The sequence below is a fragment of the Novosphingobium aeonii genome (assembly GCF_052279045.1).
Lineage (GTDB): Bacteria > Pseudomonadota > Alphaproteobacteria > Sphingomonadales > Sphingomonadaceae > Novosphingobium.
Map to the genome: position 1 here is coordinate 422,501 of NZ_CP176833.1, position 56,608 is coordinate 479,108.

Here is a 56,608-nt window from a genome sequence, read left to right on the forward strand (position 1 = left end):
CGATCTCTCTGCGCATTCTGTTGACCGATTGTTCCATTAAATCGGTGTATCGCTTGGCGCGATCATCGGCCAGAACGCGCTGGCTTATCCGGGCCAACAGTTCGGTATGTGCCAGATCATCGATCTGATTCTCAATCGCCTCTCGAACCTTATCCTTGTCGACCTTGCGAAGATCGTTGCCGAGACGTGCAGCGAGACGTTGAAAAGAAATAATTTTCTTTGTGTCGCCGCCAAACGGCAGGATGCTATCCGGGAAAGCCGAAGATCGTCTTCTTGTTTTGTTCAGATAAGTCAGCGTGGCCATAAACAGCGTGGCGGATGCGGCGGCGAACAGTGCAAGTAATTTGGCATCATGGGTTTGGGTAAAATTTTCAAAATCCGATTTGTTCAGGCTGGACGTGGAACCAATCAGTGCAATCAAAGCCGCGGATAGACCCATCGTTGCGGGTACTACCGACATCACTAGGTGTTTCAGTTCTTTGAGATAGTGTTTCTTCAAGAGCTTCAGTTCGACCTTACCCGCAGACACCTTCTATCCCCCTATGATTAAGGGGGGGTAATGCAAAGAATGGACGGAATGTTCAAGGCGATATCGAAGGCGCAATTCGACCGAGCGACGTCGCCCTAACGATAATAATTTGAGAGATTAAGTGCAAAACGAGGTCGAGTTCGCACGGTAGATTGTGCTGTGAACGGTCTAATCGATCTATTTATCTATTAATCGATTGAGTATGGGACTACTTCCCGCCGAAAGCTATCGATGGAGATGTCTTTTCCGTTAGGAGGAAATGCTCTCTGGTCGCAATTATGCCGGCTACAAGTTCGGCATGAAGCTCCGATAGGTGTGGCGGGGTGGCTCAGGTTTATTTCGTCCGCGTAAACGAACTCTGCAGCGAAGTCGACTTCACACCCTAATGCAACGGCGTAGCGACGAGGGCGCTCCGCGTAGCTGCCGGTCGGCTTCACAAGACCTTTCGCCATGGAAACGTAGCGGACGCCATCTGGCATCTCCGCGAGCTGAATATGAATTCTATCAGGCACCGCGGCAGCCTCATGGACTACCCAAAGGGGGCAAGCGCCGCCGAAACGCGCAAATCGAAGGCGCGTAGCCGAGTGCCGTTTTGTGATGTTGCCGGCCAGGTCGACGCGGCAGAAATAAACTGGCGTGCCGCGTGCGTTTGGGCGCTGGAGTGTGGAAAGCCGGTGACAAACTTGCTCGAAGGTCACATTGAAAAGGTGTCGGAGCCTATCAACGTCATGCCGCATGTCGCGCGCCATCGAACGAAATTGCTCGTATGGCATCAGGATCGAACCCGCCATGTAATTGGTTAGGCCAATAGATAGAAGATTCCGAGCGGTTTTGGAGCGGACGTCTGCGTTACTTGAAATCGTCGCGATGTCTTCGTTGAAGTGCGTGCTGCTGATGTGCCAAGCTAGGTGGAACCTAAGACTGTCGTTCGCTTTTGCCGTATTTATCGTGAGTGTACTTTGTTGTTCGTCGAATAATCGAACAGGCCCTTTGTCTGAAAAAATGAGCGAGATATTTTTATCATTGAGCCACGATACCAAGTTTTGGGTTGATGGTGACAGAGTATCATTTGCCAATTCGTGAGAGAAAGCCTCTGCTAGGCGATCTAAATCATCGACATAATTGTTGATGTTGTGAAACCAGTCGCGGACCTCCTCCCATGGTAGCCTGCCTCCAGCCAGATTGTCTGCGCCCAGAGCCTCGTCGAGCATCTCGAGGCGCTGGGAATTGTCTCGATTCACGCGTGCAAGCTGGATGAACGACTCTGCAAAGCTTGGGAATTGTTCCACGATCTTGCGAACTTGTGCGGAGGATTGCGGATCCCGTGAGTGCGTGTCCGACATTGCGTCCTCGAAGGCGCGAAGAAGTTCGGCGCTTTGATCGACGGGGACGTCCTGCCACTCCACCGGAAAATTGCTCCGCAGGCGGTCGAAGATTGCGGGGGTCAGCGGGCGATCGTCGCTTTCGAGCTGCGACAGATATGATGCGCTGATGCCAATAGCTTTGGCTAGATCGGCTTGTTTCATCCCGCGAGCAGCACGCAGGCTCCTCAGCGTGGTTCCTGCGAAGGTGCGGCGCAATGTCATTCTGCGTGTGTAGTTTGCAAACCTCTAGTTTGCAAATTTGCAGATTTGCATTGGACAGCGATCCATTGGCCGCGCAGTTAGGCCGGAATCGGGTTTGTATGGATAGTGGATATGTCAGCCAATATCGCCGAAATGGAGAAGCGCCGCGCCGCAGCAAAGCTGGGTGGTGGTGAGAAGCGCATTGCCGCGCAGCACGCCAAGGGCAAGCTGACCGCGCGGGAGCGTCTCGACATTCTGCTGGACGAAGACAGCTTTGAAGAGTTCGACCTTTACGTCGAGCATGACTGCACCGATTTCGGCATGGAGAGCCAGAAGATCCCGGGCGACGGCGTTGTCACCGGATCGGGTACCATCAACGGCCGCCTTGTCTATGTATTCAGCCAGGACTTCACCGTGTTCGGCGGCTCGCTCTCGCACCGTCACGCGCAGAAGATCTGCAAGCTGATGGACAACGCGATGAAGGTTGGCGCGCCGGTGATCGGCCTCAACGATTCCGGCGGCGCGCGCATTCAGGAAGGCGTAGCCTCGCTCGGCGGTTATGCCGAAGTGTTCCAGCGCAACGTGCTCGCTTCAGGCGTGGTGCCGCAGCTTTCGCTGATCATGGGCCCCTGCGCGGGCGGCGCGGTCTATTCGCCTGCCATGACCGACTTCATCTTCATGGTGAAGGACAGCTCCTACATGTTCGTCACCGGGCCCGACGTGGTGAAGACCGTGACCAACGAGGTCGTCACGCAAGAGGAACTGGGCGGTGCGATCACGCATTCCAGCAAGACCTCGGTGTCCGACCTCGCGCTGGAGAACGATATCGAGGCGCTGCTGGCCGCGCGCGATTTCTTCGACTTCCTGCCGCTCAACAACCGCGAGGAAGTGCCCGAGCGTCCCTGCGCCGATCCGTGGGACCGTGCCGAGGAAAGCCTCGACACCGTGATCCCGCCTTCGGCCAACCAGCCTTATGACATGCATGAGGTGATCAAGAAGACGCTCGACGAGGGCGATTTCTTCGAGGTTCAGCCGCTGCATGCCGGCAATATCATCGTCGGTTTCGGCCGTATCGAGGGCAAGACCGTGGGCGTCGTCGCCAACCAGCCGATGGTGCTGGCGGGCGTGCTGGACATCAACTCGTCCAAGAAGGCCGCGCGTTTCGTGCGCTTCTGCGATGCCTTCAACATCCCGATCATCACTTTCGTGGACGTTCCGGGCTTCCTGCCGGGCACTGATCAGGAGCACAACGGCATCATCAAGCACGGCGCCAAGCTGCTGTTCGCCTATGCCGAGGCGACCGTGCCGAAGATCACCGTGATCACCCGCAAGGCCTATGGCGGCGCTTACGACGTCATGGCGTCCAAGCACCTGCGCGGCGATCTCAACTATGCCTGGCCGACCGCCGAAATCGCGGTGATGGGCGCCAAGGGCGCGGTGGAGATCATCTTCCGCGGCCTCTCGCCCGAAGGCATTGCCGAGAAGACCAAGGAATACGAAGACCGCTTCGCCAATCCCTTCGTGGCGGCGAGCCGGGGCTATATCGACGAGGTTATCTACCCGCACTCGACCCGCAAGCGCATCGCGCTCGGCCTGCGCAAGCTGCGGACCAAGAGCCTCGAAAATCCTTGGAAGAAGCACGACAACATTCCGCTTTGATAGCGTCACGGATCGCGACGCATCGCCTTTGGGCGAGCACCGCGATCCACCCCAGCCGCGAAAGACGGCACGCATCGAAAAACCAGATTGGGAAGTCAGGTCATGGAAGACATCTACATCGTCAGCGGCGTACGCACGGCAGTTGGTGATTTCGGCGGCTCGCTGAAGTCGTTCATGCCCTCCGATCTCGGCGGCAAGGTCGTGACCGAGGCGCTGGCCCGCGCGGGCGTTTCTCCTGAAGACGTCGGCCATATCGTCATCGGCCAGGTCATGCCGACCAGCGCCAAGGACGAGATGCTCAGCCGCGTGATCGGCCTCAATGCCGGCGTGCCGTTCGAAGTGCCTTCGATGACGCTGAACCGCCTTTGCGGATCGGGTGTGCAGGCGATCGTTTCGGCCGCGCAGATGATGAAGCTGGGCGAGGCGGGCATCACCGTCGCGGGCGGCGCGGAATCGATGTCGAACGTGCCCTATCACGACCACGGCGTGCGCTGGGGCAAGAAGATGGGCGATAACACGCAGGAAGACGCCCTGACCGTCGGCCTGTCGGACGCCATCGGCGGCTACCACATGGGCATCACCGCCGAGAACGTGGCCGAACGCCACTGCATCTCGCGTGAGGATATGGACACGGTCGCCGCGACCAGCCACCAGCGCGCCGCCAAGGCTATCGCGGAAGGTCGCTTCAAGGAGCAGATCCTCCCCGTCGAAGTGAAGACCCGCAAGGGCGTCACTGTCTTCGATATCGACGAACATGTCCGCGCCGACACCACCGTCGAGACGCTCGGCGCGATGCGTCCGGCCTTCAAGAAGGACGGCACGGTCACGGCGGGTAATGCCTCGGGCATCAACGACGGTGCTGCCGCGGTGGTGCTGGCGACGGCTTCGGAAGTCGAGAAGCGCGGCTTGAAGCCGATGGCGAAGATCGTCGCCTGGGGCCACGCCGGTGTCGAGCCCGCCTACATGGGCGAAGGCCCGATCAAGGCGGTGCCGGTGGCGCTGAAGCGCGCTGGACTTTCGCTCGACCAGATCGATGTGATCGAGAGCAACGAGGCTTTTGCCGCGCAGGCTGCCGCCGTTTCCAAGGTGCTGGGCTTCGATCCGGAGAAGGTGAACCCCAACGGTTCGGGCGTTTCCATCGGCCACCCGGTCGGCGCGACCGGCACGATGCTCGCCATCAAGTGCATGTACGAGCTGAAGCGCACGGGCGGGAAGTACGGCCTTGTCACCATGTGCATCGGCGGCGGGCAGGGCATCGCCCTCGTGCTTGAGAACATGGCCTGAGCCTGTGACGGAGGCGTTGCTCTTCCTTGCTGTCCTGACGGTGTTCTGTTGGCTGACGGTATGGGAAATGCGACGCTTCGGCCGCTTGAGGCTGGAGATTGGACGGAGCGGGGTAGAACATTGGCTGACAGAAAACGAACGGCCGAAGCTGTTTCGAGCGGTGCTGGTGTTGATGACAGCTCTGCCGGTCGTCGTTGGAAGTATGATGCTAATGTCCCAACTGAAGGTTTTTGCTAAATGAAGCTGGGTCGTCTCAACCACATCGGCGTCGCCACGCCGGATCTCGACGCCTCGATTGCGTTCTATCGCGACGTGATGGGCGCCACCGATATTACCGAACCTTTCGTGCTGGAAAGCCAGCAAGTGCGCGTCTGCTTCGTCAACACGCCGGGTGAAGACGGCACGGCGGGCACGCAGATCGAACTGCTCCAGCCCACCACGCCGGACTCGGCCGTGGGCAAGTGGCTGGAGAAGAACCCGCTCGTGGGCCAGCATCACATCTGCTACGAAGTGCCGGACATTCACGCGGCCAAGGCGTGGTTCGAAGGCCTTGGCAAGCGTGTGCTGGGTGAGCCGCGCATGGGCGCGCACGGGACGCTGATCTTCTTCGTCCACCCCAAGGACATGGGCGGTCAGCTCACCGAGATCATGGAAACGCCCAAAGAGGCGCATTGAATAGAAGCCGTCGCCCAAGCTCCACCGTCATCCTGAACTCTTTTCAGGATCCATTTCGCCTCCGGGCGACGACGGTGAGAGGGCGAGGAATGGATCCTGAAACGAGTTCAGGATGACGAAGCTGCAAGGGTAGTGCGATGACCGAGGGACCGAACATCAACGACTGGAAGGCAGCCGCCGACAAGGAGGTCAAGGGCAAGGACCTGACCTGGAACACGCCCGAGGGTATTGCGGTAAAGCCGCTCTACACCGCAGAGGACGTGACCGTCGATCCCGGCCTTCCCGGCTTCGCGCCGTTCACGCGCGGCGTGCGTGCCTCGATGTATGCCGGCCGTCCCTGGACCATCCGCCAGTATGCGGGCTTCTCCACTGCCGAGGAATCGAACGCCTTCTATCGCCGCAATCTTGCAGCGGGTCAGAAGGGCCTTTCGGTCGCCTTCGACCTTGCCACCCATCGCGGTTACGACAGCGACCATCCACGCGTCGTGGGTGATGTGGGCAAGGCCGGCGTCGCCATCGATTCGGTCGAGGATATGAAGATCCTGTTCGACGGTATTCCGCTCGACAAGATGTCGGTCTCGATGACGATGAACGGCGCGGTGATCCCGATCCTGGCCTTCTTCATCGTGGCGGGCGAAGAGCAGGGCGTCGATCGCAAGCTGCTCGACGGGACCATCCAGAACGACATCCTCAAGGAGTTCATGGTCCGCAACACCTACATCTACCCGCCCGAACCTTCGATGCGGATCATCTCGGACATCTTCGGCTACACCAGCCGCGAGATGCCGAAGTTCAACTCGATCTCGATTTCCGGCTACCACATGCAGGAAGCCGGCGCGACGCAGGTGCAGGAACTGGCCTTCACCATCGCAGACGGCGCGGAATACGTGAAGTACGGCGTGGCATCGGGCCTCGATATCGACAAGTTCGCAGGGCGCCTCTCGTTCTTCTTCGCCATCGGCATGAACTTCTTCATGGAAGTGGCCAAGCTGCGCGCCGCGCGCGTGCTGTGGCACCGCGTGATGACGGAGCTTGGCGCCAAGGACGAACGCTCGAAGATGCTGCGCACGCACTGCCAGACTTCGGGCGTGTCGCTGCAGGAGCAGGACCCCTACAACAACGTCATCCGCACCACGATCGAGGCGATGGCCTCGATGCTGGGCGGCACCCAGTCGCTGCACACCAACGCGCTGGACGAGGCGATTGCGCTGCCGACCGACTTCTCGGCCCGCATCGCCCGCAACACGCAGATCATCATCCAGGAAGAGACGGGCATGTGCAATGTCGTCGATCCGCTGGGTGGGTCCTATTACATTGAGGCGCTGACGCAGCAGCTGGTCGACCAGGCGTGGGAGATCATCGAGCGCGTGCAGGCCGAAGGCGGCATGGCCAAAGCCGTCGCAGCCGGCTGGCCCAAGGCGATGATCGAAACCGCCGCCGCCGCCCGCCAGGCCCGCGTGGACCGGGGCGACGACGTGATCGTCGGCGTCAACAAGTACCGCCTTGCCAGCGAAGACCTGCTGGAAACGCTGGAAGTGGACAACGCCAAGGTTCGCGAAGGCCAGATCGCCCGCATCAACAAGATGAAGGCGGACCGTGACGAGGCTGCTTGCCAGGCCGCACTCAAGGCCCTGCGTGACGGTGCCGCCGCGCCCGCCAGCATCGAGAACAATCTGCTCGCGCTCGCCGTCGAGTGCGCCCGCGCCCGCGCCACGCTGGGCGAGATCAGCTCGGCCATGGAAGACAGCTTCCAGCGCTATGGCACTCAGCCGACCCCGGTGAAGGGCGTCTATGCCGCGCCTTACGAGGGCGACAGCCGCTGGCAGCAAGTGTTGGACGGCGTGCAGGCAGTGGAACGCCGCCTCGGCCGCAAGCCCAAGGTGCTGGTCGCCAAGATGGGTCAGGACGGCCACGATCGCGGCGCGAACGTGATCGCCTCCGCCTTCGGGGACATGGGCTTCGACGTGGTTTCCGGCCCGCTGTTCCAGACTCCGGAAGAAACCGTGGTGCTGGCGCTGGAGAGCGCGGTCGACGTGGTCGGCGCGTCCAGCCTTGCGGCCGGTCACAAGACGCTGATCCCCGAACTGATCCAGAAACTGCGCGAAGCCGGTCGCAGCGATATCAAGGTGATCGCCGGCGGTGTCATCCCGCCGCAGGACTATGAATTCCTGCGCAATGCCGGCGTTCAGGGCATCTACGGCCCCGGTACGAACGTGGTTGAGAGTGCTGCCGACGTGCTGCGCCTGCTCGGCCACAACATGCCGCCGCTCGGTTCGGCGCTAGAAGTAGCATGAACGATCCAACAGCAGGAGAGTTTGCAGAAAATCTCCGCAAACCATTCGGTACGAATACCTGGAAAACGGATATCTGATGTTCAAGAAAATCCTCATCGCAAACCGGGGCGAGATTGCCTGCCGCGTGATCAAGACCGCGCGACGGATGGGCATTCAGACGGTGGCCGTCTATTCGGACGCCGATGCCCGCGCACCGTTCGTGCAGATGGCCGATGAGGCCGTCCACATCGGCCCCGCGCCCGCCGCGCAGTCGTACCTGATTGCCGACAAGATCATCCAGGCCTGCAAGCAGACCGGCGCCGAAGCCGTCCATCCGGGCTATGGCTTCCTGTCCGAGCGTACCTCCTTCGCAGAGGCGCTGGCCGCAGAAGGCATCGAGTTCATCGGCCCTCCCGTCGGCGCGATCGCCGCGATGGGTGACAAGATCGAATCCAAGAAGCTTGCCAAGCAGGCCGGCGTCAACGTCGTGCCCGGCTTCGTCGGTGAGATCGAGGATACCGAGCACGCCGTGCGCATCTCGAACGAGATCGGCTATCCGGTGATGATGAAGGCCTCGGCGGGCGGCGGCGGCAAGGGCATGCGCCTTGCCTACGACGAAAAGGACGTGCGTGAGGGCTTCGAGAGCGTGAAGCGCGAAGGCCTGAACTCCTTCGGTGATGACCGCGTCTTCATCGAGAAGTTCATCCTCAACCCGCGCCACATCGAGATCCAGATTCTCGGCGATAAGCACGGCAACATCCTCTACCTGAACGAGCGCGAATGCTCGATCCAACGCCGCCACCAGAAGGTGGTCGAGGAAGCGCCGTCGCCCTTCGTCACCGAAAAGATGCGCAAGGCCATGGGCGAGCAGTGCGTCGCCTTGTCGCGCGCGGTGGGCTACTATTCGGCCGGTACGGTGGAACTGATCGTGTCGGGCGCCGACCCGACGGGCGAGAGCTTCTACTTCCTGGAAATGAACACCCGCCTGCAGGTCGAACACCCGGTCACTGAAGCGATCACCGGCGTCGATCTGGTCGAGCAGATGATCCGCGTCGCCGCCGGCGAGAAGCTGGAGATGACGCAGGCCGACGTGAAGATCGATGGCTGGGCCATCGAAAACCGCGTCTACGCCGAAGACCCCTATCGCGGCTTCCTGCCCTCGACCGGCCGCCTCGTGCGCTATCAGCCGCCGGTTGACGGTTGGGACGACGACGGTTCCGCAAACGGCCGTCGCGGTATCGACGGCGTGCGTGTCGATGACGGCGTCTACGAAGGCGGCGAAGTCTCGATGTTCTACGACCCGATGATCGCCAAGCTGATCACCTGGGGCGAGACCCGCGACGAGGCGGCCGACAAGCAGGTTGCCGCGCTCGACCTGTTCGAGATCGAGGGCCTTGGCCACAATATCGATTTCGTCTCGGCCATCATGCAGCACCCGCGCTTCCGCTCGGGCGAGCTGACCACGGGCTTCATTGCCGAGGAATATCCCGAAGGCTTCACCGGCGCGCCTGCGTCGGAGGAACTCAAGGGCAAGCTGGCCGCCGTTGCGGCTTTCGTCGCCACCGCGCGGGCAGACCGTGCGCGCCGGGTCGACGGGCAGCTCGCCTCGCGCCGTCTGGCGCCGCCGTCGGAATGGACCGTCATCATCGACAAGGCGCCTTTCGAAGTCGTCATCGACGATGAGGACGTGACCGTGAACGGCATCTCCGTCGATCTCGCGATGGAATATACGCCGGGCGACCACCTGATCGACGCCGAGATCGACGGCGAGGCCATCGGCATCCGTGTCGCGCCTACGCGCACGGGTCTGAAGATGACCACGCGCGGGGCGATCCACGACGTGCAGATCCTGCCCAGCCGCGTGGCTTCGCTGACCAAGCACATGATCGAAAAGATCCCGCCGGATCTTTCGAAGTTCCTGATCTGCCCGATGCCCGGCCTGCTCGTCGCGCTCCATGTGGGCGAGGGTGACAAGGTCGAAGCCGGACAGCCGCTTGCCGTCGTCGAGGCCATGAAGATGGAGAACATCCTGCGCGCCGAGAAGTCGGGCGTGGTGAAGGCGGTCAACGCCAAGGCAGGCGAAAGCCTTGCAGTGGACGCGATCATTCTGGAAATGGAGTGAGTTCGATGAAGATCCTCGTCCCCGTTAAGCGGGTGATCGATTACAACGTGAAGCCGCGCGTAAAGGCGGACGGCACGGGCGTTGACCTGGCCAACGTCAAGATGAGCATGAACCCGTTCGACGAGATCGCGGTCGAAGAAGCTATCCGCATCAAGGAAGCGGGCAAGGCTGAAGAGATCGTTGCCGTCTCGGTCGGCCCGGCCAAGGCGCAGGATACGCTGCGCACCGCACTCGCCATGGGTGCAGACCGTGCGATCCTCATCGAGACCGACGCAGAGGTTGAGCCGCTGGCCGTCGCCAAGATCCTCAAGGCGATCGTCGCCGAAGAGAATCCGGGCCTCGTGATCCTCGGCAAGCAGGCGATCGACGACGATTCGAACCAGACCGGCCAGATGCTCGCCGCCCTCACCGGCCGCCCGCAGGGTACGTTTGCCAGCAAGGTCGAGATCGACGGTGATCACGTTGCCGTGACCCGCGAAGTCGATGGCGGTCTGGAGACCGTGAAGCTTTCGCTGCCCGCGATCGTCACCACCGACCTGCGCCTCAACGAGCCGCGCTATGCTTCGCTGCCGAACATCATGAAGGCGAAGAAGAAGCCGCTCGATGTGAAGACCGCCGCCGATTACGGCGTCGACATCGCCCCGCGCCTCAAGACCCTCAAGGTCTCGGAACCGCCCGTGCGTGTCGCAGGCGTCAAGGTTGCCGACGTCGATGCGCTGGTTGCAAAGCTCAAGGAACTGGGAGTCGCCTAATGAAGACGCTCGTTTGGGTCGAACACGACAACGCGTCGGTCAAGGACGCGACGCTCCACACCGTCACTGCCGCTGCCAAGCTCGGTGAAGTTCACCTGCTGGTCGCCGGCTCGGGCTGCCGTGCCGCTGCCGAGGCTGCCGCCAAGATCGCCGGCGTCGGCAAGGTGCACCTGGCCGACAACGCCGCCTACGAGCACGCGCTGGCCGAGAACATCGCGCCGCTGATCGTGGACCTTATGGGCCACCATGACGCGTTCCTGGCGCCCGCCACCACCACCGGCAAGAACGTCGCTCCGCGCGTTGCCGCGCTGCTCGACGTGATGCAGCTGTCGGACATCCTCTCGGTTGAGGGCGAAAAGACCTTCACCCGTCCGATCTACGCCGGCAACGCCATCGCCACTGTCGAATCGAGCGATGCCAAGCTGGTGATCACCGTGCGCGGCACGGCCTTCGAGAAGGCTGCTGCCGAGGGCGGTTCGGCTGCCATCGAAGACGTCGCCGGAGCCGGTGACGCCGGTCTGTCCAGCTTCGTCGGCGCCGAAATCGCCAAGTCGGAGCGTCCAGAACTGACCAGCGCCAAGGTGATCGTCTCGGGCGGCCGCGCGCTGAAGGATTCGGAGACGTTCGAGCAGGTCATCATGCCGCTCGCCGACAAGCTCGGCGCTGCCGTCGGCGCCTCGCGCGCTGCGGTCGACGCGGGTTATGTGCCCAACGACTACCAGGTCGGCCAGACCGGCAAGATCGTCGCTCCCGAAGTCTACATCGCGGTCGGCATCTCGGGCGCGATCCAGCACCTTGCGGGCATGAAGGACTCCAAGACCATCATCGCCATCAACAAGGACGAGGACGCGCCGATCTTCCAGGTCGCCGACGTCGGCCTCGTGGCGGATCTGTTCAGCGCCGTGCCGGAACTGACCATGTCCGTTTGAACTGATCGCCTCCGCTATCAGGGCGCTCAGGCGCCCTATCCGAAGGAAGGTTGCGGCATATGAAGGTTCGCCGCAAGGTGACCAGGAATAGAGTGACAGCGTTTCAAGGCCCCTTGCTTTGAAACGCGGGCGCCGGGCGGGTCGGAGGAGGGCCTGCTCGGCGCATGACATCGAAGACCGGATTGGTTCCATCGACGAGAGAAACAATTCGGCTGACGAGGAGGCCGAAAATGGGCATTGCGGATCAAGGCGATTTGCCGATGTGCGCACCTCACACGGCGTCTTATTTCCGCATTGAACGCGAAATCGAAATAAATGGCATTTTCGCGGACATCCGCCATTTCGGTTGGAATGAGGGCAGTCGCGCACTGTACGAGCCGAATTCATACTACCTTGATTTTTCGCTCGGCCCGCGTTGCCCAAACTCGCGATTTTTCAGGACGGCCAACGAATTGGCCGATCCTCCGGGAGACGTCGTGTTTCTGCCAAAGGGCGGCGAATTTGCGACGTGGAGTGAGCCTGGCGAACATAGCCTTCTTTGCCTGACTTTCGCCAACGAGCGCGCCGAAGAACTGTTCGAAGATGAACGGATTGCTGATCTGGCTCCTTGTCTCGATGTTCAGAGCGTGTCGATAAGGCAGGGCCTTGTCCGATTGGCCAATGAACTGCGGCATCCGGGATTCGGTCAGGCAATTCTGCTGGAGAGCATGGCGCTCCTCCTTGTCGTCGAGCTGTGCCGCCATTTCCAGAAATCGGGATCTCCACGGGATGCCGGATCCGGACAAATGCCGATTTGGCGATTGCAGCGGGTGAGAGACAGGATCGAAGCGGACTTGGGCACCGACCTCTCGGTATCCTGCCTCGCCGCCGAAATTCGCACCAGTCCGAGACATCTCATCCGCACCTTTCGCGCGACCACGGGAGAGACGTTGACCGGCTACATCGCCAAGCGCCGTATCGCCCGGGCTCAGGAGCAACTTCGCGACGATGCGATGATGATCAAGGTTATCGCCGGTAATTGCGGTTTTCAGAGCCCCGCCGCTTTTTGGGCGGCTTTCCGGCGGGCTACCGGCCTGACGCCACGCGAATATCGCGAGCGCTCAATCAGTTGCACACCGTCATTCGACATGACCTCCTGACAATAGTTTGGCGCGAACGCGGCACCGTTCTTCGTTGTCGTGAGCCCCCATGGAGAGCCAGAATTCGTCATCGAAACAGGACGGATTCGCCTCATGACTACGTACCTCGACCGCCTCATCGAAGACCCGACATCCTTTCATGATGCGCCCTATGATCTGGCCTTTACGCTTGAGCAGGAGGAAATTGACAGGCTCCATCTTGCGGGCGCGCGCAAGCGCTTCGCACAGCTCCGGCCGGGTCTTTCCGTTCTCGACCGGTTGGCCCGAGAACAGGGGATCGAGACGATCGAAACGATCGATGACCTGGCGCCGCTGTTATTCCCACACACCGTCTACAAGTCCTACCCGATAAGCTATCTTGAGCGAGGCCGCTTCGACAAGCTGACCAAGTGGCTTTCGGGCCTTACGACGAGCGATATCTCTCATGTCGATGCGTCGGGAATAGAGACTATCGATGACTGGATCGATCTGCTGGATGCCGCGACCGACCTGACCGTGCAGCATACCTCGGGCACCACCGGCAAGCTAAGCTTCGTACCGCGCAGCAAGGCGCAGTGGCGAGAGACCATTATCCACTCCGCGATCATCATCCGCGATTGGTGGCCGGATCGCGGCCCGGACATCCTGAAGGACGGAATGCCGATCATCATCCCGGGCTATCGCTACGGGGCGGCTGCGACGCAGCGAGGGAATGGCATCCAAATCGAGCTCTATGCCAAGGGTGAGGAAAATGCCCTTTTTCTCTATCCAGAATCCCGCTTCAGCGCGGATATTGCTTCGCTCGGTGGGCGGCTGAGGGCCGCTGAGGCGAGGGGCGAGGCTGGTGCCCTCGCTATTTCTCCTGCGCTGGCGGAACGCCGAGAGGCTCTGCTCGAGCTCGAACGCCGAAGACCGGAAGACCTCAAACATTTCTTTGCCGAGGCGCAGCGTCGTTTCGGCGGCAAGGATGTCTATGCCACGGCTATGTGGGCAATCCTTTACGATTGGGCGGAAGAGGGGCTGAAACGTGGTCTCACGAACGTTTTCGGTAAAGGCAGCGTGTTGCTGACCGGAGGGGGAAACAAGGGCAAGGAGCTTCCGGACAATTGGCGCGAGCGCGTGCTCGAATTCCTTGGATTCGACACGATCTACGAAATGTATGCCACCTCGGAATTGATGGGGCTGTGCATGATGTGCGAGCAGGGCCACTATCACATCCCGCCGATCCAAATCCCGTTTCTGCTCGATCCCGCCACGGGTAAGCCCCTGCCGCGCAAGGATGGCCAGACCGGACGATACGCTTCGTTTGACCTGATGCCCAATACCTATTGGGCGGGGCTTGTCACGGGCGACGAAATCACGCTCTCAGGCTGGCAGACGCCCTGTTCCTGCGGCCGTACTGGGGTGCACATCATCCCGCCGGTTCGCCGTTACAGCGAGAAGGAGGGCGGTGATGACCGCGTAGTCTGCGCCGGCGCACCCGAAGCTCATGACAGGGCGCTGGAATTCCTTGCCGAACTATCGATGTGAGAAAGCTGATGAACGATGACTTCCGCGTTCCTCTCATTATCCGAGGGCAAATCATCGATGATGGTGATGTCCTCTATGGTGGACGCCGGGGAGGCGTATCCTTTCGTGCCCCGGATTTGGCAAAATACGTAGCGGACTTGCCGCTACGCACGCCGTCGGCGATGGCCGATCTCTATTCGCTGCGGTTCGAAGAAATCCTCGATTTCCTGGTCGCGCTGGGTGAACGATTGGACATCGGACGGAACCGCCATCTTCAGCAGGCATTTCGTCTGTCCTGCCTGACGTCTGGACTGTCCGAAAGCATCCTGCGCCGCCACTTCCAGCATATGGGCGCGACGTTTGATCGCGGGGAGATGCGACGAATGATGGAGCGTTCGTGCGGCGTCGATTATCTGGAAGGCTGGGTTGACCAAGGACCGAGCATTTTCCCTGGCCTTTCCGCGCGCACGCGCGCTTTCGGGGCACGAGCTGTCCATGTCATAGCCGGCAATGCACCTATCGTGTCGATATTGACAGTAATCCGCAACGCGTTGACGCGATCTGATGCGATTATAAAGTTGCCGTCGAACGATCCGCTGACGGCAGCGGCGATCGTCCGGACTATGGCCGAGATGGCGCCGGAGCATCCATTGTCCAGACACATATCCGTCGCCTATTGGAAAGGCGGCGATGAGCTGGTTGAACCGGTGATCTATGATCCGCGGGGCATCGAGAAAATCGTTGCCTGGGGCGGTTTCGATTCAGTGAAGCACATCACGCGCTACCTCCAGCCAGGCATCGATCTCATAACGCAGGACCCCAAGCTCTCCGGAACGATCATCGGAAGGGAAGCCTTTGCCGACGACGCAACCATGAAACAGGTGGCGCGTCGCCTCGCTCTGGATATTGGCGCACAGAACCAGGAGGGCTGCGTGTCCGGCGTCAGCGCCCATGGCACAGATTAGGGGTTGAGATTTAAGGAGGGTTTGGGCTTCGTCGTAGTGACGAAGGAACGAAGATGAAGCCCAAACCCTCCTTGCGAAAATCGCCAGCAAAGGCCTCTGCCGAAGCCGTGGTGAAAGACATTCGCCGACAGACGCGGCGGCATTTCTCGGCCGAGGACAAGATCCGCATCGTGCTCGACGGATTGCGCGGCGAGGACAGCATCGCCGAGCTGTGTCGGCGTGAAGGCATCGCCCAGAGCCTCTACTACACCTGGTCGAAAGAGTTCATGGAGGCCGGCAAACGCCGGCTCGCGGGCGATACCGCCCGTTCTGCGACCACGGGCGAGGTGCAGGATCTGCGCCGTGAAGCCCGTGCCCTGAAGGAATGCGTTGCTGACCTGACGTTGGAAAACCGCCTGCTCAAAAAAAGCATGATCGCGGATGGGGGCGACGACGAATGAGGTACCCCGCCGCAGAAAAGCTGGAGATTATCAGGATCGTCGAGCAGTCGCACCTGCCGGCCAAGCACACTCTGGACAAGCTGGGTATTCCTCGCCGGACGTTCTACCGCTGGTATGACCGCTTCCTTGAGGGCGGTCCTGAAGCCCTGGAGGATCGCCCCTCGGCGCCGAGCCGGGTGTGGAACCGCATCACCGAGGATATCCGCGCGCAGATCGTCGAGATGGCGCTCGAGGCGACCGAGCTTTCCCCTCGCGAACTGGCGGTGCGCTTCACCGACGAGAAGCGCTATTTCGTGTCGGAAGCCACGGTTTACCGCCTGTTGAAGGCCCATGACCTGATCACCAGTCCAGCCTATACCGTGATCAAGGCCGCTGACCAGTTCCACACGAAGACCACCCGGCCGAATGAGATGTGGCAAACCGACTTCACCTACTTCAAGATCATCGGGTGGGGCTGGATGTACCTGTCGACCGTGCTCGACGACTACTCGCGCTACATCATTGCCTGGAAACTGTGCACCAACATGCGCGCCGAGGACGTCACTGACACGCTGGACTTGGCCCTCAAGGCATCGGGCTGCGACAGCGCCACGGTCCTGCACAAGCCCCGGCTACTATCCGACAACGGCCCCAGTTACATCGCGGGCGAACTCGCCGAGTACATCGAGGCCCAGCAGATGAGTCACGTCCGTGGCGCCCCGTTGCATCCGCAAACGCAGGGCAAGATCGAGCGCTGGCACCAGACCTTGAAGAATCGCATCCTGTTGGAACATTACTTCCTGCCCGGCGACCTCGAAGCCCAGATCGAAGCGTTCGTGGAGCACTACAATCACCAGCGCTACCACGAGAGCCTGAACAACGTGACGCCCGCTGACGCCTACTTCGGCAGGGCTCCCGCTATCATCAAGCGTCGCGAAACCATCAAGCAAAAAACCATCGAATATCGCCGCTTGCTTCACCGCAAGCTCGCCGCCTAACATCAACCCCCAGACGAGGCTCGCTCTCCGCTAATCCACGCCCCGATCTGTGCCAAATGTCTCGACGACGGACAGGGCTGCGTTTCGGCGCGCGTCATCTACGTCGAAAGCGGGACAGATGATGTCGGACTGCGCAACGCCAACCGCCTGGGCGAACTCACCTTCGAGGCTCTCCAGCGATTGCCCGATCATCTCAGTACGCCTCACAAGGCATTCGACACAGCACTCAAGTCGGAAATTGATGGCGTTCGCCTTAACGATGAAGAGTACCGGGTTTTCGGCGGGCGATCTAATGAAGGCGCGGTGATCGTCAGCCAGGATGACTACCCAGTTGATTTCTCTCGGACACTGGCATGCCGCGTGGGCAATATCGTCCCGGTCGATACCACGGATACTGCGATCAATTCCGTGAACGCCTACACTCAGACGATTGGGATTTTCCCGGAAAGTCTCAAAGAGGCGCTGCGCGATCGCTTGGCTTATCAGGGAGTTCAACGGATCGTGTCGTTGGGGGGCGCTGCGACCATGCAGCATAACATGGAGCGGCAGGATGCGATCGAGCCGGTCCGCCGGATGGTGAAGTGGGTGACCGAGGAACATGCACCGGGTGAACTCTTGGCCTCGTTGGCGGATTGAAGGATTGAGCCATGCCCGACGCAGATTTGATCATCCGAGGCGGCACGATCGTCGACGGGACCGGCGGGAATCCATTCGTGGCAGATATTGCTGTCCTCGACGGCCGCATATCTGCCATCGGGGCGAACCTGGAGCGAGCCCGAGAAGAGATCGATGCCAATGGTCTCCTCGTGACGCCGGGCTTCATTGACATCCATACGCACTACGATGGCCAAGTGACTTGGTCGGACAGTTTGGTGCCGTCCGCCGAACACGGCGTCACAAGTGTAGTCATAGGCAATTGCGGGGTTGGCTTTGCGCCATGCCGCGCGGGCGACCGAGAAGCACTCGTCAATGTCATGGAGGGTGTTGAGGATATCCCCGAGGCTGTCATGGCCACGGGTTTGCCGTGGAACTGGGAGACTTTTCCGGAGTATCTTGAAGCGCTAGGCAACTGTGGGTGGGACGTAGACGTCGGCGCATACATTCCCCACTCTCCCTTGCGCGTCTATGCGATGGGCCAGCGCGGCCTGGACCGAGAAGCGGCGACGCCTGCGGATATCGTCCGTCTCTCCGAGCTTGTCAGCGAGGCCATGGATGCCGGCGCACTGGGGTTTGCAACCTCGCGCTCGCTCGTCCATCGTCGCGGGGACAGAGCCTTCATTCCCTCCTTCCAGGCCGCGTGCGAAGAGTTGGAAGCACTCGCCCGGGCTGTGGGAGAGAGTGGACGAGGGGTCATTCAAATGATCCCTAACCTCGACACTGCAGACTGGTCGGGCGACATCGATCTGATGAAGCGAATGGCTTGCGCTTCCGGCAGGCCAGTGACGTATTCGCTGGCCCAGTGGGCCGGAAATCCCGATGGCTGGCGGCAGACGATGGACGCGCTGCTGGAACATAACCGTAGCGGAGCGGCACCGATCCTGGCTCAGGTCTTTCCCCGGCTCATGGGAGCATTGTGCGGCCTTTCCACTTCGGCAAACGCCTTCAGTTATTGCCGGACCTATCGGGCGCTCGAGGATCTGCCATTACCTGAAAAAGTAAGGCTCATGCGCGATTCACGCTTTCGCGAACGACTTGTGGCGGAAGAGCCCGATGAAACGCCTACGCCGCTCCACGCACTGCTGCGAACATGGGATAATCTCTTTCCGCTCGGTGATGAACCGGACTACGAGCCGTCGCCCGATTCCAGCATTGCATCTCTTGCAAAACGACGTGGAATCGAACCGGCCGAACTCGCCTACGAACTGATGCTGGAACAGGAAGGGAAATCCTTAATCCTGATGCCTTTCTCAAACTATGCGCAGTGCTCTCTCGATCCGGTGCTCGCCATGATGAAGGATCCTTGCAGCATAATCGGCCTGGGAGATGGAGGAGCGCACTACGGTATTATTTGCGATGCCAGTTATCCAACGACAATGCTCGCCTACTGGGCACGCGACCGCGCCGGTGAGCGACTTTCCGTCGCGGCTGCTGTCAAGGCGCTTAGCGCTGATAATGCCGCCTTTCTCGGTCTGCACGACAGGGGGCGGCTGGCACAAGGGCTGAAGGCCGACATCAACCTGATCGACCATGCAGCCCTCAGGCTTCACGCCCCGTACGTCGTTCATGATTTGCCGGGAGGCGGTCGCCGCTTGGCGCAACATGCGTCCGGATATCGTGCGACGATGGTTAGCGGCGTCATCACTCGTCGGGATGGCGTCGATACCGGCGCACGCCCCGGACGGCTAATCCGGGCAACCTGAGCCAGCACTCCATCAGCTTGCTCGGGGTCGCACTTTGGTGCCGGCGGTCAATCCGTGGCGAATGAAGTCCGTTGCCAGGAATTCGTGCGGGAAGCCTTTCGGAGTGAAACTGGCCGCTTCCAATCGATCGAGATGGTGCAGATCCAGCGAAACGCCGAGAGCGGCTACATTGTCCTCATATTGCCGCATCGTTCGTGCACCCAGCAACGGCGAGACTACGGCCGGGTTCGCCAAAGTCCAAGCGATGGCCGCTTGTGCCGAAGTAGCGCCGACGTCGTCGGCGACTGCCTGAACGGCGTCAGCAATGGCCAACGTACGAGCGTCCAGCTTGCCCGCAGCGGCCAACATGGCGCCGCGTCCTCCAGTGTCCTGACCCTCTCCGTTGCTCCGGGCCGCGTATTTGCCGGACAGCAAGCCGCTGGCAAGAGGAGACCACGGCATCACGCCAATGCCGAGTGCTTTTGCAGCAGGAATGAGATCCCGCTCGGCGGTACGCTCCACAAGATTGTATTCGGCTTGCAACGCTGCGAACTGGGTCCAGCCGCGCAGGTCGGCCATCGTCTGCAATCGCGCCATCTGCCAGGCGGGCGTATCGGACAGACCCAGATAAAGAACCTTGCCCTGGGTCACCAAGTCATCAAAGGCGCGCATGATTTCGTCTGCGGGGGTGCTATCGTCCCAGACATGGAGAAATAGCAGATCGATGCGATCGGTGCGAAGCCGGCGCAGGCTCGTCTCAACGGTCTGCATCATGTTGCGCCGGCTGTTTCCGGCAGCATTGGGATCTCCAACCGATCGCGTCAGGGAGTATTTGGTGGAGAGAACCAGTCTGTCGCGCTTTGCCTCGGCGAATTTGCCCGTCAAATCTTCCGAAACGCCGCCTGCGTAATATCCTGCAGTGTCGATGAAATTGCCGCCCTGATCGACGTAGGCATCGAAAATGCGTCGGGATTCCTCTTCGCCAGCGCCCCATTCCTCGCCGAATGTCATTGTACCCAGAGCCAAAGGCGAAACTCGTAAGCCCGAACGGCCAAGCAGCCGGTAGGTATCGAGCGAAAGCGGTCCTGTATGCGTGCGGTTCATGGCTGTGTTGGCTCTCTCTCTGCTTCGGTCACGACCCAATGCATCATGCGATGGACGGGCCATCCCCCGTCGTGCGGCAGGCCGCCGAACTTTCCGCTATTGATGTTGCCAAGGCCGACGATGCGTTGCGCGCCGGCCGACGACAGCCCGTCGCGCAACTGCGTGATGCGGCCGGGCGGATAGACGCCGACCGACTGGGTGGCCACGGAGACATGGGCAATCGCCTCCGCCAGGCTGGAGACGGCGACCACGTTGACAAGCTTGCCACCGGGATTGAATGCGACCGGATCGCTTGATCGAACAACCATTCCGGTGCCGTCGGGTTGTCCGAACACACGGTAAATCGGCTCGAGATTGCCGAGCATATCGAGTTCGTCCAACAATGCCTCGGGAGGACGTGGTCCGCCTTGTCCATTCCCATACCGAACATCCTTGCCCATCTCGGCTACGAGAGCCTCACAATAGGCATCAACTTGCGGTAAGGATCCCTCGACGAACTGGAAGCGAGCGCAGCTACATGCGTCCTGATTGAAAGCGATGATATCGGCCGCGCTGCGCCGGGCGATCTCGGCTATAGGCAATCCTGCGAAAGCCTCCTTGCCGATCAGCGAAATCGAGATCTTGGGGTCGAAGGATACGATCTCGAAACCGGGAGCTGCATATTTCATTGCATGGCGAACGGCCGCTTCGCCTCCCCACACTGCCAGCTTGTCGAAATACTGGGATCTGAAGATGTGTTCCTCGATCGCGGTATCGCCGCCGCGCCAATAGGCCGCCGAGAACGAGCGTGTCACCGGGTGATTGGGCCCGACATCAGCCATCGTGCGCAGAAGTGCCGTGGCAGTGAACATGTCGTTCGAGGGCATCTTCAGCAAATGAACGCCCTTGCTGATAGCCCCGCGCACGATCGTCACTGGCGGCACGATGGGGGCATTTCCGGCAAGAATATGGACCATGCGCGGCGGAAACGCCCGGATGTCGAAGGCTTGGCCCTGGATATCACGTCTAATCCAGCCGTCATTCGCGCCGAGCCAACCGAGAGATTGCTCCGCCTCGGCTTCGACGGCCTCGCGCGTGAAGAACCAACCGATGTCCCTGTAGCAGTTTTCCAGAATCCGCGCGCCAAGACTATTGCAGTGAAGATTGAGGGCTGCCGCTTCCTGTAGATGGGCATTTTTATCGAAATCGAGTGCCTTGCCGACCTCGACGAGGAAATCGACGATTTCCGCCAGCGGCGTTTCGAACGCAGGTCCGGGGTCGCGTCTGGGCCAAATCAGCGCGTCGAGATCCAGTGCAGGGCTCATCACCGGGCTCGCGCTCGCTCGGGAGCGATGCTCGACTGCAGCGTCGAGCTGTACTTCTCCCTTTATGACGTGCGCTATCAGCAGCCTCGGCTCGTTGGACATGCTTTCCGGTCGCATGACTGTTTCCTCGTTCAAGCCGCGAAAGTCGGGGGAGACGAGATCGACCCGCGGACGTAGGAGTCGATGGATCCCGCGCAGCTGAGTTTGTCCTCGCCCTCTTCGAGATCGGCATAACGAGCTACCGCGTGGATCACCGGTGTCTTAACCCCTTCAAGGCCCGATCCAAACTCCACCTGCACCTTGTCGCCGGAAATCACGCCGCCCCAACGCGCATCGGCGAGGATGTCGAAAAATGCCATACGCCCCTCGACGAGGCCCATGTCACCGGTCGTGCCGAGCAGATGTTCGCCGGACTTGTCGAGAACCAAGGGGACGATCCACGGGGGTACCGCATAAGACTCGGTCGGCTGGATCTTGGCGCAGAAGCCGCTCATCTCCACCATTGCATAAGAACTGGTAATCCGGTCGGGCGTGACGCCGAAGAATTGCTGGATTTGTTCCCGGTAGTCTGCTGGGACCGCAGCGCCCTTCGTGCCTCCCCCGAAGCTCATCAGAGTGTCGGGGTGGAAATCTCCGTTCTTTATCCCGCGCTTTCGCAGCGTTTCTACGATCTGCCAGGCAACGCCGTACATTACGCCGATGTAAAGGGGACTGTGCCGGCGGTCTTCCAACAAGTCGATCCAGGTCTCGAACTCGGCTGCACGCTTGATGCGGCGGACCTCAAGTTCGGCTTCGTAGGCTGCGATCTCGCCTGGGCCGATCTTGCCTGCTGCCAACAAACGCCTCAATTGCGCAGGCCTCATAGCATCGAACGCACGGATCGGATCCTCGCTCAATCGGTGCAGTTCGCCGGGCGCTGCCCAGCGAGGAAAGTGGCGGTTGCAGAAATCGATCATCTTATGGGTGCCGCGCTCCGGCATCATCGTGAAGACCGAGCGCGAGTGATCGGCGACGTAGCTGGGCGTGGACAGGTCAGCGGCATGCAGACAGGCCGTGACGCTGATGTCCCGGTCCTGGTCCGACTGATCCAGAAATGAGGATTTTCCAGATGTTCCGCTCGAGGCAAATACGTGGTGGCCGGCCAAACGTGCGCGGTCCAACCACTCATCGATGTCGCGCACGTCCGACACGTCGATGTTGTCTGTGGGATAGGTTGCGAGGGTGCCAAGCCATAGGTTCATGTGAGCCCATTGCCCGTTGTCGACAAAGGCTTCCGGATAGCTTTTGTAGTTTGTGTGAGCGAAGAGAAGGGGCACAAGATCGGACAGCCCGTCTATGCTTTCGATCCCTGCCTCTCTGGCGCGCTTGTTCAGCACACCAATCTGTCCGCGCCGCTCGGAAAAACGTTCTCGTGCGGCTTCGAGCTGCAGTTCGGCCAACTGTTCCGGGGCGTTGCGGAATGGGTCTGCTGATCGTGCAAGTGCGATCAGTTCGTCGACGGCGCTCATGGTTGCGGCACTCCCGTTCGCTTGTGCCGCAGCACTATAGGAAGAGCTGTGCAGCATGCTGCAACTATGACTTTCAACACGAGGACATAGTGTCGCCGAAGCGACGTCATGTTGCGGCAAATGATTGGGGGGCAACGAACGGCCAATGCCAGGCACGACGGATTCCGATCTTCCCAAGGCGATGAGGCCAGGGCGCCGGCCCTAACTCGGGCTGGCTATCTTTCGGCAGGGGCATTGCCTGCCATCAGTCCCCATGGTGCCCCGATTGCAGATCGGGGAGGCGAATATGGCGGGGCCGTTGCAGGAAGTGCTGGCATTTTTCGATGAAAGCGGCGGCACCGCGCAAGACATGATCTCGGCAATGAGGAAGCGATTCACGCCCGTAACGCGCTGGGAAAATGTTGGCGTGGCGACGACAGTCGGAATCGAAGAAGCGATGGCCTTCGTTGAGGGTTTCCTGGCCCGCATTCCCTTCGAGCGCTGCGAAGTCGTTGTTCACCATGCCGCAGCTCATGGCAACGTCGTCCTCACGGAGCGCAGCGATATTTTTTACGGAGCAGACGGCGCGGAACTCGTTTCGCTGCGGCTGATGGGCGCACTGGAGATGGACGGCCCGTACATTACGGCGTGGCGCGACTATTTCGACACCAAGGGCTTCTGAAAGGCGATAGCATGGCAAAAGGAAAAGCTGTTTGGGCGCAAATCGCGCCAATGCCTGGTGAGGAGCTGGTCGCGGCGGTGCGGAGCTACGAAGCCGCCGGAGTAGAGGGAGTTTGGGCACCCCAAATGTTTGGGGCGCCGTTTTCGACCCTCGCGGCCGCCGCGCCTGCCACACAGAAACTCAAACTCGGGACGGGCATCGCCTTGGCATTCGTGCGCAGCCCGCTTGAGACCGCTTGCAGCGCGGTTGATCTCGATCTGATCAGTGGCGGCCGTGTCGTGCTGGGACTTGGCTCCAGCGCGCAAAGCCAGACGGAAGGATCGTTCGGGTCGACCTATGGAAAGCCGCTTGCACACATGCGCGAAGTTGTGGGCATGATCCGCAAGATTGTGGCTCTCGGCCACACCGGCGAACTGTCGCAGCTCAAGGGCGATTACCACAGTCTAGACCTTTCGCACTTTCGCCTGTTGCAGCCGCCGGTGCGAAATGAGATTCCGATCTATCTTCCTGCAGTATTTCAGAAGGCTTGCCTTCAGGCTGCCGAGATTGCCGATGGACTGCTGGGCCACCCTCTGTGGAACGAGGCCTGGATCGAACGCGAGGTCATTCCGAATATCCGGGCAGGGCTAGACAAATCGGGACGAGAGCGCGGAGATTTTTCGCTCAACCTTTCGATCTTCACGGCGATTGATCCGGATCGCAAAGAGGCCATCGAAGATTGCCGGGCGACCGTGGCCTATTACAGCCAGTCCCCGCAATATCTGCGCTATTTCGAGGAGATCGGCTTCGGCAAGGAAGCCTCCGCTATCCAGGCGGCATTTGCTCGAGGCGATCTAGCGGCGATGACTGCCGCATGCCCGGACGAGATGGTGGAGAGCATCGCGGTTGTAGGCGATGTAGACGAGGTGCGCGCCGGCGTGGCTAGGCGCGCAGCGGCGGCAGACGCGATTACGCCCGTAATTCCGCATTATGGCCTCTCGCCCGAAAAGAGCAGGACATACAGCGTGCGGCTGGCGGAGACTTTCTATGGCTGATCCAGTGCGCCAACCGATCGCCTCGATGGCAGGAGCAGGTGCTTACAACCGGCATTCCGGTTTGCAGCATGCCAATCTTCATTCGGCGCTTCCTCTCTGGGAGGAGGCAGTGGGAACTATCGCTGCGAATTCCCAAGGCTTGGTTCGGATTGTGGACTACGGCGCCTCGCAAGGGCGCAATTCGCTGCTTCCTATGGGCACAGCCATTGACCTTGTGAGGGATCACAACGGCCAACGAGCACTGGAGATCATTCATACCGATCTCCCATCCAACGATTACACGTCATTGTTTGGGCTCCTTGCGACCGAATCGGACAGCTACCTTGCGGGCCGGCGCGATGTATTCCCGATGGCGGTGGGCCGGTCCTATTTCGAACAGATTCTACCCTCCGACAGCGTGGACTTGGGGTGGTCGTCCAACGCCTTGCATTGGCTCAGCCACAACCCCGTCAATGTCGCCGATCACGGCTGGGCCGTATACAGCAGCAGCGTGCTCGCGCGCGAAGCTGTCGATGACGTGCTTGCCCAGGATTTACTCAATTTCCTGCGGGCCCGGTCGCGGGAATTGAGGGTCGGAGGGCGTCTGGTGTGCCAGTTCATGGGGCGTGGCGGCGACCGACATGGCTTCGAATGGATGGCTGGCCACTTCTGGGCAACGCTCCTCGACTTGAGGCGCGAGGGCCTGCTCGATGACGACGATACATTCATGGCGACCTCTCCATCGGCGGGACGTTCCCTGGAGCAATTGAAGGCGCCGTTCGAGCAGGGGCTCCTTCCTGACCTCTCGGTAGTTCACGTGTCTTGCGTCCGCTCGCCAGATCCATTCTGGGATGCCTACCGCGAAACCGGGGACGCGGAGGCATTCGGCTTTCAGTGGGCGTCGATGATGTGCGCGGCGAACGGCCCCAATTTCCTGGCCCAGATAGGCCGCAACAGAGATCCGGAACGCCTGATGGAAGAATTAAGAACAAGGCTTGCCACGCGTCTGGCCGCTGATCCGCAGCAGAGTGTTTCCTATCTCGCGCTCCTGTCGATCCGAAAAGGGAGCTAGCCACGCGGAATGGACGATCAACGAAAGTCATATCGGAACGTGTAGATTTGCGAACGGCACCTTGGTGAAGGCAGCGGAGAAAAGCGGTGAGCGATATCGAGAAAAATAAGGCAATTGCACGGCGTTATATGCGGGCTGTGGAGGAAGGGGATCTCGAGACAATCGAGGCTTTGCAGCACCCCGATTGCCAATGGTGGATATTGGGCCATGGCGACATGACACGGGCGGATTTCATCGCCAGCGTGAAGGGCGGATTGCTGTCGGCTGAGCGGCGCACGGCGAACGTTGTTGGAATCACCGCTGAAGGTGAGCGAGTTGCCGTGGAAGTGAGCGGCGAGATGGTTTTTCCCGACCGGGTCTATCGCAACGAGTACCATAACCTTCTGATCATCCGAGATGGTCAGATCGTTTCGGGCAAGGAGTACATGGATACGCGCGCGGTGGCTGAGGCTTTTTCGTCCGGTGCTTGAGCGCGTCAATATTTCGCTGCTCAAGCTAGAGTGTATTTGGGATGGCCTGATGCCCCCAAGCGGCCTCGCCAACTGCATCGGACGGTAATTCGAGAGCGCCTGCTTGAGGTGCTTTTTGGGAAAGAAAATGGGCATTTTTACCCACGCGTGCCTCGGCACCAATGACTTGGGGCGGGCAGCCTGCTTCTATGATGCTGCGCTGCTGCCGCTCGGTATTGCCAATTTGGGGCCGTTTCAGGAACAAGGTCTCTGCTATGGGCGCACTGTTCCGGAATTGCTCATTCTGCATCCCCTGGAAGGCCGCGCGACTTCGTCAAATGGTGCGACCTTGGGATTCAAGGCGCCCAGCAGGCTTGCGGTCGACCAGTTTCATGCGGCCGGGTTGGCGGCGGGCGGAACCGATGCAGGGGGGCCGGGACAGCGGAATGCGGTCCCCCACGCCTATGGCGCCTATTTGCTCGATCCCGACGGTAACAAGATCTGCGCCTATTGCTTCGATCCGTGCTGATCGGATTTCCGCCACTGAACCCTATCGGATTGCAGGTTCGCTTTCGCACCTCCCCGCCATCCTGCCCACATCGGGAGACGAGAATACCCAGGAGGACAGCCCATGCATGAAGCTGCATTGCAATTGCTCAAGCGGACGATGGACGATCAGTTGGCCCGGACCGAACACCCGAGCGACTTTCCTGCCTTGCCGCCCATTCCGGCTGGACGCTACACCGATCCCCGGTTTGCGGCCCTCGAGAAAGAAGGGCTGTGGGATCGTGCGTGGTTGCTCGCCGGCATAGCTTCGGAGCTGCCAGAGCCCGGTTCTTACCGACTCTTTCAGCACCTCGATCGATCCGTGATCCTTTCCCGCGGAAAGGACGACCGGATTCGCGCATTCCACAACACCTGCCGGCACCGCGGTTCGCCCCTCCTGCTTGAGGAGGAAGGACGGGCCTCGCGGTTCGTCTGTCCTTACCACTCCTGGAGTTACGCGCTGGACGGTGCCTTGAAAGCGGTGCCCAGCCAACACGATTTTGCCTGTTTCGAAAAGTCGGACCACGGATTGGCCGAAGTGCGCTGCGAAACCTATCGCGGCTTCATCTTTATCAATTTTGATGACGCGGCGGGTCCTTTGCGCGAATTTCTTGGCGAATTTGTGGCCTTGACCGAAGGATATCCGCTCGAACGCATGGTTGTGAAGGACCGGTTCACGGTCGAAATGGATTGCAACTGGAAGATCGCCTATCACAACTTCCTCGAAATCTATCACGTCAATACTGTTCATCCAAAGACGCTTGCACCGCACCTCGATTCCCGCAGTTTCGTGATAGCTCTTTACGATGGCGGCCATATGCGTTTTGGCACGCGCAAGAAAGGCGGTGTTTCGCTCTTCGAAAAGCCGCCTGTGCAGCCTGACGATATCGCCGACGTCTTTCTCGAGAACACGGTCGCATTGCCGACTTTTCCGAACACGTTTTTCTCGCTCGATCCCGTAGGCTTCAATCTGCAATGCTTCTGGCCGGCCGGGCCGAACAAGTCGATCATGGAAGTCCGTCAGATGGGATGGGCAACGGATGACGATGCAGACAGGGAATATTGGGGCGAAATGCGAAAAGCCACCGAACACATCCTGTCAGAGGATCTGTGCCTATTCTCCAGCATACAGCAATCGCTGCGCAACGGCGCATTGACTTCTATCGTTACGGGTTATCAGGAGCGAGCGCTCTATTGGTTCGAAGAGGAAATCGACCGCCAGATTGGCCCGGATCGTGTACCGCGGGACCTTCAGGTGCAGCCGCGATTGGGCTCCTATTCCACGCCCCATAGCGAATGAACCGGGCAAGCCGACAAGCTGCGCGATCGTCGCGGTGAACCTATCAGTTGCGCCGTCATATCGTCCATGGGCGGCGTGACGGTGTGACGGCGTGGCTGATGCGATATACTTGGTTTTCGCCGGAAATTTAATGAGCTGTTTTGGATGAATGAATCCAGTTGTTTGCGGCAATGCAAGCGCATCGGCGGGGCCGTCAAATTCTCCTCGGGGAATAGCTCCGCCGCACTGGCTCATGAAGATGGATGCGGCGCGCGCGAATATCATTCGTCGATTAAACGCGTCATGTGGTGATTTGCACGCATTCAAAAGTTGAAGAACGAGTAGACAATTTGGAACGCGCAGCTCTCGAGTTCGAGGGAGCACAATTCGCAACGCGCCACCTTCTGGGAATGCTACTATCCAGGCTCGACAGACATGAGGCTGAAGAATACGTTCGGGAGCTGCAATGCACCGGGCGTAAGCACGTCGTCGAACTCGGTGAGGCACGCTTGACCGGGTATCTAGATGAGCTTGAAGCAGTTCGTCACGCTGCTTGCCTGGCGAGCACCCAGCCAGTTACGCCCTTGCGCGTCGTTTTGGTGAAGCCCGCCGCCTGAGTTCGGTGGCCATCGGACGGAATTGCCTCCATTGGGTGTCGACGTAATATCCCTCGCAGCAGTCATTAATTCGGTGACAAATCAGAGATAGTCTTTGCCATGGTTTCAGTTTCGCTGGCCAACGCAAAGTGCGCACCATCACAGGTGGGCGGAGTGTGGGAGAGGGTGGGTTTGAGTCAGTTCGAACCCCCGGCTACCTTGTTTTTTTAAGCGCTCGTAGCGCGCGGGTAGCGGCGATCCGTCCTGCAATACCGGACACACCGCCGCCGGGATGAGCGCCTGCTCCGCCGATAAGAAAGCCGGGAAATGGCGGCCGGGGGCCGCCGAAACCGGAAGCCGGACGGTGCACCCCCGATCGCAGGGCACCGAAATCTATGTGGGTGACGCACCCATTGCTGACGTTGAGCCGCTTTTCCCGCTCGCGCGCGGTTTCCACGAAGCGCCCGACCTCTGTGTCGAGCCCGTCGTAGAACTCGCCAAGATGGCTTATAATCGAGACCATCGTTCGGTCCTTCAGCTCCGGGCTCCAGCCCTCGCGCGCATCCACAGCAACACCGGGCAAGTAGATGTAGGCCAACGAACCGCCCGCCGGAGCCTGCGAAGGATCGGTATTGGACAGCGGGCTGAGGGACATCGCGTGACGTTCGGGAATGTCGCCGCGTCGCGCCATGGCAAATGACTGCCGCACTTCGTCGGGCGTTCCGATGAGCCCCACGGCCTTGTCGAGATCGGCATCGTCATGGCGCATGTCCTGATGTCGCTTGAGCCGCAGCGGCCCGGACATCGCAACATTGGCGAGAAACGGCGCGGCGTTGGATCGGTTCGACGGGGCATGCTCGATGCGTTGCAATAATGTGCGCGAAACGCCGCCCGGCGTCGTCAGGCGCATCGCCGTTCTGGGATCGCACGTCGCGATCACCATCTTGGCGCGTATGATCCGGCCATTTTCCAGCCGCACGCCTTTGGCCGCGCCGTCGTCGACGATGATTTCCGCGACCGGCGCATTGAGCTCGATCGAGGCGCCCGATGCTTCGATACTGCGAGCAAGCGCGTCCGAAAACGACTGGAGGCTGCCGATGGGTTTACCGGTGCCATATTTATGCGTGACGGCGAAGATCATGTACGCGGCAGCATTTCCGTCGTCATCGATGGGACCGGCGCCCGCAGCGATTCCTAGCAACAGCGCGATTGTTGCGGGGTCTTCAAACCTTTCGCAGGCGATCTGGTCTGCGGTCGCCTTGGACATCGCCACCAGTTCGTCTTTCAGCCGGACGTTGCGGACCGCGCTTTTGATCACCTTCGACATATTCCGCACGTCGGGCCGTCCGGGCTCGGACATCATCATGGGAAATCCGATATCCATCATGACGTTCAACGTCTTCATGAAATCCAGATAGGCCTTGCCGTCGTTGCGGTTGATGCGGGCGATGTCTTCCGCCGTGCGGCGATAGTCATAGAAGAGGGCGATAGAGCTGCCATCGGGATGGAGGTAGGCGTAAGTGGGATCAGGATCGACAGTCCGCAGGCCGTATTTATGGAGATCGAAGTCCTCGATGATGCCAGATTTGCGCGCAAACAGCAGTTCCACGGCGCAGGGCGTTACCAAGTGCTCAGGCGCTTCCGGAATCATGTAGCCCGAGCTCGTCATCCCGCCCACTTTCGCAAGGCGCTCGACGACGACGACTTTCTTGCCCGCACGCGCCAGATAGCCTGCGGCCGCCATGCCGTTGTGGCCGGCTCCGATAACGACGACGTCGACCTCGTCCATCATTTCCCGCTATCCCTTAGCAAATCAGCCGTTCGCCGCAGCCGTGTACGCCTTGCCCCATTCGGCGAGGGCAAGAAGGCGCGTCTTTCGGTCTGCCTGGATGCGCGGTATCTGCGCCTCATCCGGACCATCGGGCACGATCACAAGGGGCTCCTTGCCCAGGCTTGCAAGGGCCAGTGCACAGACGTTTGCGGGATCGTAGGCGGTCGAATAGTCCATCCCGAGCCCTTCGGTCGCCCGGCGCAGGGTCGGAGTGTCCATGATCGGGGCGGCAATTCCGAGGATATCTACGCCTTGTCCGTCGAGCTCTGCCCAAAGCGATTCCACGAAATTCAACTCGAAAGCCTTCGTCGCTGAGTACATAGTCAGCCAGGGCTGGCCGCCAAGACCGGCTCCCGAAGACATGACTATGATCCCCCCGCTGCGCCGCTTGACGAGTCTGTTGCCGAAGCCATGAACGGCTTCGACGACATTGGCTGCATTCATGGTCAGAAGGCTGAGCGCTCGATCAACCGGCTCTCCAAGGAAACTGTTGCCGGCCCCGTCGGCCCCGGCGTTCGAAACGAAGAGTCCGATATCGAGATCACGGGTCTCTTCGACGAGCCGGGAGCCCGTTCCCGATTGCGTGAGATCGGCAACCACCGAGCGAAACGCAATCCCGTACAAACCGGCGAGCCGTTCGCCCAGTTGATCCAGGGCCTCCTTGCGGCGGGAAACGAGGACCACGTTGATGCCCATCGCCGCAAGTTGTTCTGCATAGCTTGCACCGGTTCCTTCCGAGGCTCCGGCGATCACCGCCCAAGGGCCGTAACGGCGTGCAAATTCGGCGTGATCAAGCGGGGGAAGCTCTACTGTTCGCATGCTGGAATGATCCTTGCCCGGGTAACCCGCGTCAGTTTGTTTCATTGCGCGGATGGCGCTTGTTACAAGCTGACGGGGAAGCTCCGTCCTATCGGGAGGCAGGGAGCATCCTTGTTGATTGAAAGGACTGGGACATTGCAAGGTCGTTAATGTTCCAAAACATCGGAAAACTACCATTCCGCCCCACGCTGGTATGGATTCTTGCGGCAATGGTGTTAATCCTTGCCCGGTGGAAACAGCCTCGCCTCAACGACGTATACGGATACTCCGGCGAGCAACCGAAATTTTCCTCGATCGCGGTTATGCCGGTGCGACGATCGACGACATCGCGCAGGCTGCCGGTGTGGGGAAAGTTGCGATCTATCAGCTCTTTGGTGACAAGGTGGAATTGTTCGCCGAGTGCATGATCGACGCTGCGAAAACAGCTTCGGAAGGTACCCGGTCTGTGCTGCGCTGTGATGAACCGGTTCGTGACGTACTTGTCGCGTTTGCCGAGCAGCACATTCGCCAGATGCTCCGGCCGGTCTTCGGCGCCAGGCCGTTCTACGAATTTATTCGGGTGCTCCTGAGCGCTTCGATCACACATCCAGATATCAGTGGACGCTGCCTCGATATCCTTCGGACCGAGGAAGCCGCCCGGCTGAACGACTACTTCCAAGCGATGATTGATCGGCGGACGCTGGCAGGGGGCGATGCAGATTTTCTCGCGCGCCAATTCATGCAAACGATCTTCTTTACCAATGTGGTCATTCTGGAGCCCGCAAGCGCAGAGTGCTACAGCAATCCGCGCGTTTCCGCGGAAAATGCGGTTGACCTGTTCTTGAATGGATGTGCGCGAGGCGCTCTGCGATGTCTGGCGGTTGCTTCAGATTGACGTGATCGATTCTGATTTCTCGTCGTGCCATCATCTCCCGCCAGGCCCTGATCTGCTCGCATCATGAAGATGCCAAGCTGGCCGCTTGACACTAATCCATGAGAAGCACCCTATCCTTGGAAAGGCGCGAAGATGCAGGGGCTCCGCAATTCTATAGAATATGGAATTGCATCGCCGCCTCCCTTCGCCAGACGTGCCTTCCGGCCCGAGCCTGTACGGCACGGAGCCGGTCAGTACGCCGCCGACCCGCCGCCAGGCCGTTCTTGAGCGCCTTCGCAGCAACATCGTGTCAGGAGCCTTGCCCCCCGGTACGCTGCTGCGCGAAACGAGTTTGGCGGCGCATCTGGACGTCAGCGCGACGCCGGTTCGCGAGGCACTTGGCACGCTAGAGGCCGAAGGGCTGGTCGAGATTGAAGTGCACCGCCTGAAACGGGTTGCGCGCATTGACTTTCGCGGCATGCGGGACCTGCTTCGCGTTCAGTCCGAGCTGTGGCGGCTTGGATACATATGGGGCATGCCACATGTTGGGGCAGGGCAGGTAGCTCAACTCGAACACGCGCTTGCACGCTACCGAGCGTGTTTGGCGAGCGATGATTCCGCAGGCGCCCTCACTGCTGGGCTGGATTTCCATACGATCTTCATCGCGGCGTCAAGCAACCGGGAGCTGCTGCGCTCAACGCTCGACCGCAGAGCCCTGATTGCAAGGTTTGTCCTGCTGCACGGTCTTCAAACGATTTGCCCGCTCGGGCTTTCCCAGCATGAAGCGATCCTTGCCGCCTTCCTGGCGAACGACCGCTCCGCAGTGCTCGCTGGTGTCGACCGCATCGCCACTCGCCTGATCGGGCTGGCCGAACAGGGGTGCGAGCCGTCAGACGATGTTGCTGAAAATCAGAAAATATAACTATTCGAAAGAGATACCTGAGATGGATTTCGAACTCGAGGACGAATACCGTTCCTTTCGCGACACCGTGCATCGCTGGGTCGAAAACGAGGTGCCCAAGGAGTGGGCGCGAGCGCTCGAGAAGGACGAGCATGCCTACCCCTATGCCCTTTGGGACAAGCTGACTGAGGCGGGCTTTCACGGCGTCGGCATTCCCGAGGAATACGGCGGGCAGGGCGGCGACGTGGTGATGCAGATGCTGCTGGCCCGCGAACTGGCGCGTTCCCTGGGTGGACTGGCATGGATCTGGGGGATCACCAGTTTTGCTGGGGGGAAGTCGATCGGTCTCTATGGATCTGCCGAGCAGAAGGAGAAGTATCTGCCGTTGATCGCTTCCGGTCAGCTCAAGGCCGCCATCGCATTCACGGAACCGGGGGGCGGTACCGACCTGCTTGGCGCGATGACGACAACGGCGGAACGCGTCGATGGCGGCTGGAAGCTCAACGGCGAGAAAACCTGGTCCTCATCTGCGCATGTTGCCGACTATCTTCTGGTGATTGCCCGAAGTGACAGGAATCCGGAGAAAAAGCATCAGGGACTGACTCTTTTCTGGGTTCCCGCCAAGACTGCTGGCGTTACGATAACCCCGCTCGCCAAGCTCGGCATGCGATCGATGGGGAGCTGCTCGATCCATTTCGAGGATGCTTTCGTCGCAGACGAACAAGTTCTCGGCGAGCCGGACAAGGCCTGGTACATGTTGCTGCCCACGCTCAACAACGAGCGGATCATGGTCGGCGCGTTCTGCCTGGGCGTCATCGACGGCGTACTGGAAGACGCTGTCGCCTACATGCAGCAGCGCAAGGCATTCGGCGGGATCATCGGCCGTTTCCAGAGCCTGCAGCACTATGTGGCGGATATCGCCACGATGCAGAAGACCACCGAACTCATGCTGCATTTCTGCGCCGACAAGCAGAGCCGAGGCGAAGACGTTGGCGTTGAGGCGAACATGCTGAAACTCATCGCGTCAGAGAATGCCAACGCGGCCGCAGATCTCGGCATCCAGATCCTGGGCGGCATGGGCTACTCCGCAGAGACCGACATGCAGCGATACTGGCGGGACAGCCGGCTCTGGCGGATCGGCCCGATCACCAACGAGATGGTGCGAAACGGTATCGCCGAGAGCCTCGGGTTGCCCCGATCCTTCTAAGCGACAGGTGCAGGAATGACCGGCCCCGGAAATGGGGCGGGACAAACGACAGGGAGTGTGGGAGTGATGATGTTTCCGGAGCAGGCGATCCCCGATCACGTGCCGCCAGCCTTGGTGAGCCGGGACTTTCCATTCATTTTCGGAACGACGACGGACAAAGATCCGTTCGACGATCTGGCCATGCGGATCCATGACGGCCCCGATATCATTTACGCGGCCCATGCCTATCCCGGAGGAACGGGAGCATGGGTGCCACGCCGCATGGCGCATCTTCGCGAAATCTATCTCGATACAGAGCACTTTTCTTCCACCGACTTTTCGCCTTTCTCGAAGCTGGTCGGTGGAGCGTGGATCAATTCGCCGGCGGAACTCGACCCTCCGGCGCATGGGCCATTCCGTCAGATGGTGAACCCGGCCTTCACGCCCAAGGCCATGGCGGCGCTGGAAGACAGGATTCGGCACTATGCGGTGGAGTACATCGAGACCTTCGCCAAGCGCGGGCAGTGTGAATTCATGGGCGAGTTCGCATTCGAATTCCCGATCAAGGTCTTCATGGAACTGATGGGTTTGCCGCTCGACCGGGTCAGCGAATTCATGGAATGGGAAATGAACCTCTTGCATAACCACGATTTGTCCAAGATCGCGGATGCCACGCGCAGTGTGCTTGACTATCTGGCCGGCGAGATTGCCGACAGGCGCGCAAATCCGCGCGACGATCTCATTTCATTCGGCGTGCGGGGCGAGATAGAGGGACGTCCTCTGACGCAGGACGAACTGCTCGGCTTCATGTTCAACCTCTTTATCGGCGGGCTCGACACCGTCTCCACGAACATGGGCCTACAATTTCGCCACCTCGGCACACACGTTGAAGACCAGGCATTTTTGAGAGCCGACCCTTCACAGATCCCGCATGCCATCGACGAATTGATGCGGGCATACGGGGCGGTCACCACGTTTCGCACCTGCAAGAAGGAAGCGGTGATAGGCGGTGTGCAGTTCAGGCCGGGAGATAAGGTCGCCATGTCGACAACGCTCGCCGGGCGGGACCCCGACGAGTTCGAAAATCCCTGCGAGGTAAAGCTGGACCGGCGGCCGAGGCACGTCGGCTTCGGCTTCGGCATACATACCTGCGTCGGCATGCACCTGGCTCGCCGCGAATTGCGGATCGCGATGGAAGAGTTCCTGGCGCGGATTCCGGAATTCCGCCTTGCGCCCGGTCATCGGGTGCGTTGTCATCTGGGCATGATCCAGCCAGTGGAATTGCCGCTGGTCTGGTGAGGTTGCGACGGAGCCGTTTCCAGGACAGTCGCTGCTTCCTGACAGGAGAGCGCCTTGGAAACGGCTTTCGAGCCTAAAGGTCGACGCAGGCTTCGTCGAAGTCCAGCCGGGGATTGCGGGGATGGAGTCCTGCCGGATCGCCGTGACCGATGTTGCACAGAAAATTGCTTTTCCAGCGGCCATCGGGGAAGAATTCGGAATCGAGGCTGGCCGCATCGAAGCCCGACATAGGACCGCAGTCGAGACCCAGGGCGCGGGCGGCCATGATGAGATAGGCGCCTTGCAATGTCGAGGAACGGGCGACAGTCTGCGTGACGAGTGCGTCATTGCCTTCAAACGTCGCCCGCATGTCCCTTGCGGGAAACAGCTTGCCGTAGAATTCATAAAACCGTGTGTCACCCGCTACGATCACAGTGCAGGGAGCCTGCATGACCTTGTCTCGGTTGCCGGTGTTGACGTGAGGCAAGAGCCGGACCTTGGCATCGGCCGAGCGGATGAAGACAAATCGGGCCGGATTGCTGTTCGCGGTCGTCGGGCCCCACTTCGCGAGTTCGTAGAGGTTCCGAATGGTCTCCGTGCTGAGCTGACGATCTTGCCACGTGTTATGCGTGCGGGCTTCCCGAAACAGGAGGTTCAGCATCGTGTCGTGTTCGAGCGTGGTTGCGCCAGTCATCCTCATTCCTCGTCAGTGGAGTAGGAACCGGGAATTCCACGCTCGATCCATTGGTGATGTTCGCGTTCGAGGATAGCTTCGGCCTCTTCGGCCAGAAGCGCCATCTCCGCGATCTCCCAGACGCGATGGTTTCCGGTCGCATAGGCGTGGGCGTTCTCGCGATAGAGGAGCGCATCGATGATGTTGCCGTGCAGCTTGTCAAGAACGCGCGTCACTCGGCCGGGCGTGCCCATTACCAGGGAATTTGGCGGAATAATGGTGCCGGCGGGCAAGAAGCTGTGAGCAGCAACAATCGAGCCGTGGCCTATGACGCAGCGCTCCATGATCGTGGCACCGATGCCGATAAGGCAGCCGGGCTCCAACGTGCATCCGTGCAGGACTGCACGATGTCCAACTGTACAGTAGTCGCCGATGATGGTCGGGTCATTCCAGCCGATGTGGATCATGGCGTGATCTTGCACACTTGCGCATTTTCCGATGCGCACATGACCTCTCTCGCTCCGAACGACCGCGTAAGGCCACAGACTGCAATCCTGTTCCAGCATGACGTCGCCGAAGATCCGGGCTGTGGGATCGACGTAAGCTGGTAGAGAGCCGATGCTCGCCTCGGTCACGATATCGCCGTTCGTTGTCTCTGTTGCTACCCCTGCGCAGCATCCATGGGCCGTCCCTCTCTAAATGGGCCGTGGAAGCTGCCACTGGGGCGATCGCCTGCCTAACACGCGATCACCCCGGCATTTTGGATCAATAGGCACCCGGCGGAGAGATCGGATCGGCTCCGGCAAGGTTCCGGCCATAGATTTCGTAGCCGATGGTCGGGATATTCTGGATGTGGCGGAGAGCCATCGAAATATCGCGCCAGTAGCGGTTGATCGGCTTGTCCAGCGCAAAACCGGAAGAACCCGCCTGGAACATCAGCGATTCACTTGCACTGTGAACGAGTTCGACCATCTGGGCACCGCCGGAGCGCTGCTTTGCCTTCTCGGCGAGGGTGAACTCCTCACCCTGCGCAACTCGGTCGAGCTTGGCTGTGAGGTTGAACAGGATCAACTTGGCCGTGTCGATCATGGCGGCCGCTTCACCAAGGTCGCGCATGTAGGCACCGGAATTGGTGCGCGGCGAAATCGTCGTCGTCAGTACGGGCTTCTTCGGCGATTCCGCCGTAACGATCTCCAGCATGCCCTCGACTGCGCCAATGAGCTGGGCAATGCCGGTCGTGCGAACCACCGGAACGGCAGGAAGGAGGTCTGAAGGCGCGCCGAAATGACGCTTGGTCCGATCGATCTGGCCCGCGCGTTCGTCCATCAATACCATCTGGTCATCGGGAATGAACACGTCCTTTGCTATCGCCGTGTCCGACCCGGTTCCCTGCATGCCCGAAACGAACCAGGTGTCCTCAATAGTCATGCTGTCCATCGGCAGATAACACATGCTGATGCCCGGAACGACCGGCCCGTCGTAGCCTTCAAGCACCACGCCCTGTTGCGCCCACTTCGACTGGCGGGAGCCGGACATGTAGGGCCATTTACCGTTGATGATCCAGCCGCCGTCCACCTTGCGCGCCTTGCCCGGCGGGTTGTAGGCGCCGCACACGGTCTGCGGGCCCTCGCCAAAAATCGTGTCCTGGACACCGTCGGGCGCGAGACTGGTGATCCAGCTGGTGCCGTTGATGATCTGCATCACCCAGCTGACCGCGGGGTCGCCCTTGGCGATTTCCATCTGGACGCGGCAAAAGTCGGTGGTCGAGAGTCCGAAGCCGCCGAGGCGTTGAGGCAGCAGAAGCCGCAGGAAACCTTCCGTCTTGAGCATTTGATCGACGGCCGGGGTTGGGCTGCGCCGCTTTTCCCCTTCAGGCGCTTCCTTTTGCAGGAATTCGCGCAGGCTGCGCGCCTTTTCCACCAGGCCGTCGGCCACCGCCTTGTCGGCGAAGCCGGATTGCGTGTCTGATTCGAGCTTTGCTACTGTTGCCATGAAATCATCCTCTCGTATTTTCGGCTTGGTGGCCGGCGATTTGCATTGCGATTTCGTGCAGCCGATCGGGAGAACCGTTCCAGAGTTCCAGCCATTCACCAGTGGCCGGAATGATCAGCGTGCTAAGCTGCAGGCGAACGAGCGTGTCGCAGAATGTGTCCCGGTCTATGGTATTTCCGGTCAGTCCTTCGAAATAGTCGAGCACGGGTTCGAGAGCGCGTTGCACGGCGGCCTTGTGACGGCCGAAATGGCTGCGCAGGAAACTCAGGTGAAAGGCAGGTTCAACTTCGAAGATCCGTTCCGGCGACCGCTCGATCGTAAAACGGCCGAAGAATTTCATGACGGCACGGAACCGCTCGATCGGATCGGGAATGCCTTCGCCAGCCTCGACAATGCCCTTTTCGAAACTGCTGCAGATGTATTCGCTGACTGCCGCGAGCACTTCTTCCTTGGACGCGAAATGACGATAGAGGGTCCCGCGCGACACCCCGCTGCTTTCGCTGATGTCACTCATCGACAGTCGCCGCGTGCCGATTGTTGCGATCGCGCGCAGTGTACCGTCCATGATCTTCTGGACGCTGCCCGTGCTGTCGGTGGCGACGACTTCGCTCCAGTCGGTGTGCGGCGTCAGTTTCATGTTTGGGCTTCCATTTCGGCAAGGTTGTGCGGAACGCTTACATAGCCGGGCAGATGCTGACCGCCATCGACATTGATCAGCTCGCCATTGACGAAACGCGACATTTCCGAAGCGAGGAAGAGCACGACCGGTCCGATGTCCTTCTCGGGATCGCCCGCGCGCTTGAGCGGATTACTTGCTGTTGCCATTTCAAGGAAGCCGGGCACGTCCTCTGCCAGCTGCGCGAACACCTGGCCCATCCCTGTCGGTGCGATCGCATTGGTCCTGATGTTGAACCGGCCCCATTCAACCGCAGCGGTGCGGGTCAGGCCCAGGATCGCCCCCTTGTTCATGTTGTAGTCGGCATGAAGCCATGCACCCGTCTGGGCGTCGATCGAGTAGAAATTGACGATCGAGCCGCCGCCGCGTGCCTTCATGTGCGGGAAGGCGGCACGCATGGCCCACCAGGTTCCCCAGGTACCTATCTCGAGAGTGCGCTGGAGCATCTCATCGGTCTTCTGTTCCAGCAACACGTTGGCAGACAGCTGCGAGGCATTGTTGATCAGGATGTCGAGGCCTCCGAACTCGGAGACGACCCGCTCGATCATGCCTTCGACGTCGTCCTTGATTCCCATGTCCGCCGAAAGGCCCATGGCGCGGGTTCCGAACTCCTGGCTTATCTCGGCCGCAACCGCTTCCGCCGCCGCGCCGTCGCGCCCGGTAATGAGGATATCGGCGCCCTCACGCGCCAGACAGCGGCTGATGCCGTAGCCCAGCCCTTTTGCCCCGCCCGTGACGATCGCGATCTTGCCCTGAACCAACCCAGTCAAGCAGCTTCTCCTGCAAATTGTTCGCCCAGCGCGCGGTCCATTTCCATGCGTTCCTGGCAATAGTCCTGCGTAAAAACGTAGCCCCGCACGTTCTTGTCGTTGTCGCGGAACAGATACTTGAGCCCCCGGTCGTCGTTGGCCGCTTCCTCCCACCGCCCGGCAACGCCGATCGGAGCCGGAAGCAGCACCACCGGGTAGGCTGTGGTCTTGACCTGCACCGAGAGCGGCGGAAAGTGGATATTGGTAGGTGTTCCGAGCGCACTGGGAGCGATGGCGCGCGCTGCCGACATGATCGGTGTTACATAGGCTGCGAGGCCTTGCGGATATTCCGCGCAGTCGCCGATAGCGTAGATGTCGGGATCGGAGGTCCGCCCGGTCTGGTCGACAGTAATGCCCCGGCCGGTCTCCAGCCCCGCCTCACATGCCAGCGCGACATGAGGGCGAAGACCCACCGCTGAAAGCACCGCAACGGCTTCAATGACCATGCCGCTGTCGAGCTGCGCGCGAACCCCGCTTGGAGACTTGTGGATGGCCGTGATCTTGCTGCCTAGGTGCCATTCGACGCCCTTGGTAGCCAGCGCATCACGGATTCGATCACCGACCCCGCTGGGTACCAGCTGAGCCAAAGGATGGAGCAGCATGTCCACGACTACCGGAAAATAGCCTGCGGCAGAAAGATCGTTCGCAAACTCAGTTCCGACAAGTCCGCCGCCCATGACCAGCACTCGCCCGCCAGCGGGCAGCCGCTCGCGAAACTCGCGGTAATTGTCGAGATTGTTGACCGCAAGAGCCCGGTGGGCCGCGTCGCCATCGATCGGCGGCCGCACAGGATCTGCTCCAAGCGCGAGGATCAGTTTGTCGTAGAAGATCGGCCCGCCAGTTGTCAGCACAGCCTTGTCCTGCCGATCTATGGCCTCGACGAGGCGTCCTGCGCGCAGATCAATTCGGAGCTGAGCCGCCATTTTCTCACCCGGCGTGGTAATCAGGGCGTCGGGCATTTTGCCCTTGGCCAGTGCGGTGGACAGCGCCGGCTTGGAATAGAAGTGGCCATCGTCCTGCGTCACCAGGGTCAACCGGGCGTCCGGCGCGAGCTTGCGTAGCTCCCGCAGGACGCCGTAGCCGGCGAGGCCGCTCCCGATGACGACGATGTGCGGGGATGACGTCACCGTGCCCGTCCGATCAGAGGAAGATCGCAAGATTGGACATTCCCAGCGTGGACTGGTCGACAATGATCTCCCTTACGGACAGCTTGTAGTTGCCATCCACAAGACGCCAGACGTCCCGGCGCTCGGCGGTAAGCGTCTCGTTCTCCGGATTGTCGAAGCGGCTGCGCTCGACGAAGAGGTAGCTGACCACTTCATATTCGCCGCTCTTCTCGCTCTCGGCGATCCGCACATTAGTGACGAACCGCCGCGTGCGCGAGGGCGGGTCTTCTGCCCAGGCGCTCTTCGAGAGGCGACCGGTGCGCATGAGGATCGACCCGTAATTCTCGTCGAAATGCTTCATCGTCCGTACGACGTCACGGTCCTTGTTGGGGCCATTTCGCGTGAGACGCAGCGGTGCCGTATAGATCAAATCCTCCGCAAGGAAGGCGACCCAGTCGTCGAAGCGCCGCTCGTCGAGCGCAGCCGCCTCGTCATAAAGCGTTTCCAGAATGCGGTTGTAGACCTCCGAACCGAGCGGTACCCGCTTGGTGGAAACAAGACCGCGCATCACTCCAGTCTTGTCGATTGCGGCCGTGGCGTAGTTCACCATGTCGTGATCCTCCCAGTCTCAGGCTTCGGCCATCAGATTGTAGTAAGCCATCCACCAGGCCCACTGCGTGTCGTCCTTGGTGAAGCCGGGATAGAGATCGCCGCCTCCCACCCAGCCTTCCGGCCGCTCGTGGCCGTGAAGCGCCTGGTACTTGAGCGTGATGGTCTTGCTCATGTGGCCGCGTGCATTGCGCATGATCTGCGGCCAGGTATCGGCGTCGTCCTGCTCGATCGTTCCGGAGGTGCCGGTCGACCAGATGGCGTTCTGCAACATATCGCGCTTCACGTCCTCAGGTGCGTCCTTCTCCGCGAAAATGAAGTTCACGAATTCGACCCTGTCCGGCCCCTTGGGAACATAGGTGTGCAGCGACAGCGCGCCTGACGCGCCGCCATCGGTGCGAGGCGCAAAGATGAATGCGATCAGCACGTTGGGGAACATGCCGCCGACTTGCGGGGGGATCGTCGCTAACTGGTTGACCTGATCTTCCGTCAGATTCTTGAAGAGCTGAGGGATCAGGTCCTTGGTGATGCCGGGCGGCGAAAGTAGATGAAGGCGCTCTTCGGTCGACTTCCCTTCAAAACTGACATCCGCAAACATCTTGAAGGTTTGGGCCGCTTCCAGACAGCGCAGGGTATGGCCTTGCGGAACCGAGATATCGACACCGTACATGCCGGGCGCCGTATCGTAGATCGATTCGGCAGTACCGCCCATGATCCCGCCTTCCATAAGCGAGCGGTGCAGCGTCAGAGTATGGAAGCCGTCGGATCCCGACTGTTCGCCAGGGATCTTCCAATTGCAGGGCAGCACGAAGCGCTGCGGCGGGCCGAGCATTTCAAGGCCGTTATCGGTACGGCAGAACAGCTGATCGAGATAGAACTTCGCGTCGCCGAGGTAATCGTCGAACGAAAGATCCTCGTTCCACGTTGCGAAGATGAGGCCGCCGTACAGATGGACGCGGGCCTTCTTGAGCCCGAGTTCTTCCTTCTGGCGCTTGTTGCCGTGCATCTGTTCCTTTTCGATCGGGGCGCCGATAAAGCTGCCATCGGGTCGGAAGGCCCAGCCATGGTAGATGCAGCGGTGGGCATGGGCATTGCCCGCCTCGGCTGTGCAGACCTTCATGCCGCGATGCGGACACACGTTGAGCATGACGTGAATTTCGCCGCTACGGTCGCGCGAGACGATGACATTGTCCTCGGCCATATCGCGCATGACGTAATCGCCGGCCTTGGGAATCTCGGACTCATGGCCCAGCAGGAGCCAGGTTCGCGCGAAGATGCGCTCCATTTCCAGCTCGTACAATTCCTTGTCGTTCATCACACGCAGCGACACTTCGTTCATCTCGCGGTCGATGAGATTGTCGAGCGTCGTCCCGTCGCTGAGTGTCAACCCAGGGTGGTGCAGCATCTTCCTCTCCTTGGAAAATCCGTGTTTGATCGCGTTATACATATTGAACGAAATCTGTTCAAGCTGTAATAATCCGAAAAAAGGAGAGGACTATGAGTCAGAAGCTGAAAGTGGTGATCGATAAGGCCGCATGCTGCGGATACGGCGTCTGCGCCGAAATCTGCCCCGCGGTGTACAAACTCGACGCCAACGGCATCGTATACGTGGACGACGAAATCGTGCCGGACGGCCTGGAAGAGCTGGCACGCGAAGGCGCCGAAGCATGTCCGCAGGCCGCGCTCGCAGTGGTCGACGCCTGATAAGGGCTCGGTCGGTGGTACAAGAATCCTGATTCGCCCTCGGAGCGAACCTGTCGCCGGGAAGGTCTCAGGACGGACCGACTTGAGGCAGCAGTGTTTGAAATCAGGCAGGGCGGGAATCCACGGCACTATGGCAAGCGGCACCGAAATTCTTTTCAGGCCATGTGAAGTCGGGGCGCTAGCGCTGCCCAACCGCTTCGTAATGGCGCCGATGACGCGAAATTTCTCGCCTGATGGGATTCCGTCAGCGGGTGTGGCGGACTACTACCGCCGCCGTGCCGAAGCGGAAGTAGGTCTTATCGTCACGGAAGGCATCGGGGTGGATCATCCTGCTGCCGTCGGCAGGGAGACAATGGGGGGCGGAGCCTCGCCGGTCATGCACGGCGAGGCCGCGCTTGCGCGGTGGCGCGCGGTCGTGGACGGGGTCCATGAGGCCGGGGGAAAGATCATTCCCCAGCTATGGCACCAAGGCGTCATTCGAGTCCCGGGAACCGGATATCATCCCGACACGCCGTCTGCGCGCCCCTCAGGCATCTGGGGCCCCCTCGACAAGGCGATGGTACCGCCGGACTATCTCGAACAGGTTCGCGAGCCTACCGCGCCGCTGACAGAGAACGAAATCGCCGACATCATCGCCGGGTTCGCACGAAGCGCGGCAAATGCGAGAGCCGCAGGCTTCGATGGCATCGCCCTCCACGGTGCACATGGCTACCTGATCGACAGCTTTCTCTGGGGAGAGACAAACCTGCGAACGGACCGGTGGGGAGGCGCACTCCCAGACCGCGCCAGGCTTGCGGCAGAGTTGGTCCGGGCAGTGAGGGCCGCGACGGCGCCCGATTTTCCGATCATGTTCCGGTACTCGCAGTGGAAATTGCAGGATTACGATGCGCGAAATGCGCAAACCCCGGATGAGCTCGAATCCTTGCTGACACCGATTGTCGAGGCGGGCGTGGACCTATTTGACGTCAGCACCCGGGTGTTCTCGGCGCCCGCATTCGACGGCTCCGATCTCAGCTTGGCGGGATGGGTAAAACGGCTTACGGGCCGGCCAACGATAGCGGTGGGCGGCGTCGGCCTCTCGCGCGATTTGCAATCGTCGTTCGCCCAGCCGACCGTGATGACCAACAATCTTTCGCTTGTGGCGGAGCGCTTGGCGAAGGGTGAGTTTGATCTGGTGGGGGTGGGAAGGGCGCTACTGATGGACCCGCAGTGGGTTTGCAAGATGCGGAAGGGAGAGAGCGTCAATCCCTTCCGGCTGGAAGCTTACGGGTCGCTGGATTAACGCTTAATGCGTGTCACAGGCGGCAAACACTTGAATCCGGGCGAGGTTGGTGCGCTCGGGCTGAGCCGCCATGTACCGCACGGCATCCGCAACATCCTCAGGTTGCATCGGCGGTATGAAACTGTCCCAGGCTGGCTGTCCGCGTGACTTCATGTCCTCGAATATTTCCGTGCTGGTCGTGCCCGGCGAAACGATACCGACTTTCACTCCAGTGCCGGCCAATTCGACCCGCAAACAATCGGTGAACCCCTCCAGTGCTCGCTTCAGGCCGCCGTAGACACCGACACCAGGTGCAACGATGTTGGCGCCGATGCTCGAAATATTGATGATCTGGCCTCTGGCGGCCGATTTCATTGTCCGTGCAAACAGAGTACTGGTGCGAACGACCGCTTCGTAATTGAGCGCCATCATCGGTCGCAACTGGTCGAGATCGAAATCGTCGATCGGTGCCGCATGAAGAATGCCCGCATTATTGACCAGAATGTCGGCTCGCCCGAACTTAGCCAGAACGAAGGCGTGCAAAGCCCGAGCGGCGTCGGGATCCGCCATGTCGGCTGAATGGACACAGGCATGCTCGCCAAGTTCGCCCGCCAGTGAGGCAAGGCGTTCGGCGCGGCGGGCGACCAGCACTGTCCTCGCGCCCGCCTCTGCGAGCGCTCGCGCAGTGGCCGCGCCTATCCCCGACGATGCCCCGGTTATAATGGCGACCTTACCTTCAAGGGCGTTCATTACCGTCACTCGTGCGCTCCTGTCTCTTTCAGCCGGATCAACCGCTTGCCGTGGTTTTCCCCACGGTAAAGGCCCGCAAGGGCATCCGGACAGCTCTCAATCCCGTCGAGTATTTCCTCGCGCCACGTCAGGCGGCCCTGCTCGGTCCACTCGCGCAGCTGTGCAACTGCGGCGGCGTAACGGGCCATGTGATCGAAGACGACGAAGCCTTCCATTCGTGCCCGCTTGACCAGAAGGTGGCGTTCCACGCGCGGACCATCGGGCCAGGGAGCCCAGCGGTCCTGCGACGCTGTTCCGCAGACGATGACACGGCCGCCGAGCGCGAGGTGGGGCATTACCGCGTCGCTGATCGGGCCGGCGACGTTGTCGAAATAGACGTGGATCCCCTGGGGCGCGACGCGGCTCAAAGTGGCGGCCACGTCCTGGCCGCGGTAGTCGATCGCAGCCTCGAATCCAAACTCCTCGACACAGCGCCGCACTTTGTCTGCTCCCCCGGCAATACCCACCGTGCGGCATCCAAGGATATTGGCAATCTGGCCCGCGGCGGACCCAACCGCGCCTGCGGCCGTGGATACCAGCACGGTTTCACCGGCGCGCGGCTGCCCGACAAGCGTGAGGGCCAGATAGGCCGTGACGCCGTTTATTCCCAAAATGCCAAGCGATGCGCGAAGTTCTTTTTCGCTGGTCTTCTGAAGGATTTGATCGGCCGCTACGCAAGCGAAATCCTGCCACCCGAACCATCCTGCGACGTATTCGCCAACTTGGAAATGTTCGTGGTTCGATTCGATGATACGGCCTGAGGCGAGGCTGCGCATGACCGAGCCCAGGGCCACCTGGTCTCCGTAGTTACCGACGTCGGCGATCCAGCCGCGCATGGCGGGCTCGACCGAGAGATAGTGATTTTGTACAAGTATCTGGCCCGGACCGGGACGGTCCACCGGAGCGCTGCGGATTTCGAAATGCTCGGCCTGGGCAATGCCTGCCGGACGAGAGCGCAACCTGACCTGCCGGTTCGTCGCCATCAAAAACCCGCTCTGACCATCGTGAATTTCCGGCGGGATATCCGCCAGCCTTCTGCCGTGCGGATCAGGCAGTCGTCATAGAATCCGGCCGCTCTGGTCGCGCTGCCTCCCGGTGCCGGGTCGGTCAGCACAGCGTCCACATAACTGCGGGCCAGAATCTCGCTATTGCGGCTCTCGACCACGATATTGGTTATGCGGTGAAGCGTCGCGCCTAGATTGCGATGCGCGGATTCCATGTACTCGGTGATCTCGCGCGGTCCGCGCCATTGACCGAAGCTGCCGTAATCCACTTCGCAGTCATTCGCGAAGCAGGAGCGAAACAAGGGCCAGTCCCGGGTATCGATGCCGGTCGCGTAGCGCAGCAGCAGATTGCGTATTGCGCGCTCGTCATCGGCCGCGACAGGCGATGTTCTCGTCAGGCTGCCTGATGTCGGCATGCTCCATCCTCCCGTTTTGTTACTTGCGACGATAGTGCGTAATCGGGACGACTTGCCCGTCCAAGGATAGGAGCTTGCGGGGACACGCCCCTATTTTTCCGATTTTTCTGGCCCATCATTTCGTCGGCAGAGCATAAGCGATCAGTTCGTCACTCGTTCCAGACAGCATGGCTGCATGGCCGCCGGCCGCGATGACGACAAATTGGCGTCCGCTGGGCCGGGACCAATACGTGGTCGGCGATGCATTGCCGCCGGCTGGCAACCGTGCTTTCCACAACACCTGCCCACTTTCCGTCGCAAGGGCGCGAAATACGTGCTCCTGAGTTGCGCCGATGAAGGTGAGGCCGCTCGAAGTCGTTAGAGATCCGCCAATGTTCGGCACCCCCATAGGTATCGGTACGAGCGAAGGCAGAGCCAGCGGCCCGCTGTCGCGCGATGAGCCCAAGGTACGAGACCATACCAGCTTGCCGGTTCTGAGATCGACGGCGTTGATCCTGCCATAGGGCGGCTGCTGACACGGGATCGCGAGCGGCGAAAGAAAGGGTGCGATTTGCGCGGCGTAAGGCACGCCCTGTTGAGCCGCTGGACCTCCCACATTGCTCATGTGCGCTGCATTCATCGGCTTGATGCCGCGCCGATCCGCCTCCGCTCGGGAAATGAGGCGGTTGTAGTTGGCGACCTGGTTGTTGTTGACGATCATGAGGCCGCGTCTCACATCGACGGAGACACCGCCCCAGTCGATCCCCCCAAGGTAGCCAGGCCACGTAATCGTGAAGCGGTCTGTCGAGAGGGGGGTCATTTCGCCTTCGAAACGGGCTTGCCGAAAGCGGATGCGGCACAATGCCTGATCGATCGGCGTGAGCCCCCACATGCTCTTTTCCGTGGGAGCCGGGCCGCCGAAACTTGGCATCGCGGCGGAAAAGGGCTGGGTGGGAGATAGTCGCTCACCGGCGACCGCTCCGCGGGGAACAGCGCGTTCCATTACCGGCAGTAGGGGTTTACCCGTCATGCGGTCCAGGACGAAGATCTGCCCCCGCTTTGTGGGTTGTACAAGTCCATGGATGCCGCCGGGCAGGTCGAAGAGAGTAGGTTGCGCCGCAACATCGTAATCCCAAAGATCGTGATGTGTCGTCTGGAACGACCAGCGGACTGCTCCTGTCTGGGCGTCAAGTGCGACAACAGCGCTGGAGTAGCGATCGTCCAGCGCCGTGCGGTGGCCGCCGAAGTAGTCAGGCGTTGCGTTTCCGGTTGGCACATAGACGAGCCCCAGAGCTTCATCGGAACTCATCGGAGCCCAGCTATTCGGCGTGCCTCTTGTGAATGTCGCGCCTGGTTCCGGTGAACCGTGATCGTCCGGGCGGCCAATATCGAATGCCCACGAAAACTCGCCCGAAACAGCATCGAACGCGCGGATGACGCCCGAAGGCTCCTGCGTTCGCTGACCGTCGATGATCCAGCCGCCGACGACCAGCCGTCCGCGAACCAGCGCCGGGGGCGAAGTGACGAAGTAATAGCCCTTTTCGACGGACCCAAGGCCCTTGGTGAGATCCACCTGGCCGTTCTGTCCGAAGGCGCCGCAGGACTGTCCCGTGGCAGCATCGAGCGCCAAAAGCCGAGCATCCAGCGTAGCGGTATAGATACGTTCTGAGCAGGTGCCCGTCGCGCCGGGCACGCGGTAATATGTCACGCCGCGGCATACAAGGCCGTAAACGCCTTCGAGGTTTGTCCTTGGCGAGTGACGCCAGAGCTGGCGGCCGGTTTCAGGGTCGAGTGCGATTACATCATTGTTGCCCGCGCAAATGAACAAGCGATCGCCGATCTTGAGGGGATTGGTTTGAAAGGCCGTGCCCTGCTTGCCGCTTGTCAGTTTGCCCGTATGGTAACTCCAGACGGGTTTCAGATTGCCGACGTTTGCTGGTGTGATCTGACCAAGCGGTGAATAGCGCGAGCCTCCGCGGTCGTTGCCGTAGGCAATCCAGTCACCTTCTTCCGAAGCTGCTGGTGGCGGTCCCCAAGCTGTGCTTGTGGCAGCAGGTGTGCGGTCAGCCCAGAACGCCGCCCCGATCCCGGCTATCCCGATTACCGCGAGGCCAGGCCAAAGTAGGCCGCCGCCGGGCAGGGCTGCCTGCTGGCCTACATGCCGGCGGTACCAACCTGTCAGCATGTAGAGACCCATGACAGTCGGCATTGCGATCCGCGGCGCCAGTGCCCAGCCATCGAGGCCGCACTCCCACAGCGCCCAGCATAAGTTCACACCGAGAAATACCCAATAGAGCAGCGCAGACTTTGCGTCCCTCCGCCATCCCAGAACTGCGCAGACAAGCATGACAAGGCCGCTCAGCAGATACCAGGGCGATCCACCCAGCAAGGCGAGCTGGGCGCCAAGGACTGTCAGGGTACCGCCTGTTGCGCCCAGCAGCACCAGGAAAGCGTGATTGAATAGGCGTCGCATGTCACCGCCTTGGGTCTCAGGATGGAAAGTGAGCGCGAACTCAGGACGGAAGTTGTTCAGCCAGCCAGTCCGGGACATTGATCCGGTAGCATTTCTGTTCGTAAAGGCGGCTGATCTTCCAGCCCTGCTCGGCCCGGATAAAGTCGTGAATATACCAGAGGCCAAATACGAGCGTGTCGCTCGATTGCCCCTGCGAGACGGTCATCGGATTGTAGCATACCGTCTTGGTCTGGGCGGTATCGCCATCGATAGCGTATTTTGTGGTCGACACTGCGTGCTGGTAGGCGAGAATGGGAGATAGCCCCTCCACGAGGAATTGCTTGATCTCGGTCAGTCCGCCGCGCACGCCCACCATTTCTGAATAGTCTATCAGCGCGTCTTGCGTGAAGAACTCGTCAAGCGCGTCCCAATCGCGATTGTCCACGGCATAACAATATCCCACGATCAGGTCCTGCAGTTCAAACCTGTCGGACATTTCCTGCATGCTCAGGGTCATGGCCTCTCCTCCGTTCGATATGGTGCGATCGCACGGGCGTTCGTCTTGGCCGCCTTTCGTTGGGTAGGTGGCAGCAGGTGCGGGGATCGGGATGACGGGTTACGGCCTGCGCGTTGGGCGGGCCAGATATCAAGCAAGGAGACTACTGATGGGCCTGGCCCCGTTCACTGAAGCCGATTTCTTCCTGTCCAAGGAGAAGCGGGCCGAAATCACAGCCGGACTGACTGAGCGGCAGGCTTTCATGGTCACGCAATGGATGGACTTGCACGAAGTCATCAATCGGGGCGATTGGGACGGCATGGATGCCTTCTTCAACACCGACACCATGACGTATGACAATCCGAACCGGCCGGATCTTGGCACCTACCACATCTGGAAGACCTCGCCGCAGGGCCTCTACAAGACGTTCCCGCCCAGCACTTACCGGACTTTGAAGGCATGGGGTCGCGGCGACGATGAGGTCTGCGTGCTCTGCCATCACTACGGCAAGCACACCGGCGGTCCCTACATGGGTGTTCAGCCGACCGGAAACGAACTCAACGTCCTGTGGTTCTCCTGGCTGCGTTTCCGCGGCGACAAGATCGACCACATCTATTCGATCTCCGACGTGCTTTCGATGCTGAAGGACCTCGAAGTGATCGATGTGCCTCAGCCGGTTGATCCCTACAAGTGATCGAGCATGCCCCGGCCGCCTGCGTTGTCGGGCGGTCGGGGTGTGAAAAGGCCCAATCTTAGAGCGGGACTTGCGGTATAGCTCGACAAGGGTTTGACGTGGGTCTCTCGGGTGCCTCGGGGTATCGGCGTCCTTAACGCTGAGAGTTTCGCAGTAGCAGCTGGCGTCTCATTCGCCCGGCTTGGCCATCTCATCGATCCAGCCGTTGAGTTTCGTCCAGCTGTCGCTGCGCGTCGAGGCGAAGTTATGGCAATGCGCAGAACCAGCGAGCGGCATCAGGCTGATACGGCGCGACTTGCCGTAGAACGACGGCTCAAGAAGCGGATCCGGACTGACGTCAATGTCCGCGAAATGCAGATAGACGGGAACATCGATCGCTGCTGCCTGATCCGCCACGCCGCCGGGCACGATAGCCAGCCGGCCGTAGCTGTTGGGCGTGACCGAGGCGCGGGAATTGTCGGCGGCAATGACGGCCTCAGGCACGTCAGGGGCGTGGAAACTCGCGCGCATCGAACCCCGATCCGCTTGACTGTAGCCACTGCCTTCGACCCGCTTTTCGAGATCTGCACGCACTTCGTCCGGCAGATCGAGGCTGATATTGGTGAACCCAAGGATCGCAACCTGATCGAAGCTGCGAAACGAGGCCTGCTGAATGATCGTGAGCATTCCGCCCATGGAGTGACCGATGCCGCTGATCCGTTTGCGCTTCGCTGCAAGCTCGGCGCCGAAATCTCCAGCGTCGATCCGGCACAGGATGTTTGCAAGCGCCTGATGGTGCGCCTGCGCGCCGAGCAGGGGATTTAGCAGTCCTTCATCGAGTGGCTTGGAACTATCCCCCATGCCCAGCGCGTCGAGGGTGAGGACGGCCTTTCCCTGGGAGAGGAAGTAATCGATGAAGCTGTAGCCGGGGTGACCGTCAATCCGTGCATCCCAGTACCAGCGACTGTACGATGCGCCATGAAGGCAGACGAGCAGGTCGAGAGCATCTGAAGGCACGGTTTCGGGCAGGGCCAGCGTAGCGGCAACCGTGAGTGGCTGCGCGAATTCGATCGCGGGTGCAACGGGTATCGACAGCGTTAATTTGGACACGGTTGCTATCCTGTTTCAGAGGCTGAAGCCGCCGTCGACGATGAGGGTCTGACCCGTCACGTAACCTGCACGCGCCGACGCGAGGAAGGCCACGGCGTTGGCGATATCGCCTGCGCTGCCAAAGCTCTGGAGCGCGATCCGCTTGCGCTGGGATTCCCAGATGTCCGGTGTGTAGAGAGTTGAAAGAAATTCGGCGCCAAGCCCTGCATCGATGATGCCTGGTGCGACCATGTTCGCCCTGATGCCGTATCGCCCTTCTTCTTTCGCAACAGCCCGGCAAAGAGCCTCGATACCGGCTTTGGGAACCGATGAAAGCGCATCGCCAGGGGGGAAGCAGTAATTGGCAACCGATACGACCGCGACGAAATTGCCGAAGCCCTGCGTCCGGAAGTGCGGCAGGGCATGGGCAACCACGCGGGTGAAACCCATCAGTTCGATCTCGATGACTTCGCGCCATTGCTGTTCGACGATCTGACTGACGAATGGCTGCGGAATTTCGACGCCGCTGGCGTAAACGACGGTCCCGATTGCTCCGAACCGCTCCACGGTGCGGCGCATGGCCTCCTGAATCGAAGCATTGTCAGAAAGGTCGCAACGGACCGCGAGGGTGCCGCCGTTTCCGCCCATTGTTTCGGCGACTGCGAGGGCTCGCTCCTGGCTGGAACGATATCCAATGGCGACGCCGTTCCAGTCAGACGCAAGCTGCCTGCATATCTCGCTCCCGAGGCCGCCGGTTCCGCCAATGACTATTGCGGCTCCCCGGTTCATAAGGGCAGATACTCGGCCAGATGGCGCAGCAGTCGAGCTGCGAAGGCATCGTTCTGGTCGCCTGTGAACATGTGACCGACACCCTCGGCGATTTCGACCTCCAATTGCGGTGTGAGGCTTTTGAAATGGCGAACGCTCTCGTCCGAGACAAGTTCGCTGAGCTGCGCCTTCACCAGCACGACCGGTGATTTCACCCTGCCGGCCGCTGCGAACAGGGCTGCGCGTTCAGAAGGCGGATGCAGGAATTCGGGTGCGGTTGTGCGCGGATCCCAATGCCAGAACAGCCGGCCGTCTTGCTTCCGCATCGACTTGGCCAGCCCGGATACATGGGCAACGCGCGGTTGGCCCAAATGGCGATGCAGAGCATCGGCTGCGTCATCCAGCGTCGCAAAGCCGGCGTCGCTGCTGCGAAAGAAATCGCGAATGCCATCCACGCCGTCATCGACGATCAGCGGCGCCACGTCCGCCAGCATGATGAGCCTGACGAGATCGGGATGACGCGAACCGCCGACCAGTGCCGATTGGCCGCCTCGCGATGCGCCGACCAGCGCAACGGGCCTGGAGAGACGGGTGACGATGGCTTCCACATCGCGCCCGTAGGCTTCCAGCTCATAGTCGCCATCGGCCGCCCAGCCGCTCTCGCCATGCCCGCGCAAATCGAACGAAAGTGCATAGTAGCCGGCCTCCGCCGTCCGCCGTGCCGAACGCGTCCATGAGCGGCGGCTTTGGCCGCCGCCATGGAAGAAGCACACTGCAGGAGCAACAGGGTCGCCGAAGGCATCGGCTACCATGTCGAGATGGTCACCGGGCCACGTAGTTTGGGAAGCGGTGATCATGCGCAAGTCTGCCGATCACGCTGCCGCGACCGGGGGTACCAGTTCTGCAAAGGAAGGATGCTCTCCGGGTCCGCGGTAGGCGAACTTGCCCGGCGCATGGTGCCACTTGCCGTCGTTCCTGCTCTCGTAGGGCGAGGCGACCTCGATAAGGCAGCCATGGGTGCTTTTCGGGCCCACCCAGCTCCATTTCTGCCAGGTCATGTCCGGGTCGTTGTAGGTCTTGCCGCCGCCAAGCACCTGAATGCCTTCTGCGGCCAACTTCTCCATCGCGCCCGGTACGTCGTCCGTAGCAAAGCAGAAGTGATGCACGTGCTCGCCGACCTTTTCGAGGCGGTCGCCCATTGGCGTTCCCGGAGAGGGCTGGATGAACTGGATTTCGGTTCCGCCATTGTTGACGAAAGTGGCCCACCGCATGCCTGCATCCGCACCGCTCGAGAATTCGTCGTACTTGACGATACGCTCTTCCAGCGATGCAGGGTCGAGAACGCGCAGGATCTTGGTCCAGTTCTCGATGGCGGTGTCGAGGTCGCGTACGACCATGCAAACGTGGGCAAAAGGTCCGCTAGGCATAATCTCTCTCCTGGAGAATCTTCAGATTTCTATTGTTGCTGTGCCGGAATTGACGGTACCGCGCCCGTCCACGTCGAGCTTGAATTCGCAAGTGACCGTGCTTCCATCGATCGCCGTGACCTTGCCGGTGACGACAGCGCGATCCTCGCCATAGACATTGTCCAGAAAGCGCGAATCCATCTTCGAAATCCGGCCTTTGGGGAAGGCACGCATGAGCATGTTCATCATGTAGGCCACGTTGATTGGCCCCTGGTTGATGACGCGGTTGCCCAGGCCCTTCGCCTTCACGACTTCGACGTCGAGATGGATCGGATTGGGATCCGCGAGAAAGACCGCCCACTGCTTCATTGCATCGGAGCTGACGCGTTCGATGGTGAAGGAAGGCAGATCGTCTCCAACGTCGTATGTCATGCCGCAAACTCCTTGCGGGGCAGTACCCACACGTTGTCGGTTTCAAGCACTTTGGTGCCGTCCAGCAGGTGCAAACGGAGCCGGTAGGTCAGTACGTCCATGACGCCGAGCTTGCGGCTGCGCTTGCGGACGAGATCGAGGATTTCGCCGGTGACCCTGTAGCTTTCGCCCACCTTCAGAGGGGCGTCGAACGTTACGCCGCTCGAGCCCATCATCGGACCGTCCTCGACGTCGAATTCGCAGGCCTCGCATACGCCGGCCACCGTCTTGCCCATCGCGACCTGGGTCGCGATGTAGTAGTAGATCGGATGCGCAGTGCCGTCAGGCGCCGGCTCGATGCCGGTCGAACGGCACAGCGCAGCGTTTTCCTCGGCACTGATCGTGAAGATCGCGCTGCCGTCAAGAGAGGTGCCGGCAGCGTCCGGGGCAGGGGGCAGATCGTCGAGATCGCTCATGGCCATTTCCTTCAGAAAGAGCGGGGCAGCCCGAGGCTTTCGGCAATCGTGTTGCGAACCATCTCGTTGCTGATTGGCGTCATTCTCAGGATCCGATGATCCCGCCAGTAGCGTTGCATGTCCGTCTCTGCGGAATAGCCCATGCCGCCCAGGATCTGGATGCCTAGATCGGCCGCTTTTACTGCATTTTCAGTGGCGACCATCTTGAGCATGTTCGCCTCGACACCGCAGGGCATGCCGTTGGCTTGCATCCATGCGACGTTGTTGAGCAGCAATTCGGTCGTTTTTTGCCAGGTGGCGATATCCGCGACGTAGTGTTGAAGGATCTGAAAGCGGCCGATGATGCCCCCGAACGCCTTGCGCTGCTTCATGTAGTCGAGCGCGTCTTCAAGTACGCCGTCTATCGCACCGAGGCACTGCGCGCCGACCATGATACGCTCGTTGTTGAGCGTCGGCAGCATTGCGTACCACGCCTGCCCCGGTTCCCCGAGCACGTCCTCATCCGGGACGAAGACATCGTCGTAATGGACTTCGCACGAACCCATCGCCCGCATGCCAAGCTTGGGCAGTAGCGAGCAGGTAATGCCGGGAGATTTGGCATCGACGAAGAACATCGTGAGGCCGTGATGCTTCTTTTCGACATTGCGATCCGTCCGAGCGAGGACAAGAAGCCGGTCAGCCGCCTTGGCGGCCGTCGTCCACATCTTGGCCCCCTTCAACCTCCAGCCGCCCTCGACCTTGTCCGCGTAAGTCTTCATCGCGCCCAGGACATCGGTCCCGCCATCGGGTTCGGTCATCGACAGCGAGACGCGAAGCTTGCCCTGCGCCATCGGCCTCAGCCAGCGGTTCTTCTGCTCTTCGGTTCCCACCGCGCCGATCGTCTTGGCGCCTCCGAACGAGGTAAGGCCCCACACCCAGAGCAGCCCCCCCGCGGTGCGGGCAAACTCGCGGGCGAAGATCATCTGCATCATGACGTCGCCGCCAAGCCCGTCATATTCTTCCGGGATGCCGATGCCGAAAAAGCCTTGCTCTGCCAGCTTGTCCCAAAGCGCGTAAGGGTAGTTTTCCTCGTCGGCTTCGAGCGTACGCATCCAGTCCTTCGGGGCTTCTGCATCGACCCATCGGCGCACCACGTCACGGAAGGCCTGCTGCTCGTCGGTGAGCGAAAAATCCATTGTACTTCCTGTTCTCTTGCGCTCCCAATTGGCACCCATCCGGTGCGCTCAGAACCTATCGTCCTATAGGGTCGGCCCTGCGTGGAAGCGAAACATCTGGTCTACCATCATGGTTAGCTGGCTGGTGACGGGCGCCTGTTCGATGGGATCGCCCTCGGTTCCGACCGTGTTGATCGCAACCCCGAGAGGTGTGGGCCATCCGCGCAAAGCATGGGTTATGCTGCGAAGCTGCTGAAGCGTTCCAACCGCAGCCTGCCAGCCTGCAGCCGTGGCGATTGCACCGACCGGCAGGCCGTCGAAATAGCAGCGATTGTCCCGGTTCGTATCCTCGACGTAGTCGAGCGCGTTCTTGACGAAGCCCGATATCGCACCGTGATAGCCCGGCGAACCGATGATGATGCCATCGGCGGTCCGAAGCAGTTCGACGTAACGCCGTGCTGCGTCGGAGCGCTCCTGGTTTTCCGGTGCATACGGGGGGAAATTGATGTCCTCGCCCGAAAGGATGGTAGTGCGAGCGCCGCGCTCCTGCGCGATAGCTAGCGCCTTGCGCAAGGCGCGTTCGGTCGATGACATGGCGCGCATGGTGCCGCCGATGGCGATGAAATGGGGCTGGGTCATATCAGATCGACAATCCACCTTCGACCGGAATGACCGATCCTGTCACGTATGCTCCGGCGCGTGAGGCCAGATAGATAGCGGCGCCCGCGAGGTCTTCCGCAGTACCGGTCCGCCCGCGCGGCACCATGCCTTCGACCATTTTTCTCATCTCGTCGGACGTGATGACGGTCATCTCCGTCTCGAAGAAGCCGGGTGCGATGACATTGGCCGTGATGTTATCGCGGCCCAGTCGTTTGGCGAGACCCTTCGCCAGCCAGTGGATCGCACCTTTGGATGCCTGGTAGGCGTAGTTCTCCTTGGGACCGACCTTGAGAGCGCCTACCGAGCCGATGTTGATGAGGGATGCCGGCCGTTCCTTTGTCCCGCCGGCGCGCAGTAGAGGGAGAAATTTCTGAAGCAGGAAGAACGGTGCCTTCAGGTTGAGATCCATGACCTGGTCCCAGTCCTGCTCGCTGTAATCGTCGATAGGCGCCTCGGCCATCGCACCGGC

The 56,608-nt window shown here is 60.5% G+C and carries 55 protein-coding genes (2 of these 55 cut by a window edge); 26 read left to right on the forward strand and 29 right to left on the reverse strand.

The genetic code is table 11. The features are described from left to right. Both ACLIMP_RS17560 and ACLIMP_RS17565 read right to left on the reverse strand, forming a co-directional pair. On the reverse strand, positions 1-529 hold the 5' portion of the coding sequence (locus tag ACLIMP_RS17560) for a hypothetical protein (RefSeq protein WP_443478669.1). The gene continues 446 nt to the left of window position 1, outside the view; only the first 529 of its 975 coding nucleotides appear in the window; it begins with the start codon at positions 527-529; its stop codon lies beyond the left edge, outside the window. Positions 530-717: 188 nt separating this feature from the next. Continuing rightward, positions 718-2,115: a helix-turn-helix domain-containing protein gene (locus tag ACLIMP_RS17565; RefSeq protein ID WP_395335331.1), complete on the reverse strand. Its 1,398-nt coding sequence runs from the start codon at positions 2,113-2,115 to the stop codon at positions 718-720. Between the two features lie 111 nt (positions 2,116-2,226). Here ACLIMP_RS17565 and ACLIMP_RS17570 point away from each other — a divergent pair, with 111 nt between their 5' ends. The 13 genes from ACLIMP_RS17570 (at position 2,227) to ACLIMP_RS17630 (ending at position 19,157) form a co-directional block, all read left to right on the forward strand. Continuing rightward, entirely contained in the window at positions 2,227-3,753 is a 1,527-nt protein-coding gene (locus ACLIMP_RS17570) for an acyl-CoA carboxylase subunit beta (RefSeq protein ID WP_443478670.1), read from the forward strand. 102 nt (positions 3,754-3,855) lie between these two features. Continuing rightward, entirely contained in the window at positions 3,856-5,037 is a 1,182-nt protein-coding gene (gene bktB / locus ACLIMP_RS17575) for a beta-ketothiolase BktB (RefSeq protein ID WP_443478671.1), read from the forward strand. A gap of 237 nt (positions 5,038-5,274) precedes the next feature. Further along, positions 5,275-5,712, forward strand: coding sequence for a methylmalonyl-CoA epimerase (gene mce, locus ACLIMP_RS17580; protein WP_443478672.1), 438 nt, complete (start codon positions 5,275-5,277; stop codon positions 5,710-5,712). Between the two features lie 137 nt (positions 5,713-5,849). Next, positions 5,850-8,006: a methylmalonyl-CoA mutase gene (gene scpA, locus ACLIMP_RS17585; protein ID WP_443478673.1), complete on the forward strand. Its 2,157-nt coding sequence runs from the start codon at positions 5,850-5,852 to the stop codon at positions 8,004-8,006. A 76-nt stretch (positions 8,007-8,082) separates the two neighbouring features. Beyond that, positions 8,083-10,107 carry an ATP-binding protein gene (locus ACLIMP_RS17590; RefSeq protein ID WP_443478674.1) on the forward strand — a complete coding sequence of 675 codons (2,025 nt, stop codon included), beginning with the start codon at positions 8,083-8,085 and terminating at the stop codon, positions 10,105-10,107. Between the two features lie 5 nt (positions 10,108-10,112). Continuing rightward, positions 10,113-10,859, forward strand: coding sequence for an electron transfer flavoprotein subunit beta/FixA family protein (locus tag ACLIMP_RS17595; protein WP_443478675.1), 747 nt, complete (start codon positions 10,113-10,115; stop codon positions 10,857-10,859). Beyond that, positions 10,859-11,788: an electron transfer flavoprotein subunit alpha/FixB family protein gene (locus ACLIMP_RS17600; RefSeq protein WP_443478676.1), complete on the forward strand. Its 930-nt coding sequence runs from the start codon at positions 10,859-10,861 to the stop codon at positions 11,786-11,788. Before ACLIMP_RS17595 ends, ACLIMP_RS17600 begins: the two co-directional genes overlap by 1 nt. A 230-nt stretch (positions 11,789-12,018) precedes the next feature. Continuing rightward, positions 12,019-12,927 carry a helix-turn-helix domain-containing protein gene (locus ACLIMP_RS17605; protein ID WP_443478677.1) on the forward strand — a complete coding sequence of 303 codons (909 nt, stop codon included), beginning with the start codon at positions 12,019-12,021 and terminating at the stop codon, positions 12,925-12,927. 93 nt (positions 12,928-13,020) lie between these two features. After that, a complete protein-coding gene (locus ACLIMP_RS17610; protein ID WP_443478678.1) occupies positions 13,021-14,436 on the forward strand; it encodes a phenylacetate--CoA ligase family protein in 1,416 nt (471 codons plus the stop codon). A gap of 8 nt (positions 14,437-14,444) precedes the next feature. Next, entirely contained in the window at positions 14,445-15,380 is a 936-nt protein-coding gene (locus ACLIMP_RS17615; protein WP_443478679.1) for an acyl-CoA reductase, read from the forward strand. 53 nt (positions 15,381-15,433) lie between these two features. Next, positions 15,434-16,797, forward strand: a protein-coding gene (locus ACLIMP_RS17620) for an IS3 family transposase (protein ID WP_159832335.1) whose coding sequence is annotated in 2 segments (ribosomal slippage) — positions 15,434-15,781 and positions 15,784-16,797 — 1,362 coding nt in all. Because the reading frame shifts where the segments join, the coding sequence is not laid out codon by codon here. A 45-nt stretch (positions 16,798-16,842) separates the two neighbouring features. Beyond that, the gene (locus ACLIMP_RS17625; RefSeq protein ID WP_443478900.1) at positions 16,843-17,433 is read left to right on the forward strand and encodes an acyl-CoA reductase; all 591 of its coding nucleotides are present in this window, start codon (positions 16,843-16,845) and stop codon (positions 17,431-17,433) included. A gap of 11 nt (positions 17,434-17,444) precedes the next feature. Then, on the forward strand, positions 17,445-19,157 hold the full coding sequence (locus tag ACLIMP_RS17630; protein WP_443478680.1) for an N-acyl-D-amino-acid deacylase family protein: 1,713 nt from the start codon (positions 17,445-17,447) through the stop codon (positions 19,155-19,157). 12 nt (positions 19,158-19,169) lie between these two features. Here the strand turns inward: ACLIMP_RS17630 and ACLIMP_RS17635 are convergent, their stop codons facing one another. From ACLIMP_RS17635 to ACLIMP_RS17645, 3 genes are read right to left on the reverse strand one after another with little or no spacing between them, the layout of a single operon-like run. Further along, entirely contained in the window at positions 19,170-20,240 is a 1,071-nt protein-coding gene (locus tag ACLIMP_RS17635; RefSeq protein WP_443478681.1) for an aldo/keto reductase, read from the reverse strand. Then, a complete protein-coding gene (locus ACLIMP_RS17640; protein WP_443478682.1) occupies positions 20,237-21,661 on the reverse strand; it encodes an acyl-CoA reductase in 1,425 nt (474 codons plus the stop codon). Before ACLIMP_RS17640 ends, ACLIMP_RS17635 begins: the two co-directional genes overlap by 4 nt. Before the next feature lie 14 nt (positions 21,662-21,675). After that, positions 21,676-23,052 (reverse strand): hypothetical protein, encoded by a 1,377-nt coding sequence (locus ACLIMP_RS17645; protein ID WP_395335306.1) that lies wholly within the window; start codon positions 23,050-23,052, stop codon positions 21,676-21,678. 286 nt (positions 23,053-23,338) lie between these two features. Between ACLIMP_RS17645 and ACLIMP_RS17650 the strand changes: the two genes are divergently transcribed. The 6 genes from ACLIMP_RS17650 (at position 23,339) to ACLIMP_RS17675 (ending at position 28,093) form a co-directional block, all read left to right on the forward strand. After that, positions 23,339-23,713: a limonene-1,2-epoxide hydrolase family protein gene (locus ACLIMP_RS17650; RefSeq protein WP_443478683.1), complete on the forward strand. Its 375-nt coding sequence runs from the start codon at positions 23,339-23,341 to the stop codon at positions 23,711-23,713. Between the two features lie 11 nt (positions 23,714-23,724). After that, entirely contained in the window at positions 23,725-24,747 is a 1,023-nt protein-coding gene (locus ACLIMP_RS17655) for an LLM class flavin-dependent oxidoreductase (protein WP_443478684.1), read from the forward strand. Then, entirely contained in the window at positions 24,740-25,798 is a 1,059-nt protein-coding gene (locus ACLIMP_RS17660) for a class I SAM-dependent methyltransferase (RefSeq protein ID WP_395335299.1), read from the forward strand. Before ACLIMP_RS17655 ends, ACLIMP_RS17660 begins: the two co-directional genes overlap by 8 nt. A gap of 86 nt (positions 25,799-25,884) precedes the next feature. After that, the gene (locus ACLIMP_RS17665) at positions 25,885-26,268 is read left to right on the forward strand and encodes a nuclear transport factor 2 family protein (RefSeq protein ID WP_133085014.1); all 384 of its coding nucleotides are present in this window, start codon (positions 25,885-25,887) and stop codon (positions 26,266-26,268) included. 127 nt (positions 26,269-26,395) lie between these two features. After that, positions 26,396-26,776, forward strand: coding sequence for a VOC family protein (locus ACLIMP_RS17670; protein ID WP_133085015.1), 381 nt, complete (start codon positions 26,396-26,398; stop codon positions 26,774-26,776). 102 nt (positions 26,777-26,878) lie between these two features. After that, positions 26,879-28,093, forward strand: a complete 1,215-nt coding sequence (locus tag ACLIMP_RS17675) for an aromatic ring-hydroxylating oxygenase subunit alpha (RefSeq protein ID WP_443478685.1) — start codon at positions 26,879-26,881, stop codon at positions 28,091-28,093. Positions 28,094-28,882: 789 nt separating this feature from the next. Here the strand turns inward: ACLIMP_RS17675 and ACLIMP_RS17680 are convergent. Continuing rightward, a complete protein-coding gene (locus tag ACLIMP_RS17680) occupies positions 28,883-30,460 on the reverse strand; it encodes a phytoene desaturase family protein (RefSeq protein WP_443478686.1) in 1,578 nt (525 codons plus the stop codon). 21 nt (positions 30,461-30,481) lie between these two features. Then, positions 30,482-31,363 carry an SDR family NAD(P)-dependent oxidoreductase gene (locus tag ACLIMP_RS17685; RefSeq protein WP_236549407.1) on the reverse strand — a complete coding sequence of 294 codons (882 nt, stop codon included), beginning with the start codon at positions 31,361-31,363 and terminating at the stop codon, positions 30,482-30,484. Between the two features lie 73 nt (positions 31,364-31,436). Here ACLIMP_RS17685 and ACLIMP_RS17690 point away from each other — a divergent pair, with 73 nt between their 5' ends. The 4 genes from ACLIMP_RS17690 (at position 31,437) to ACLIMP_RS17705 (ending at position 35,557) form a co-directional block, all read left to right on the forward strand. Next, a complete protein-coding gene (locus tag ACLIMP_RS17690) occupies positions 31,437-32,192 on the forward strand; it encodes a TetR/AcrR family transcriptional regulator (protein ID WP_443478687.1) in 756 nt (251 codons plus the stop codon). A 166-nt stretch (positions 32,193-32,358) separates the two neighbouring features. Next, entirely contained in the window at positions 32,359-33,093 is a 735-nt protein-coding gene (locus ACLIMP_RS17695; RefSeq protein WP_443478688.1) for a GntR family transcriptional regulator, read from the forward strand. Positions 33,094-33,115: 22 nt separating this feature from the next. Then, a complete protein-coding gene (locus ACLIMP_RS17700) occupies positions 33,116-34,279 on the forward strand; it encodes an acyl-CoA dehydrogenase family protein (protein ID WP_133085102.1) in 1,164 nt (387 codons plus the stop codon). 66 nt (positions 34,280-34,345) lie between these two features. Beyond that, entirely contained in the window at positions 34,346-35,557 is a 1,212-nt protein-coding gene (locus ACLIMP_RS17705; RefSeq protein ID WP_133085020.1) for a cytochrome P450, read from the forward strand. Positions 35,558-35,630: 73 nt separating this feature from the next. Here ACLIMP_RS17705 and ACLIMP_RS17710 read toward each other — a convergent pair whose 3' ends face one another. The 8 genes from ACLIMP_RS17710 to ACLIMP_RS17745 all read right to left on the reverse strand — a co-directional run bounded on the left by ACLIMP_RS17710 (position 35,631) and on the right by ACLIMP_RS17745 (position 42,806). Continuing rightward, on the reverse strand, positions 35,631-36,230 hold the full coding sequence (locus tag ACLIMP_RS17710; RefSeq protein ID WP_443478689.1) for a malonic semialdehyde reductase: 600 nt from the start codon (positions 36,228-36,230) through the stop codon (positions 35,631-35,633). Between the two features lie 2 nt (positions 36,231-36,232). Next, complete coding sequence (locus ACLIMP_RS17715) at positions 36,233-36,844, reverse strand: gamma carbonic anhydrase family protein (protein ID WP_443478690.1); 612 nt, start codon at positions 36,842-36,844, stop codon at positions 36,233-36,235. Between the two features lie 130 nt (positions 36,845-36,974). Further along, the gene (locus ACLIMP_RS17720) at positions 36,975-38,201 is read right to left on the reverse strand and encodes an acyl-CoA dehydrogenase family protein (RefSeq protein WP_236549404.1); all 1,227 of its coding nucleotides are present in this window, start codon (positions 38,199-38,201) and stop codon (positions 36,975-36,977) included. 4 nt (positions 38,202-38,205) lie between these two features. Next, complete coding sequence (locus ACLIMP_RS17725; protein ID WP_133085022.1) at positions 38,206-38,838, reverse strand: TetR/AcrR family transcriptional regulator; 633 nt, start codon at positions 38,836-38,838, stop codon at positions 38,206-38,208. Then, positions 38,835-39,647 carry an SDR family NAD(P)-dependent oxidoreductase gene (locus ACLIMP_RS17730; protein WP_133085023.1) on the reverse strand — a complete coding sequence of 271 codons (813 nt, stop codon included), beginning with the start codon at positions 39,645-39,647 and terminating at the stop codon, positions 38,835-38,837. Before ACLIMP_RS17730 ends, ACLIMP_RS17725 begins: the two co-directional genes overlap by 4 nt. Then, positions 39,644-40,813: an NAD(P)/FAD-dependent oxidoreductase gene (locus ACLIMP_RS17735; RefSeq protein WP_443478691.1), complete on the reverse strand. Its 1,170-nt coding sequence runs from the start codon at positions 40,811-40,813 to the stop codon at positions 39,644-39,646. The genes ACLIMP_RS17730 and ACLIMP_RS17735 overlap by 4 nt, the downstream gene beginning before the upstream one ends. A 13-nt stretch (positions 40,814-40,826) precedes the next feature. Beyond that, positions 40,827-41,402, reverse strand: coding sequence for an aromatic-ring-hydroxylating dioxygenase subunit beta (locus ACLIMP_RS17740; RefSeq protein WP_443478692.1), 576 nt, complete (start codon positions 41,400-41,402; stop codon positions 40,827-40,829). An 18-nt stretch (positions 41,403-41,420) separates the two neighbouring features. Next, positions 41,421-42,806 carry an aromatic ring-hydroxylating dioxygenase subunit alpha gene (locus ACLIMP_RS17745; protein ID WP_133085026.1) on the reverse strand — a complete coding sequence of 462 codons (1,386 nt, stop codon included), beginning with the start codon at positions 42,804-42,806 and terminating at the stop codon, positions 41,421-41,423. Positions 42,807-42,898: 92 nt separating this feature from the next. Between ACLIMP_RS17745 and ACLIMP_RS17750 the strand changes: the two genes are divergently transcribed. Both ACLIMP_RS17750 and ACLIMP_RS17755 read left to right on the forward strand, forming a co-directional pair. Then, a complete protein-coding gene (locus ACLIMP_RS17750) occupies positions 42,899-43,105 on the forward strand; it encodes a ferredoxin (RefSeq protein ID WP_133085027.1) in 207 nt (68 codons plus the stop codon). Positions 43,106-43,235: 130 nt separating this feature from the next. Further along, entirely contained in the window at positions 43,236-44,387 is a 1,152-nt protein-coding gene (locus ACLIMP_RS17755) for an NADH:flavin oxidoreductase (RefSeq protein WP_443478693.1), read from the forward strand. A 3-nt stretch (positions 44,388-44,390) separates the two neighbouring features. On the opposite strand, the gene ACLIMP_RS17760 is transcribed toward ACLIMP_RS17755, so the two are convergent. The 5 genes from ACLIMP_RS17760 to ACLIMP_RS17780 form a co-directional block, all read right to left on the reverse strand. Beyond that, positions 44,391-45,116, reverse strand: coding sequence for an SDR family oxidoreductase (locus ACLIMP_RS17760; RefSeq protein ID WP_443478694.1), 726 nt, complete (start codon positions 45,114-45,116; stop codon positions 44,391-44,393). Positions 45,117-45,121: 5 nt separating this feature from the next. After that, positions 45,122-46,138 (reverse strand): NADP-dependent oxidoreductase, encoded by a 1,017-nt coding sequence (locus tag ACLIMP_RS17765; protein ID WP_236549403.1) that lies wholly within the window; start codon positions 46,136-46,138, stop codon positions 45,122-45,124. Beyond that, positions 46,138-46,575 carry a nuclear transport factor 2 family protein gene (locus tag ACLIMP_RS17770; protein ID WP_133085031.1) on the reverse strand — a complete coding sequence of 146 codons (438 nt, stop codon included), beginning with the start codon at positions 46,573-46,575 and terminating at the stop codon, positions 46,138-46,140. The genes ACLIMP_RS17765 and ACLIMP_RS17770 overlap by 1 nt, the downstream gene beginning before the upstream one ends. Positions 46,576-46,690: 115 nt before the next feature. Then, complete coding sequence (locus ACLIMP_RS17775) at positions 46,691-49,105, reverse strand: membrane-bound PQQ-dependent dehydrogenase, glucose/quinate/shikimate family (protein ID WP_443478695.1); 2,415 nt, start codon at positions 49,103-49,105, stop codon at positions 46,691-46,693. Beyond that, the gene (locus ACLIMP_RS17780; RefSeq protein WP_443478696.1) at positions 49,068-49,523 is read right to left on the reverse strand and encodes a nuclear transport factor 2 family protein; all 456 of its coding nucleotides are present in this window, start codon (positions 49,521-49,523) and stop codon (positions 49,068-49,070) included. The genes ACLIMP_RS17775 and ACLIMP_RS17780 overlap by 38 nt, the downstream gene beginning before the upstream one ends. Before the next feature lie 148 nt (positions 49,524-49,671). On the opposite strand from ACLIMP_RS17780, the gene ACLIMP_RS17785 reads away from it, so the two are divergent. Further along, entirely contained in the window at positions 49,672-50,196 is a 525-nt protein-coding gene (locus ACLIMP_RS17785) for an ester cyclase (RefSeq protein WP_443478697.1), read from the forward strand. 168 nt (positions 50,197-50,364) lie between these two features. On the opposite strand, the gene ACLIMP_RS17790 is transcribed toward ACLIMP_RS17785, so the two are convergent. From ACLIMP_RS17790 to ACLIMP_RS17830, 9 genes are all read right to left on the reverse strand, one after another. Beyond that, entirely contained in the window at positions 50,365-51,285 is a 921-nt protein-coding gene (locus ACLIMP_RS17790; protein ID WP_443478698.1) for an alpha/beta fold hydrolase, read from the reverse strand. Positions 51,286-51,300: 15 nt separating this feature from the next. Further along, positions 51,301-52,053 (reverse strand): SDR family NAD(P)-dependent oxidoreductase, encoded by a 753-nt coding sequence (locus ACLIMP_RS17795; RefSeq protein ID WP_443478699.1) that lies wholly within the window; start codon positions 52,051-52,053, stop codon positions 51,301-51,303. After that, positions 52,050-52,889: an alpha/beta fold hydrolase gene (locus ACLIMP_RS17800; protein ID WP_443478700.1), complete on the reverse strand. Its 840-nt coding sequence runs from the start codon at positions 52,887-52,889 to the stop codon at positions 52,050-52,052. Before ACLIMP_RS17800 ends, ACLIMP_RS17795 begins: the two co-directional genes overlap by 4 nt. Before the next feature lie 15 nt (positions 52,890-52,904). Then, complete coding sequence (locus ACLIMP_RS17805) at positions 52,905-53,459, reverse strand: VOC family protein (RefSeq protein ID WP_443478701.1); 555 nt, start codon at positions 53,457-53,459, stop codon at positions 52,905-52,907. A gap of 21 nt (positions 53,460-53,480) precedes the next feature. After that, positions 53,481-53,870, reverse strand: coding sequence for a MaoC family dehydratase (locus ACLIMP_RS17810; RefSeq protein ID WP_443478702.1), 390 nt, complete (start codon positions 53,868-53,870; stop codon positions 53,481-53,483). Continuing rightward, complete coding sequence (locus tag ACLIMP_RS17815; protein WP_395335254.1) at positions 53,867-54,325, reverse strand: hypothetical protein; 459 nt, start codon at positions 54,323-54,325, stop codon at positions 53,867-53,869. The genes ACLIMP_RS17810 and ACLIMP_RS17815 overlap by 4 nt, the downstream gene beginning before the upstream one ends. Before the next feature lie 11 nt (positions 54,326-54,336). After that, positions 54,337-55,500 carry an acyl-CoA dehydrogenase family protein gene (locus ACLIMP_RS17820; RefSeq protein ID WP_133085040.1) on the reverse strand — a complete coding sequence of 388 codons (1,164 nt, stop codon included), beginning with the start codon at positions 55,498-55,500 and terminating at the stop codon, positions 54,337-54,339. A gap of 63 nt (positions 55,501-55,563) precedes the next feature. Beyond that, positions 55,564-56,118: an NADPH-dependent FMN reductase gene (locus ACLIMP_RS17825; RefSeq protein WP_443478703.1), complete on the reverse strand. Its 555-nt coding sequence runs from the start codon at positions 56,116-56,118 to the stop codon at positions 55,564-55,566. Position 56,119: 1 nt separating this feature from the next. Continuing rightward, on the reverse strand, positions 56,120-56,608 hold the 3' portion of the coding sequence (locus tag ACLIMP_RS17830) for an SDR family oxidoreductase (protein WP_236549401.1). The gene runs 264 nt beyond the window's last position; only the last 489 of its 753 coding nucleotides appear in the window; its start codon lies off the right edge, out of view; the stop codon is at positions 56,120-56,122.

Bases quoted from the DNA above. Each gene is read 5' to 3' on its own strand.
- ACLIMP_RS17720 (WP_236549404.1), bottom strand. From the start codon at position 38,201: ATGGCAACAGTAGCAAAGCTCGAATCAGACACGCAATCCGGCTTCGCC.
- ACLIMP_RS17770 (WP_133085031.1), bottom strand. From the start codon at position 46,575: ATGCCGACATCAGGCAGCCTGACGAGAACATCGCCTGTCGCGGCCGAT.
- ACLIMP_RS17685 (WP_236549407.1), bottom strand. From the start codon at position 31,363: ATGAAACAAACTGACGCGGGTTACCCGGGCAAGGATCATTCCAGCATG.
- ACLIMP_RS17820 (WP_133085040.1), bottom strand. From the start codon at position 55,500: ATGGATTTTTCGCTCACCGACGAGCAGCAGGCCTTCCGTGACGTGGTG.
- ACLIMP_RS17640 (WP_443478682.1), bottom strand. From the start codon at position 21,661: ATGCGACCGGAAAGCATGTCCAACGAGCCGAGGCTGCTGATAGCGCAC.
- ACLIMP_RS17565 (WP_395335331.1), bottom strand. From the start codon at position 2,115: ATGACATTGCGCCGCACCTTCGCAGGAACCACGCTGAGGAGCCTGCGT.
- ACLIMP_RS17610 (WP_443478678.1), top strand. From the start codon at position 13,021: ATGACTACGTACCTCGACCGCCTCATCGAAGACCCGACATCCTTTCAT.
- ACLIMP_RS17725 (WP_133085022.1), bottom strand. From the start codon at position 38,838: ATGAAACTGACGCCGCACACCGACTGGAGCGAAGTCGTCGCCACCGAC.
- ACLIMP_RS17650 (WP_443478683.1), top strand. From the start codon at position 23,339: ATGGCGGGGCCGTTGCAGGAAGTGCTGGCATTTTTCGATGAAAGCGGC.
- ACLIMP_RS17655 (WP_443478684.1), top strand. From the start codon at position 23,725: ATGGCAAAAGGAAAAGCTGTTTGGGCGCAAATCGCGCCAATGCCTGGT.
- ACLIMP_RS17780 (WP_443478696.1), bottom strand. From the start codon at position 49,523: ATGACCCTGAGCATGCAGGAAATGTCCGACAGGTTTGAACTGCAGGAC.
- ACLIMP_RS17795 (WP_443478699.1), bottom strand. From the start codon at position 52,053: ATGAACCGGGGAGCCGCAATAGTCATTGGCGGAACCGGCGGCCTCGGG.
- ACLIMP_RS17750 (WP_133085027.1), top strand. From the start codon at position 42,899: ATGAGTCAGAAGCTGAAAGTGGTGATCGATAAGGCCGCATGCTGCGGA.
- ACLIMP_RS17635 (WP_443478681.1), bottom strand. From the start codon at position 20,240: ATGAACCGCACGCATACAGGACCGCTTTCGCTCGATACCTACCGGCTG.
- ACLIMP_RS17775 (WP_443478695.1), bottom strand. From the start codon at position 49,105: ATGTCCCGGACTGGCTGGCTGAACAACTTCCGTCCTGAGTTCGCGCTC.
- ACLIMP_RS17590 (WP_443478674.1), top strand. From the start codon at position 8,083: ATGTTCAAGAAAATCCTCATCGCAAACCGGGGCGAGATTGCCTGCCGC.
- bktB (WP_443478671.1), top strand. From the start codon at position 3,856: ATGGAAGACATCTACATCGTCAGCGGCGTACGCACGGCAGTTGGTGAT.
- ACLIMP_RS17785 (WP_443478697.1), top strand. From the start codon at position 49,672: ATGGGCCTGGCCCCGTTCACTGAAGCCGATTTCTTCCTGTCCAAGGAG.
- ACLIMP_RS17615 (WP_443478679.1), top strand. From the start codon at position 14,445: ATGAACGATGACTTCCGCGTTCCTCTCATTATCCGAGGGCAAATCATC.
- ACLIMP_RS17810 (WP_443478702.1), bottom strand. From the start codon at position 53,870: ATGACATACGACGTTGGAGACGATCTGCCTTCCTTCACCATCGAACGC.
- ACLIMP_RS17825 (WP_443478703.1), bottom strand. From the start codon at position 56,118: ATGACCCAGCCCCATTTCATCGCCATCGGCGGCACCATGCGCGCCATG.
- ACLIMP_RS17675 (WP_443478685.1), top strand. From the start codon at position 26,879: ATGCATGAAGCTGCATTGCAATTGCTCAAGCGGACGATGGACGATCAG.
- ACLIMP_RS17815 (WP_395335254.1), bottom strand. From the start codon at position 54,325: ATGAGCGATCTCGACGATCTGCCCCCTGCCCCGGACGCTGCCGGCACC.
- ACLIMP_RS17680 (WP_443478686.1), bottom strand. From the start codon at position 30,460: ATGATGGACGAGGTCGACGTCGTCGTTATCGGAGCCGGCCACAACGGC.
- ACLIMP_RS17800 (WP_443478700.1), bottom strand. From the start codon at position 52,889: ATGATCACCGCTTCCCAAACTACGTGGCCCGGTGACCATCTCGACATG.
- ACLIMP_RS17570 (WP_443478670.1), top strand. From the start codon at position 2,227: ATGTCAGCCAATATCGCCGAAATGGAGAAGCGCCGCGCCGCAGCAAAG.
- ACLIMP_RS17710 (WP_443478689.1), bottom strand. From the start codon at position 36,230: ATGACTGGCGCAACCACGCTCGAACACGACACGATGCTGAACCTCCTG.
- ACLIMP_RS17705 (WP_133085020.1), top strand. From the start codon at position 34,346: ATGATGTTTCCGGAGCAGGCGATCCCCGATCACGTGCCGCCAGCCTTG.
- ACLIMP_RS17805 (WP_443478701.1), bottom strand. From the start codon at position 53,459: ATGCCTAGCGGACCTTTTGCCCACGTTTGCATGGTCGTACGCGACCTC.
- ACLIMP_RS17740 (WP_443478692.1), bottom strand. From the start codon at position 41,402: ATGGTGAACTACGCCACGGCCGCAATCGACAAGACTGGAGTGATGCGC.
- ACLIMP_RS17765 (WP_236549403.1), bottom strand. From the start codon at position 46,138: ATGGCGACGAACCGGCAGGTCAGGTTGCGCTCTCGTCCGGCAGGCATT.
- ACLIMP_RS17595 (WP_443478675.1), top strand. From the start codon at position 10,113: ATGAAGATCCTCGTCCCCGTTAAGCGGGTGATCGATTACAACGTGAAG.
- ACLIMP_RS17700 (WP_133085102.1), top strand. From the start codon at position 33,116: ATGGATTTCGAACTCGAGGACGAATACCGTTCCTTTCGCGACACCGTG.
- ACLIMP_RS17605 (WP_443478677.1), top strand. From the start codon at position 12,019: ATGGGCATTGCGGATCAAGGCGATTTGCCGATGTGCGCACCTCACACG.
- ACLIMP_RS17760 (WP_443478694.1), bottom strand. From the start codon at position 45,116: ATGAACGCCCTTGAAGGTAAGGTCGCCATTATAACCGGGGCATCGTCG.
- ACLIMP_RS17755 (WP_443478693.1), top strand. From the start codon at position 43,236: ATGGCAAGCGGCACCGAAATTCTTTTCAGGCCATGTGAAGTCGGGGCG.
- ACLIMP_RS17670 (WP_133085015.1), top strand. From the start codon at position 26,396: ATGGGCATTTTTACCCACGCGTGCCTCGGCACCAATGACTTGGGGCGG.
- ACLIMP_RS17645 (WP_395335306.1), bottom strand. From the start codon at position 23,052: ATGAGCGCCGTCGACGAACTGATCGCACTTGCACGATCAGCAGACCCA.
- ACLIMP_RS17630 (WP_443478680.1), top strand. From the start codon at position 17,445: ATGCCCGACGCAGATTTGATCATCCGAGGCGGCACGATCGTCGACGGG.
- ACLIMP_RS17660 (WP_395335299.1), top strand. From the start codon at position 24,740: ATGGCTGATCCAGTGCGCCAACCGATCGCCTCGATGGCAGGAGCAGGT.
- ACLIMP_RS17745 (WP_133085026.1), bottom strand. From the start codon at position 42,806: ATGCTGCACCACCCTGGGTTGACACTCAGCGACGGGACGACGCTCGAC.
- ACLIMP_RS17600 (WP_443478676.1), top strand. From the start codon at position 10,859: ATGAAGACGCTCGTTTGGGTCGAACACGACAACGCGTCGGTCAAGGAC.
- scpA (WP_443478673.1), top strand. From the start codon at position 5,850: ATGACCGAGGGACCGAACATCAACGACTGGAAGGCAGCCGCCGACAAG.
- mce (WP_443478672.1), top strand. From the start codon at position 5,275: ATGAAGCTGGGTCGTCTCAACCACATCGGCGTCGCCACGCCGGATCTC.